Raw genomic sequence first — 57,531 nt, 5'->3', positions numbered from 1 at the left:
TGGTGTTGGCCGGATTGCCCACCACCAGAATCCTGACCCTGCGGCTGGCCGCCTCGTCGAGAGCGCGGCCCTGGGCCGAAAAGATGTCGGCATTCACCTGCAGCAGGTCCCGCCGTTCCATGCCGGGACCGCGAGGCGTGGCGCCGAGCATGAAGACGGCTTCGGCGCCGTCGAAGACATCGCTTGGATCGCTGGATACCTCGATCCCGTGAAGCAGGGGCGAGGCGCAATCGTCGAGCTCCATGCCTACGCCCTCCAGCACGCGCTCGGCCGAGGGAATGTCGAGCAGCTTGAGAACCACCGGCTGATGCGGCCCGAACAGATCGCCCGCGGCGATCCGGAACAGCAGGGAATATGCGATTTGCCCCGCGGCTCCCGTTACCGCGACATGCACCGGCGTTTTCATTCAATCACCTTCCGACTTCTTGATTTATGGCGCGGGGTCCTACCCTGATTCAATGTCGCTCTGATGCATAGGCAGCCGATGCGGACCGAACACTCGGGACAAATGTTCGACGGGGACACCGCTGTGAGGCAGCGATGGCCGGCTATTGGAAGGCATCCCGCCTTGAAAATCAATATTCGCGGCGCATGTTTCGCCGTCGAACGCGAAAGCCTCAGGCGACCGTGAACCCCTGGCCAGCGATGGCTTTGCGGATGGCGTCCGGGTCGACCTGGGCCGGATCGTATTCGACATCGACCCGGTTGTCCTTGTGGGACGCCTTGACCGAGGTGACGCCGGCGAGGGCGGTGAGGGTCTTGGTGACGGTGCTTTCGCAGCCGCCGCATTTCATGCCCGTAACTTGAAGCTGGATGGTAGCCATGGTGGTCTCCATGCGAGAGGACAAGGGGCGCCGGGCTTTCCCGGCATGTCGCGATTATATCCGATGCATTCCGCCCAGGCGTTCGGGCCAAGGCGTTTTCAGAACGGTTGCTGCAAGCCCCTCCCGCAGGCTGTAGGGTGGACGCCAACCGAGACGGTTGCGCAGCAGGGCATCATTGACGGCGAGATCGCCGAGCAGCCGGCCGATCTCGGCCTCCTTGCCGGTCAAGGCGCCGGTCAGCTTCAGCAGGGCTGGCGGAATGCTTGCCAGCCTTGGTTTGCACTGCAAGGCTTCTGCGATGCTCCGGATCAGCTCCGCTGTGGAGACGGCCGGGCCATCGCTGACCAGGAAGGTCTGGCCGATGGCCTCGGCTCTCGACAGGCTGGTGGCGACGGCGTCGGCCAGGTTGCCGACGTAGACCAGACTGCGGCGGTTCTGCACGGCGCCGAAGGGCAGCGGAATGCCCCGCCGCACCGCTTCGACCAGCCGCTCGAAATTGGCCCGGACGCCGGGGCCATAGACCAGCGGCGGCCGGAATACCGTCACGCCCAGCCCGGTTTCGGCCGCGATTTTGGCGAGAGCCTGTTCGGCCTCCCATTTGGAGATCCCGTAAGCGTCTTCCGGCGCCGGGGCCATGGCCTCGGTGAAAGGGGCACCTTCCGGACTGGTTTCGCCGTGGACCTTGACCGAACTCAGATAGACGAAATGACCGGCGCCGGCCTGTGCCGCGGCCCGGGCGAGGTGCTGCGTGCCGAGTACGTTGACCCGGCGGAAACGGGCCAAGGAATCGGGGGCGGTCTCGCGCATGACATGGACTCGGGCGGCGAGATGGATCACCGCGTCGATGCCGTCGAGCACGCGATTCCAATCGGTGTCCGGCCCGATGTCGCCAATGGCACGGATTTCGCCGATTCCTGCCGGCAGCGCCGCGCCTTCACGCCTGACCGCGGCGGTAACCCGATGCCCCTGTTCGACGAGCAGGGCTGTAAGCTGGCGTCCGACGAAGCCGTTGGCGCCGGTGACCAGAATTCTCATCGGGCCAGCATCTCGCGGTACAGGGACAGCGTCTGGGCCACGACGCCGTCCAGGGAAAATTCGTCTTCCGCCCGGGCCCTGCCACGCGCGCCCATGGCGTGGCGGAGGGCCGGATCGGCGATCAGGCGGCCCAGGGCGGCCGCGAGAGCCGCCGAATCGCCGCGCGGAACCAGCAGCCCGTTCTCCTCATGGCGGACCGCCTCCCGGCAGCCGGGCACGTCGGTGGTGACGATGGCTCGGGTACAGGCGGCGGCTTCGAGCAGGGACACCGGCAGCCCCTCCCGGTAGGACGGCAGGCAAACGATGTGGCACTGCGCGAACACCTTCGGCATGTCACTCCGAAAACCCCAATATTCGACCACGCCCGAACGCTCCCAGTCCCGCAATTGATCTTCCGCTATCGCCGAAGGGTTCTCGGCGTCGCGCTGCCCCACCAGGGCGAAACGGGCCTGTACCCCTTCCTCGCGCAGCCGTCGGGCGGCTTCGACGAATTCGCCGACGCCCTTGTCCCACAGCATCCGCGCCGGCAGCACCACGAGCGGCGGCCCCTCCGGCTCCGGGCTCGGCGTGAATTTCGCCAAGTCGACGCCCGAACCCCGGATCAGGCGGATGCGTTCGGCGTCGACGGCCCCGTCATTCGTGAGCTGGCGCAGGTCGTCGGGGTTTTCCACGATGGTCCGGCAGATTGGCGCATTCAGCAGGCCCCGGAACGCGGTCTCCACCAGCGGCCGCAGGAGCTTCGCGCTCAGGCGGTCCGAAGTGAACAGGAAGCCGAGCCCGGTCAGCGCATTGACCGCGGCGCGCCGGCCCGTCAGGCGGGCGGCAAGCGAGCCGTAGATCACCGGTTTCATGGCAACGTGGTGGACGATGTCGGGGCGTTCGCGCCGGTACAGCTTCACCAGATCGGCGATCAGCCGGATTTCGGTGACGGGATTCCTGCTGCGCCGCGACAGACGGAGCGGAATCAGCCGCAGCCCGGCGGCTTCGATGACCGCGCCGTGTTCGGCGACGCGGGTGGCAACACTCACCTCGAAACCGGCCCGTTTGGCCGCGACAGCCAGCGACAGGCGATGCAGGCAGAAGAACCAGTCCTCGGTGACGACAAACAAGAGATGCGGTGGGGTCATGAAGGAGTCGGCTTGTCGAATCTTGAGAGCAATTCTGAGGCTGGCAGGACCGGCGGACCGAAATCCGGAAGATGGTGGCCGGCCCGGAATTCTACACGGCAAAGCCCGCTTGCGGCATACAAGCCTGATTTTCCACGCGCCATGTCGGTAAATTTGCAGCGGTTAGCGGGATATCGTTAGAATCGACCCTTTATGCGCTGCCGGTGCAGCGTCATGATCCCGGCAATAGTGGTCTGGGAAAATCGTTCCTCGGCAATGACTTCATGCTGTTCAATTCATACGGATTCATTTTAGGATATCTGCCCATCGTCCTGGGTGGCTTTTTTCTTATCGCGAGAAATAGCCATAGACTGGCCGCCTTGTGGCTCGCTGCTGCGTCGGTATTCTTTTATGGGTGGTGGAATGTGAAATTCGTTCCTCTGCTGCTGGCGTCGATCGCATTCAATTACGCTATAGGGTATGCCATCGGACATGCGCGCGTTTCCAGTTCGGCGAGGCATCTGCTGGCCGCGGGTATCGTCGCGGATTTGGTGCTGCTCGGCGTATTTAAATATACCCATTTCTTCATCGGCAGCATCAACGATTTTTTCGGCTTGAATATCGAGCTGGCAAGAATTGTCCTGCCCTTGGGTATATCGTTTTTTACGTTCACGCAAATCGCATATCTCGTCGATGTCTATCGAGGCATCGCCAGGGAGTATGACTTTATTCACTATCTGCTGTTCGTAACCTATTTCCCACATCTCATCGCAGGGCCCGTGCTGCATCACAAGCAGATGATGCCTCAGTTCGCTTCGGCTTCGATCTACCGTCCGCAATATTCAAATATGGGAATAGGGTTGACCCTGTTCACGATCGGCTTAGCCAAGAAGGTCCTGCTGGCCGACTCTTTCGGGCAATATGCCGATCCCGTGTTCGCTGCGGCCAAAGATGGCTTTGAGCCTCGGTTCATCATGGCTTGGACAGGGGCCTTGGCATACACTTTCCAACTGTATTTTGATTTTTCAGGATACTCCGACATGGCCGTCGGCTTGTCGCGTATGTTCGGCGTCCAACTCCCGGTCAACTTCAATTCGCCTTACAAAGCGTGGAACGTCATCGAATTCTGGCGGCGCTGGCACATGACGCTGTCGGCTTTTCTACGCGACTACCTCTATATTCCGCTCGGAGGCAATCGTCTGGGCCCCGTCAGGCGCCACGTCAACCTGATGATCACGATGTTGCTGGGCGGATTATGGCATGGCGCTAACTGGACCTTCGTCGTCTGGGGCGGATTGCACGGCTTTTTTCTGGTGTCCAACCATGCCTGGAGGGCGCTCCGGCTGCGACTCGGGATTCCATTGGTCGAGCCGACGGGTTTGGGTCGAATGACCGGTGTGGCAATCACTTTTCTCTGCGTGGTGGTCGCCTGGGTCTTTTTCCGGGCTGAATCCTTGGCGGCCGGTCTCGTCATAGCCAAGGGCTGCTTTGGCTTGTCGGGACTTGCCTTGTCCCATCGACTGGAAAGTATCGGAGAGATACTGCGAAATGACGGGGTGAATACTGGAAACAGCCTCGTTTTCACGGGCTGGTTCGAGGGCAATGCTGCGCTCAACCTGCTGGGTGGCGTGAAGATCGCGATACTGGTGTTCACGGGTTCTCTGCTGATATGGGTGTTTCCTAATAGTCAGAATCTTGTATTGCCTGAGTATCGGACGGCTCGGCCGATTCTATCCCATCCGCGTTTCATGCGTTGGCTTGCGATTACCACCGGCTGTATGGCGGCCGTGGCGTTATCCAGTATCAGCAAAATCAGCGCCTTTTTGTATTATCAATTCTGATCGTTGATGTCATACGATAAACACTATTTGCTGTATTTTTTCGGTGCGATGGCGGCGGGGTTGCTCCTGATCTTCAGTGCCGGATTTTACGCTGAGCCGCTGAGCGGTGACCTGACGCGAGTGGGCGGTTGGACGGAACGGGACTTCGGCTGGAGGGAGCCGCTGCCGGAAATGCCTATCGATGCCAACTTTCAGGATATAAAAGCAGCCGGAGTTTTGGTGCTGGGCGATTCCTTTTCATTAGCCAATATCTGGCAGACTTTGGTCGGCCGCGAGTGGGGCTTGAATATCGCATCGCATAACTATGAGCAGTTCGTCTGCATCGAACAATGGCTGGAGATGCTCGAGTCGAACGGCATGTTGGGCGGCAAGACGGTTATCGTGGAAAGTCTGGAACGCTTCTTCGCCAGCCGTTTCGGGAATATCGGAGCCTGCCGCAAATCGAAGTCGCGAGACCTATCGGTAGTGAAGCCGTTCGAGGCTTTTACTCATGGTGAGATTCCCACCTCCAGGCGAACGGGAGGAGAAATACCTACCGATGTCGTGTACCTGCTCAAGGTGCTCAAGAATTACGCTATGGGGGCGATACGCGGGGACCAGGCCATCCTTCCCGGCGTGGCCGTCAATGCGCCGCTTTCCTCGACGCGGCTTTTTTCCAATCGTCGTTCGGACCGTATTCTTTATTATTACGAAGACGACGCCGAAAGCGGCTGGACCACCGAGCAGGTCGAAGAGTCCGTCCGTTCGATCGCGGCGATACAGCGCCGCATCGAGGCGGCCGGTGGCCGGTTTCTATTCGTGCTCGTGCCCAATAAATCGAGTGTGTATTCGGATTTCATCGTTGGACGGCCGGATGGGGATCGATATACGCCCATCATACAGAGTTTGCGCAGGGGCGGGGTGGCGGCAGCCGATGTGCTTACGCCGTTCCGTGAGCGCATTGAAAAAGAGGTCGATTTCTACCTGCCGGACGACACTCATGTCAGTACCAGGGGGTATCTGGCGTTGGGCGAAGTCATCTCGGGCGAGATGAGACGCATGGACGTGAAATGAGTGTGGTTTGATGTTACTTTACTGCCAGCAATATCCTGTTCCTGATATATCCGAATAAGGTCGGGTGGTGCCACAAGCGTGAAGGAGATACGCCAGGAGCTATCCTGATACTGTGGGCGCGTACGTCGTCCAGAGCGGTTTTCATCAAGGGAATGGCCTTGGCGATCTGATGTATGGGATAGGTATTGAAGTTGTCGTTGTCGTCGATTTCGATGGTGTCTTGGTAGAGGACGCCGCCGGTATCGATGCCGGTGTCCACGAGATGCACGGTTACGCCGCAGTTTTCGCGGTCCTTATTGGCGAGTGCCCAATACCCGCCGTGTACCCCGCGGTAACGCGGCGTCATGCCCATGTGCGTGTTAATGAAAGGCGCTTCGACTGCATCCAGGACCTCTTTGGAAAGGAGCCGCGTGCCGTTGATGACGACGGCGTCGGGCTTGAATTCACGAAGCAGCCCTATCGTCTCGCTGCCGTTGACGGTACGGACACGGATCGAAAGATTTTCGGGCAGCGGCGCATCGTTTAATTCGTAAACCGAGATGAGTTCAGCGATTCTTCTCGCCGAAAACCGCGCCATCAGTTTATTGCAGGCAATGAAAAGCAGTTGGCCTGCCGTCGCCATCAACCCCAGCTTTTTTATTCTGCGGCGAACGAAATGCATCAACGATACGGGATTTTCGATGATGACTGCGGCGATGTCGACATGGGACGAGAGGCCATGATACATGATGCGGGAAGAGGGGCTGTCGGTGCACAGCAATACGATTCTTGTTTTCTCATCAGGCATTGGCGGATTCCGCTAGTGTGCAAAGCTCTCCCATGTTCAACGACCGCATGCCGTGATTTTCGCGGAGCCGGCAATAATGAGCGGCGATCCGTTCGAGGAATGCCGTGTTCTGTGCGGTGTTCTTTCCGAAGTTGTGCGGGTGCCACCAGAGGTGAAAAATGCGATGACGGATGGCGGCATCGTCCATGGCTTTCGTGATCCGGTTCAGGCGCAGCCCGTCCAGGAAGGAGAGGTTTCTGGAATAAGGCCGCAGGAACCGACTCGCAGGGAAGTTGTGGGGCCGTGCGGAGGCGCTCGGGGCCAGGGTATAAGTATGATGCCCGGAAATGTTGAAATAGGCATCCAGCAGCCTGATGGCGCGCCTCAGCCGGTTCTGGCCGGAATCATCGGTGGCTCGGTGAATCCAGCCTGATGCATTGCCTCGATAACACCTGATCCCCATCTCGTTCAGGATGGAAAGATAATCCGGATTCCACTGGTTTCTGGGAAAAACCAGACTCTCGATCGACATTCCCCGGCTTTGCGCGGCGGCCATCGCCGATGTGATGTCGGCCTTGAAATCGCTCGCCGACTGGCCATCCTCCAGGCAATAGTAGTGCGAGAAGGTATGCGTGGCGATTTCCTGGCCCCGATGGGCGGCGATGTGCCCTATCAGTTCGGGGGCGAAGTGATAAAGCGGGTCCAGGGTGTCGGCCCTTTCGATGTAGCGGTAAGGGCAAAGCTGGTTCCGGCTATACCTGGGCAGGGAGGCCGGCAGGTTTTGCTTGAGCCGGCCGAGGCTCTCGAAGAACAAAAATCCGACCGTTGCCCAAGTGGCATGAATCCCGTGGGTTTCGAATACCTTGAGCATTTCCCGGATGGCGGTGCCTACGCCGGCCAGATTGTCCCGGTATTGGTCGATACCGTGCTTGTCCCTGACTCCCCAGTACAGTTCGAAATCGAGGGATACGGTGAACACGCCGTGGTCGAGGCTCATGAAAGGGTTCTCCGGCGTTAGCGACGGGGGGGGCGGCAGGCGGATGCCAGTATCTCGCGCAGCCTGGGGAGTTGGCTTTGCAGTGAATAGCCGCGCACCACTTTTTCGCGCGCGGCTTTGCCCATGCGCTCGCGCAACGCGGCGTCGTTTGCCAGTATCGCGATGGCCTCCGCCCATTCCTCATCGCTGGATGCGAGAAAGCCGTTGACGCCGTGTTCGACGATCTCGGCATTCACTCCCACGGGCGAGGCGATGACGGGTTTGCCGCAGGCCATGTACTGGATCAGCTTGTAGCCGCATTTTCCGCGCTCCCACGGGAGATCGGCCAGGGGCATGATGCCGACGTCCAGCATGTGGAGCAACTCGTATTCCCGTTTCTCGGACCAGGCGAGGCGCTCGGCACCGGACACGCCGATGTCGGTATCGCCAGCGCCGATCAGGGTGAGGCGCAGGTCCGGCACATCGGCGACTCGCTGCAGCGGAATCCGTATGGGGCGCAGGAAACTGGCGGTCGAGGGGGTGCCGATCCAGCCGATCCGGACGGGGCCGGGAGGGTTTCGCGGCGGGTTGGGCTTGGGCTCCGGATAGCGGTTGAGGTCGATCACGCTGGGAATGATTTCCACCCGCCTTGCGCCTGCCTGCCGGGCGCGTTCCGCGAGGTAGGGGTTGCCGGCGACCACGATCTCGGCGTTGCGCATCACCTTGTCGATCTTTTTGCCGAGCAAGGCCCGGAACAGCGGATTCCGATGGCGATCGTAGTTGTGGAAAACGGCATCGTCATAATCGACGACATACGGCACGCCCCTCCGCTTCAACAGCGTTTCCGCCAGCGCCGGCAGCCAGGGAAACCATTCCTTTTCGATCCACAGCAGGTCGAAGCGCCCGGCGCGGGAAAGCGCCCAGAGGCGCCGGAAGTAGGCCGCGGCGATGTGGCGAAGCGGGCGGCCTTGATGTTTGTACAAGGATTCCAGATAGGCGTTCGACAAGAAAGCGGAAGTTTCGACCTCGATTCCGGACTCGGCCAGATAAGGGAGGTACTGATGAATCCGCACGCGGCTGCTGGCGCCCAGGGAGTCGTAGCGGCCCAGCGCAAGAACTCTCATCGCTTGTCCTCGCCGGTCCGGCCGAGGGAACCGTAAAGCCAGCCGAATGCCTTCCAGGTGTCAACAAACTCGCCCAGCCTGCCGCGGCCCAATGCATAAGCCGACCGCGCCGGCGGTTCGAGCAGCAAGACGGCCCCCTCGATCAGCCATGCTTCGATGCGGGAAAAGTGTTTCCGGGCGTACCGTAATTTGCTGTTCGTGAGGTAATGGAGCCGGCGCGCGCTGATCTGGCGGGAGACGCCGCCGCCGCGATGGAAGATCCTGGCCCCGGCGAGGTAACGGCTACGCCATCCGGCCCGGCGGGCACGCAAGGCGAAGTCCAGGTCTTCGTAGTAGACGAAGAAGCGCTCGTCGAAACCGCCGAGCAGATCGAACACGGCACGCCGGACGAAAAAGAACGCGCCGATCACCTGATCGACGTCGCGGTCGGTGTCGTGGGCCCATTCGCTCAGGAAATGCGGCGGGACAAGGCCCGGAAGCAGGCGGTCCAGGCCGAGTGCCTGTCCGATCAGTCGCCAGGTCGAGGGAAAACGGGCGCAGCAACGGGCAATGCCGCCGTCTTCCTCCAGGCACTGCACGCCGCAGATACCGACGTCCGCCCCGGCTTCGGACTCCATGAAGCGGAACGGCATGCTCAGGGCGCCGGGATGGAGCCGGGTATCCGGATTCAGAAACAGCAGATAGTCGGCGCTTCCCTCGCGTGCGCCGAGATTGCTGGCACGGCCGAAGCCTTGGTTGGCCGGGTTGCGGATCACCCGCAAAGGGCAGGGCAGCTCCGGCAGGCCTTCCGCCGAGCCGTCGCAGGATGCGTTGTCGACGACGGTCACCGTGAGCGCTTCCACCTCGCCGAAGAGGTTTCCAATCGACTGCAGGCATTCGCGGAGCTGGGCTCCGGAATTCCAGTTGACGATGACGATATCGATGCCTTTCATGCTCGGGGTTTCACGCGTGGCAGCGGGATTCTTAGAATTTCGGCCGTTCCCAGCTCAGCGAGAAGTCGTAGTTGTCCCAGGCCAGATTGGGGCTGTAGGCCGGGTCGTTGCGCAGAAAATCGCCCCAGCGCTCACGCATGTAGGCGCATTCGCGCAGGAACCGCTCGATCTTGTCCGGCGCGGTGTCATTGCCGCGGCTCAAGGATTCGTGGTGGTAAAGTTCCGCGGCGGGTGTCCAGACGTTCCGGTAACCGGCGGCTTTCAGGCGCAGGCAGAGGTCCACGTCGTTGAACGCCACGGCCAGGTCCGGGTCGAAGCCGCCCACGTCCACGAAGCTCGTTTTGCGGATCACCATGCAGGCCGCGGTGACGGCGGAGAACTCCTGCAGCAGCACCGCCCGGTCGCAGTAGCCCGGCAGGCCACGCGGGAGGAATTTGTGGGCATGTCCGGCCACGCCGCCGACCAGGATCACGCCGGCGTGCTGCAGGCGGTCGTTCGGGTACCACAGGCGCGCGCCCACGGCGCCGATGCCGGGCCGGGCCGCGAGGCCGAGCATCTCGCCCAGCCACTCGGGGGTGATCACCTCGATGTCGTTGTTCAGGAAGGCCAGATACTGGCCCCGGGCATGCTCGGCCGCCCGGTTGTTGATGGCCGAAAAATTGAACGGGCTGGGGTCCGGAATCACCCGCACGCCGCGGGACCCGATTTCACGGAAGTAATCCAGCGTCTGCGCTTCGTCGCTGCCGTTGTCGATGATCAGGATTTCGTAGTGGTCGTACGCCGTGCGTGATTCGATGCTCTGGATGCAATTGCGCAGGAGGTCGGCCCGGTTCCGGGTGGGGATGATGATGGAGACCAGCGGACGCTCCGGAGCAGGCGGGAAATGCACCGACAGGCCGCGGGTCGCTTCCCGGTTGCGTTCGATCCTCGCCAACTCCCCCCGCCGTGCCAAATGAGCAGCGACCGCCTTGCCGTAGATGTCGAGTTCGCCACCGCAGTCGTCTCGGCAGGAATAGGGGCGATGGCAGAGGATGGCGGGAATGTGGGCGATGCTTTCGCTGCCGTGGTTTTCGTAGATCGTGAATACGACTTCGGGGAGGGAACACGGCTCGGAAAGAGCCATGAACCCCAGCTTTTCCAGACTGGCGGCGCTGAAGAAAACCGGCGTCTGGAGATAAAACCGGGCCAGCGAAAGCTCGTAGTTCCAGTCCGGCTTGAACTCGGCGAAACAACGATGTTTCCCCTTGATCAGATAGTCGTGGTCGCTATAGATCAGCTTGAACTTCGGGTAGCCGTCGATGCACGCCGCGACCCGGCTGATCGCATCGGCGGTCAGTCTGTCTCCCGCCTGCAGGAAACACACGAATTCCGAACCGTCGGGCACGACCTCGTTCGGCCGGAAGGTGAGGGGCGGCAAGGCAGGGTCCATGACCGCGATATGGCTGGTAAGCCCCTGGAAATCCTGGGTACGGATCGACTCCAGCGTCACCTCGATATCTTCCAGCGACGCCGACCCGGTCGATCCGATGATGAAGGCGATATCGAGCGCGGGCAGACTGGAGGTTTCCACCTTGGACCGTATCTTCGCCTCTCCCCACGGGTGGCGGACCCACAGGGCGTAATACACGGTGTAATTCAGGGTGCCCAAGAGCAGCATGGCCGGTTTCTTGATCTCACCCGCCAGCAGCATGCCGAGCGCGCTTTTCAAAGCACGTCCAAGGGGGTGCCGGTAGAGGGGAACGAACGGCAGTCCGAAGACCGACAGAGCGGTGTAGCGCAAGGTTTTTACCACGCGCGAGCGCTTCAGGAATCCTGGCAGCAAGGAGTGGCGAGGGATCGTCGGGCTGATCCGGAAACGGACGGTACGCATCGAGGGGCTTGAACGGAGAAAAGTCAGGCTATTTCGTGATGGCCGGGATGGGCTCCCGCATCAGGCAGCGAAAAAGCAACTTGACCATATAGCTTTTGGGGCCCTGCCAGGCCATGGCCGAGTTCAGATAGGACAATAGCACCTTGAGTCCCTCATGAGCGGAGCGGCCGCAGGCCGCGTACCACAACAGCGCGAAATCGCGATGGAGCCGCCCTACCGGGATGCCGCATTTACCGGATACCGCGCGGGCCAGTGTCTCCAGCCAGCGGCGGGCTTCGGCCAACTGGTCTGGGGAACCCTGAAAGGCGAGGGAAAAAAGGTCGATGTGAAGCGCCTTTTGGTCGGGGTCCGGTGCCAACCCGAACGACGCCAGATGGTCCAGCCTGACCCTGTCCCTGGTCGCGATCTGTTCGGGCTTGTTGGTGTTGCTGACGTTTTCAGGGTGTGAACGGTAACGCACCAGGACTTCGGGCAGGTTGCCGATATGCGTATGCCGGGCCAGTCGTGCCCAGAGCTCGTAGTCTTCCGCATGCCGGTAGCCCTCGCTGTAGCGGAGGCCATGTCGATTCAGGACCTCCATGCGTACGATCACCGAGCTATGAAGGAACACGTTGTCGTCGAGCAGCCCGTAAACGATCTCCTCGTGCCGGCACGGCGGCCGGATCGTTTGCCGGACCGAGTCGTGAAACAGTTCGTAGGCGGTGCCACACATGCCGATGTCGGGATTCTCGTCCAAAAATGCCACCTGCTTTTCGAGGCGCTGCGGGAGTGAAATGTCGTCACTGTCCATCCGGGCGACGAATTCGGTCTGCACCAGGTCGAGTCCCCGATTCAGCGTCTTCACCAGCCCCATATTCCCTGGATTCCGTTCGACTCGGATGCGGGGATCGTCGAAGGACTGAGCGATGGCGAGGCTGGAATCGCTCGACCCGTCGTCGATGACCAGCAGGACGAAGTCGCGGAAAGTCTGGCAGAGAATGCTCTCCATGGCGACGGCGAGGTACTTCTCGCCGTTGAAGACCGGCATGAGGATGGTCACGCGCGGGGCGCGGCCCGAATCACTGGGAGGATGTGTCATATTGCGCCGACTGGCTGTTGGCATTCGCCGATGCACTGTGAAACCGGCAGTCGAACAACGTAGTTGCTCTTGCGGCGGTAAGGATACCAAGTCGGCTGCCGCATGTCTCATGCGATCTTGGTACGCTTCCAGCAACGGTAGGCCAACTTCAACGTGTATAACGGATTTCCAAACATCCCATAGGGTTTCCTCAGGAATTGAAGGAACACCGTCAACCCGTCATCAGCGAGTTTGCCGCACGCGGAATACCAAAGCCTGTTGAATTGAACGAAGAGCGAGACGGGATTCTGGCGGCAACGCCAGACGCCTATCCGGTAGAGTTTGGAAAGCCAGGTGCCTGCCGCGTTCAGCTGCCGCAGATCGCCTTCGAATCGCATATCGAACAACTGGCGATGCAACAGGGCATCGCCGACTTGGGGCTCGAGTCCGAGATTGGCGCGGTGGATATGTCTCACCTTGGCTGCGGTGGCTTCCTGCTCCGTTTTGAAGCGGGAGCTGGTGTTGGCGGGGTGAAAGCGGTACCGGACCAGCACACGCGGCAGGTTGGCCAGGCGGCTGTAGCGTGCGAAACGGACCCATAGCTCATAATCCTCGGCGTAGGCGAATGCCGGATCATATCGAAGCCGGTAGCGCTCCAGCACGCTGCGCCTGAACATGACGGTATTGTGAGCCATCACGTTGTCGAAAATCAGCGCATAACTGATGTCTTCATGGGTGGTGGGAGGGCGCACCACGATGCTTTCGGTATCCGTAAAGCGCTCGTAATACCCGCCACATAAACCGACGTCGGGGTGGGCATCCATGAATGCCAATTGCTCTTCCAGTCGATAAGGTGTCGCGATGTCGTCGGCGTCCATGCGGGCGACATATTCGGATTGAACAAGCTCCAGTCCTTCATTCAATGTGTTGATCAGCCCTCTGTTCGTAGGGTTGACCTTCACGGAAAGCCGAGGGTCCTTGATGGACCGAAGGATTTCCAAACTGGAATCCGTCGAACCGTCATCGATGGCGAGCAGTGAGAAATTCGGAAAGGTTTGTGTCAGGAGACTTTCCAGCGCCTCGCGTAGATACTGTTCGCCATTATAAACGGGAAATAAAACAGTAACTCGTGGTGGGGATGCTGGGGTTGTCACGATTTCAGGGCTGTCAGTCGGCGGAGAGCATCACAATGAGGTGGTATGTTCGGGCGAGCGTTAATCGGGAAGTTCATAGGGGTAACCGAAGTTTAAGAAGTCATCCCGATATCTCGCGTAAACCGCATTCTGGCTCCTCTCGTCGTAGAACTCGCTGAGTCTGCCACGTCCCGCTTCCGTCTTGTTGAGATGCCGAAGCCGAGGAATATCGGCGTCCGGAATGCCTAGCTTGCGGAATGTTTCCATATAATCGACCGAATAGTTTTCAAATCGGCCAATATGGGTGTATTGGATCCTGCCGAATTGGATGTTGGTTGTCTGGCTCCGCCAGTGCGGATCCATATCGTGGTCGGCCTGCCCAATGACTGCCTCGATGAACTCCGCGAAATTGGCAGGAGCTGCACCATTGGGCATTCTTCGAGCCTGGGGGTTGTCTGTCGTCACGTTGCTGTCGAATTTATTCAGGTAACAGGAAAGCAAGCGCTGATAAGGATTTCTCACGAAAGTAACGAATCGATACCCTTTCCCTGCGAGGTTGCTTAGGGTCGGATTTGGAAAGATGGGCACGAAAGATTTGAGTGGAGATGCATCATAATGAATGACCTCTGGATTCAATGGATCGAGATTGCTCTCGCTTCCCCGAAGTTCCAATTCGGCCATGGCGGATTTCAGCGAGGTGCAGCCGGTCTTTGGGTTGTCTATATATACATAGCGATAGCGGCGTGAAACATAAATTCCGAAGAGGAAATCCGTGAGCGGAATCACACGCAAGGCATTGCGGGTCATGGGGCAGGTGAGTTTCGTGACTGCAAGCCTAGCACGCTCGATGCGGGTCAAACGCTTATGAAAAGCCATGCTGTTTTCTGGTCTCGGTGAGCATTGGGGTGGATTTCAATGGAATCCGCGGAATAATTTCTGGTACGCCTTAGGGACAATCTGTCTCATATTATATTTCTTCGATGTGGAGTATCGGCTATCAATATCCATGCGGATTCCATGCTCGCCGAGAGTGCGCTCGAAAATAGCCAGCCGTTGCCGATAGGTGGCTCGGAACTCTGTGAATGCCTGCGTGGTGAGCAAGTGGTCGGCCAGATCGTGTGCTTGGGCATCGCCGATGTCGGAGACACAAATGTTCGGAAGTGCAAAAAAATCGGTCAATTCGCGAGCCCGTTGATCGTTCCAGATAAAGATGCTTGGTATGCCGGCCTGCATGGCGACAATGCCGCCATGGAACCGATCCCCGAGATAGAAATCCGCTTGGGCGCAGAAAACCCGCCATGCATCAAGATTTTGAAAATACCAGAAATTGTCGAATGGAATCTTGCTGCCAAGAATACGCTCCAATACCGGTTTGCAAAGCTCCGTCCGGACTCGACCGGTCGCATCGTTGTACAGACGTTCGTCGCCCTTGCAGGCTCGCGCAACGGCTAGTAATTCATCCTGCATGATGTAGTGGCTCTTTGTGTCGCGGAACAGCGATATGAGCTTCCGGCTCCTTGGCGACGGGTTGGTGAGATGTCCGGAAGCAATTGCCGTGGCGGTGCTGCTTTCCGAGGGAGGGGCGACAGCGAGCAGATTCTGTGGATATACATAAAGGCTGGGGCAGCCAAGTGCCTTTGCACGATTCAATCCGACCTTGTGAAGCCAGTTTTCGGTTTCTTTTCCTCGCACGCCGAAGATCAGTGCCTTTTTGTCAAACAGGTGTAACAACCGTTGCGACCCTTCCGGTAAGGTCGAGAGGGTAGGGGGTAGAGAATCCTGCATGCCTATACCGAAAACCATGAAGTCGGTTTCGAGTGCGCTGACAGCGTCGGCAAGGTCGCCCAAGTCGAAATCTTCCCTGATGGCATTTGCCATCAGGAATACAACGAGATCGAAGTGTTTGTGGATTTCATCCCGTATGTGTTCAGCACTCCATCCGAGCGCCAATAGCCGTGTGAGATTCAGACGGCAGGAGCGGAGTCGGTCGAGTTCCAGGATTCGACCTAATGACTCGCCGATAAGCATGTTGCCGGTATTTTCGGTGAGCGAAACATTCGTTTCTATATTGCGCAACGATGTCCGGGCCGGGCGTGGCATGCTGTCCGAAAAAGGCAGTTGGCCCGCGAATGGATAGCGAGTATCTGTCGGAAGACGGGTAAAAAGAACACGGGGCAATCGCATGGCTATTCGTTAATCGTGTTGATGGCTTTCCGATGCGGGGAGAGTTTGAAGCGTAATGGGGGCGTAGCATCCTAGTTTGTCTCCTCTGCGCCTGCTGATATGTTGAATCAGGCGATCGTCCGTGCTGGCCGCAAATAGATCGACCGTGCAAATATTCTCGTACGAAAAAAGTTCTTCTGCTGAGTCCCATAAATCGAGCTGAACGAAATAGGTGCCTGGTATTAAATGATGGTCGGTAATGCCAAGTCCCAAGCTATGTTGCCCAGATTCGATATCGTCCAGATTTGCTTTGCATGTCAAGACGCGCGCCCCAACAGTATTGACGAAGCCGATGGTGAATACAAGCCGGGAAATGCGCCGTTCCGTAGCGAATCCAAGACGGAAATTCAATGGGTTGTTGAAGCCGGGGTCGGTTTCCTCTCGTAACCAGCGGAAATGTACGTCAGAAAGCCAATCGACTCTTGGTTTCAATGGTCGAACGCCGTCTTCCGTGGCATCTACGCTTAAGTACCTGGTCACGGCGTCACCGGTGGCCGAATCGCAAACGATTTTGCCATGTTCCAAAACCAGCGCCCGCTGCGTCAACTGCATGATCGAGTTCATATTATGGCTAACGAAAAGTAGCGTTCGCCCTTCCTGTCCGATTTGGTGCATTTTTCCGATGGATTTTTTCTGGAATCGGGCGTCGCCGACCGCAAGGACTTCATCGACGATCAAAATTTCGGGATCGATATGGGCCGCGACGGCAAAGCCAAGGCGGACATACATGCCGGACGAGTAATGCTTGACCGGCGTATCGAGGAACTGCTCGACCTCGGCGAAGTCGACGATTTCGTCAAATTTTCTGCCGATCTCGGCCTTCGACATGCCCAACATGGCGCCATTGAAATAGATGTTTTCACGTCCCGTCAATTCCGGGTGGAAGCCGGTGCCCACCTCGAGCAGGCTGGCGATGCGTCCCCGGATTCTGATCCTGCCGGTGGAAGGTTCCAGCGTGCGCGAGAGGATTTTCAAGAGGGTCGATTTGCCCGCGCCGTTCCGGCCCAGGAGTCCGATTCTTTCGCCGGGCCGGATTTGAAAAAAGATGTCCTTCAGTGCCCAGAATTCTTCCGTCTCGTCTTGCTGGTTTCCGCGGGTTCGGCGGAGGAGGGAGCGGCTGAGGTGGGATAACGAGCCGGCAAGGGCATCCCGCAGACTGTCATTGGGGCGGTTGCGCAGGTGGTGCAGGGTGAAAGACTTACCGACTGATTCGGCGAGGATCGCGTAAGACATGGGCTCAGAGCAGTTCGGCGAAGCGTTTTTCGATGCTGCGGAAATAGGCGATGCCGCTGGCTGTCGCGAGAGCGGCAATGCCTAGCGAAATCGCGAGCCCATGGGTCGGCGGTGCCGGGGTATTGGCGAAGACAGACCAACGTAACCCCTCAATGATACCGGTGAAAGGGTTGAGCGCATACCAAGTGCGCCATGTCTCGGGGACGATTGTGGCGCTGTAGGCGATGGGAGAGATGTAGAGGCCCATTTGCAAGAGGAATGGTACGATTTGGCGGAAATCGCGGAATCGTGCGCTCAGTGCAGACACCCAGATGGCGCAGCCGAAGGTCAGCAACAGCGTCAGCAGCAGGATAAGGGGGAGGAAAAGAAGATTGAGCGTAATCGGGACACGCTGCCAAGCGAGCAATACCGTCAGCATGGCGAGTCCTATGGCGAGTTCAGCCAAATTGACGATGACACCGCTGATGGGGATGATGATGCGCGGAAAATAGACCTTGGTAATGATGTTTTCTTTGTTGGCAAGACTGAGGCTCGCTTCGTTGAGCGCGCTCGCGAAAAACTGCCATGGAATCATTCCGACCAATACCAGCGTCGAATAGGGTGCGCCGTCCGAAGGAAGCCGTGCTAACCGCCCGAAAATGAGGGTGAATACAATGATGGTGAGTAGTGGCCGGATGATCGCCCAGGCAAAACCGATCACCGTCTGCTTGTATCTGACGAGAATGTCGCGCCAAGCCAGGAAGTAAAACAGCTCACGGTAGCGCCAGACATCTCGCCAGTAATGGCGTTCGCTTTTTCCTGCTTCTATGATGATTTCTGGATGACTAGACACGGATATCGAATTTGTGGTGATGGTGAAATTTTGTATTGAGGTTGACATCTAGTATTTTCAATAATTGAACTTAGTGCTCGCCACCACCTATCGAATTACTCAAGATGGCTGTACCAAAATTAATGAGGTTATAATCAATGGCGCCGGGTTGGGATGTCCCGTGTGTGGCGTGCTAATGATAATTGTTGTACTTTATTGTCACGTCTGGATGCTAATGGCAGGGCGTCGCTGATCTCTCTCGAATGTGATTTTACCAGGAAACGCCCAGGTGCGTCCAAGAGTTGGCCGTTTACGGCGTGCGTGAACGCGGTTTTATCGCTCAAGAGCGGAGACTGATCCTACGGCGCGAGGGCTGCTGATGGCGGTGCCTTCGCAGAGCTGCGTGTTGCTTCGGCGGATCATTTGGCTTTCGTGGCGTAGACGATCTACGTTACCGTTGACATGGCTCGTTCGGTTTTTTTTCGGTCCGAGTAAAGGCTGGATCTACAACATGACGAAGGGGCGATGTGCTTTAATCGAGATCGCTTGCATCTGTTGGATGGCTGAGGTCTAGCTTTTTTGCAAAATGAGGCGTATAGGGAGCTGAATGCAGTTGTAAGGGCTTCCTGCTTGATATATTAACTTTGGTGCTTATTGTTATGGTGATGAATTTTGGGTTGTTAGCAGAGAGGTTTCGTAAGGAATGGGGTTTGATGCGATCGAGAGCGATCGATACGGAGTCCGTGAGAACGGTATGTATGGCCTTGGGGCCGTACCGCAATTTGACGACGTTGACCGCATCCGTTTTGTTTCTTCACCCAACATGCCAAGTGCTAAATCATGGCGGTCAGAGAATATTTGGAGATGGCAGGCTGGACTGGGTCGCGCATGATGACAAAGGCGTATTTGAAAATTTCTTGCGTTACGCCATTTATATATCGAAAGGAGGAAGGCGGGGGCAGTATGGTGGGTCAATAGTTCATTCGCATGCGTTTGATGAAAAGTACAATATATCTTCTCTTTTCATGGAGGCTGCTCTCGGTCTGGTGAAAGAAAGGATCGAGTGCTTATTCTGGAAGGAATCCTTGCGGATATCAAATCACATCAGGTCGAATGCGGTCGACATTGTTGAGTTGCTTGAGAGCGAGCCAAGAATAAGGTTTATGATGCCAATAAGAAATCCCATGGACTGTGCCAGATCAAATCTCTTGACCGGGCATGTGGGTTTGTTTGGTCGACAGCTCGATCAGCCATCCGAAGAAGATGTTTTAGACTTGGTGCTGGACGAAATTCTTTGGTTCAAGGAGCTTGAATCCGCTGCGCCAGATCGTTTTTTTCATTATTTTGAGTTTGATCTTGGCTGGAATGTACTGGTGGATATGGAGAAATTTCTCCACCTGACTCCCAATGCCGAATGGGCTTCGGCAGCATTGAGAGCATGTTCCGTCGAATCCAAATATCATCACAGTGATTCGTTCGTTTCGTATTTTCGGGAGTCGGTAGCAAGGAAATTTACAGGATACCCGGATTTTCTTGATAAAATGTTGAAGTTTGCGGTGTAAGATATCGGAGTGGATTTCATTCTGTCCTGCTCGGCTGGGTGCTGGGGGATTATACTCATGGCGGCTTATTGATGATTAAGCTTCACCATCCAGTGAAAAAAAGAATCGTTCGGCGTTCATCAGAAGGTGGTATCGAGTTTTCGAAGAGTTTGCCCCTAGGGTCGGCGCCGGATGCTTCGCCACTGCTCGCCTGCCTCTACGAAAGCCGTTCGATTTTCTCGCCGGAAGACTTGGGACGCTCGCTCAATGAACTCCCACCGCCCGCGTTGCTGAAAGGCATGGATGCCATGACCGCGGAGCTCGAAGCGGCGATCCGCGCGCGCAAGTCGATCATGATCGTGGCCGATTTCGACGCGGACGGCGCGACCAGCTGCGCGGTGGCGATGCGGGGCCTGGGGGCGCTGGGCGCGGAGCGGCTGTCCTTCATCGTGCCCAATCGGTTCACTTGCGGTTACGGTCTCACGCCGGAGCTGGTCGAACTGGCGGCCGGGCAGCAACCGGACGTACTGCTCACGGTGGATACCGGCATTGCCTGTCATGCCGGCGTGGCGGCGGCCAAGGCGAGGGGCATGACGGTGCTGGTGACCGATCACCACTTGCCGGGGGAGTCGCTGCCGGCGGCGGATGCGATCGTCAACCCCAATCTGCCAGGCGACGGGTTTCCCGGGAAGGCGCTGGCCGGCGTCGGCGTCATTTTCTATGTGCTTTTGGGGCTGCGCAGCCGCTTGCGCGAGAGCGGCTGGTTCGATGGCGTTCGACAGCCGCCGAACTTGGCGGAATGGTTGGATCTGGTGGCCTTGGGGACGGTGGCGGACGTGGTTCCCCTGGACCGGATCAACCGCATTCTGGTGCATCAGGGATTGCAGCGCATTCGCGCAGGCCGCGCCTGCCCCGGCATCCGGGCGCTGCTGGAGGTGGCCGGAAAGAACTGGCGGACGCTGGCTTCGGACGCGCTCGGATTCGCGCTGGGACCGCGGCTGAACGCGGCCGGCCGGCTCGACGACATGAGCTTAGGTATAGCCTGTCTGCTGACGGACGATATGGCTGCCGCGAAGGAGTTCGCGGAGCTGCTGGACGAGATGAACCGTGAGAGGAAGACGATCGAGGCGCAGATGCAGTCGGAAGCCTGGGCGATTCTCGACGAGCTGGAAGCCCGCTCCGGTGGCGGGGATCGCCACGGTGTCTGTTTGTTCGATCCCGCGTGGCATCAGGGAGTGATCGGCATTTTGGCCTCGCGGATCAAGGACAGGCTGCATCGGCCGGTGATCGCGTTCGCGCGCGGGGAGGATGGGTTGCTCAAGGGGTCGGCGCGGTCGATCGCCGGGGTGCACATCCGCGATGTTTTGTGCGCGGTCACCGCCCGCCATCCCGGGCTGATCGTCCGCTTTGGCGGGCATGCCATGGCGGCCGGCCTGACCCTGGAGGAGAACCGTCTGGCGGCGTTTGCGGCTGCGTTCGAGGCGGAGGTCGCAGTCCTGCTCGATGGCATGGACCTGGAGCATACGGTGGTGACGGACGGCGAGTTGCCGCCGGACCATTTTCAGCTCGAAACCGCTCGCTGCTTGCGCGACGCCGGACCCTGGGGCCAGGGCTTCCCCGAGCCGCTGTTCGACGGGGAGTTCGATGTGCTGGGCATGCGGATCGTCGGAGAGAAGCATCTTCGGCTGACGTTCAAGGTGCCGGGCGTCTCGCGTCAGGTCGAGGGGATCGCCTTTTTCGTCGCCGAGCCGCAGGAATGGCTGGGATGTCGGCGGCTGCGCGCGGCGTATAGGTTGGACGTCAATGAATTCCGGGGCGTTTCCAGCCTTCAGCTCGGCATCGAGTACATGGAGCCGGTACCGTGACCGGGGTGGGTCATCGGCCGGGTGGATCGCGTCTGGGCAGATGTTGTCCGCCTCCGGGATGCCAGCCGGCACGGAGGGCTTGCCAGGTGAACCGCTGGGCCAGCTCGACGGCGGATTCCATGGCGTGTCCCTGGGCGAGATGCCCTGCCACGGCGGCGGCGAGGGTGCAGCCGGAGCCGTGATAGCCGTGCGGCAGCCGGGGCCATCGGTAGTCCCGCCTCCCGGTCGCTGAATACAGCCGGTTGACGACGTCATCCGTGGGAGCGTGCGTGCCGGTGATGAGGACATTCGGGCAGCCCAGGAGGCGGAGCCGCTCCGCATTTTCCGCTTCGGTCGCGCCTCCGCCGAGCCGGGAAGCTTCCGGCACATTGGGCGTTACAAGGACTGCGCGCGGCAGGAGTTCGGCGCGCACGGTTTCGATCAGTTGTTCCGATGCCAGATCGGTGCCTCCGCCGGCGGCGAGGACGGGATCGAGCACCACCGGAACGGCGCCGCCGAGGGTGTCCAGCAGGGCTGCCACGCTGCGGGCGATTCCCGCGCTGCCCAGCAGGCCGATTTTGACCGCGGCGACCGGCAGATCACGAATCAGGGCCCGCCCCTGCGCGAGGAAGGCGTCAGGGGATTGGGGCTGCACGGCGTATACGTTCGAGGTGTCCTGCACCGTCAGCGCGGTGATCACCGTACAGGCCCGGCAGCCGGTCGCGCCGATCGCTTCGATGTCGGCCTGGATGCCGGCCCCCCCTGTCGGGTCATGCCCGGACAGGCTGAGGACGATGGATGGCAGAGGTCCGCGGGTTGTCATCAGGGTCCGAATGGGATGAAATGTCGCTCCGGCGCGACAGGCTTGCCGGGCGGAGCAGGGTTCTCGATCTGTCTGGCCCGAGGCGGGCAACGTCTTCCGGAATGTCCGGTTTACTTGATTCCATGGTCTACCTTTCCCGGATTTGCTGTCTACTCTTAACCGTAAAGAGTAAAGGGTGCATCCGATAGCGACATCGGCATGCACGTTGATCGATGAGGTCTTCGGTGCGGGAGTGACGGCTCGAATGAAATGGAGTGCAACTAGCAGAGTGGCTTCTTCGACTCCCGCCGCCGCAGAGTTTGCGAAAGTTGCCGAGAAGTTCTGTCGGCTGGTGGACGGTTTCTCACATTATGAACCGCTGGATTGGCTTGCGCTCATCTCACGCGCGCTGATTCCGCTGGAAATGGCCGTGAGGGAGCTCACGGGCACGGCAGGCATCGGTGAATACTCCATGCTGGCGGACATCGAGCAACGGCATCACATGTTCGTGGAGCTCAAAACCTTCCTGGGGCCGATGGACGACTACTGGACCGATGCCGATCTCGAGGTCGGCGACGGCGTAATGACCGGCAGTCTGGCGGACAACATCACCGAAATCTATTTCGCATTGAAGCGTGGATTGGCCTTCTGGCACAAAGGGCCGGGCGAGGCTGGCGCCGCGGTCAGCGAATGGCTGTCGGGTTTCGATGTCAACTGGGGCTATCATCTGGCGAATCTGCGGTCCCAGTTGAAGCACAAGGTCACGCTTCACTGATTTCTCACCTGTCGCCCAGGCGGCCGGGTTCGGCCTGCTTCGCGTTGTTGCGGTAAAATTCCAGGATATCGTAATTGCCGGACCTATCGGAGGAGTAAGGGGTGCTGGATATCATCAAGGGCGGCGGGCTGCTGATCTGGCCGATTCTGATCTGCTCGGTTGTCGCTCTGGCCATCATCCTGGAGCGCTTGTGGGCGCTGCGTACCAGCCGCATCCTCCCGGCCGAACTGGCATCGACGGTCTGGACGCTCTGGCGGAACAATCAGCTCGATGGCGGCAGCATCCGCCAGCTCGCCCTGAATTCGCCGCTGGGTACGGTATTGGCGGCGGGGCTGGCCAACCACAAGCATGGCCGCGAGGTCATGCAGAGCTGCATCGAGCAGGCCGGACGCCAAGTGGTCCACGCCATGGAGCGCTATCTCAATACCCTCGGCACCATCGCCTCGATTTCCCCTTACCTTGGCCTCCTCGGCAGCGTGCTGGGGATGATGAAGGTGTTCGCCGGCTTTTCCGCGGCGCAGGGGGCCGGTAATCCGGCCGCGCTGGCCGGCGGCCTGTCGGAAATCCTCATCACCACCGCCGCCGGCTTGGCCGTGGCCATTCCCAGCCTGATGTTCTACCGCTATTTCCGGGGGCGGGTGAACGAGCTGTCGATGCGTCTGGAAGAGGAAGCCGTCCGTCTGATCGCGATTCTGCACGGCGAGCGCGAAGAGTGAGTTCGCCATGAATTTCCGTCCGCAGAATCGGGATGAGCCGGAATTGAATCTGATTCCGATGATCGACGTGCTGATCGTGCTGATGATCTTCCTGGTGCTCACCACTACCTTCAGCCGGGAAACCGGGCTCGAACTTCAGTTGCCGAAGGCGCAAAGCCCGGCTTCCGAAGAGACACCCCAAGGCGTGGACATCGCCGTCGGACCGGACGGCCAGTTTTCGGTGAACGGCACGCCGCTGCCCGACAACCGCCTCGAAACCCTGCGGGAGGCGATGAAGGCGGCCGCCGGGGAGCGGCGTGACCCGCTGGTCATCGTCCGCGCCGACCGGACGACGCAGCACCAGCACGTCATCACCGTCCTGGATGCCGCCAGCCAACTGGGCTTCGGCCATATCAGCTTCGCCGCCGAGGCCACGCCCGAGAGCAAGCCTTGAGCCGGTCCAAGGGGGTGATCGCCGCCTGGCTGCAGCGGCAATGGTATGGCGAGGCGCAGCCGCCGTGGGGGTTGCGTGCGCTGAGTTCAGGATTCGGCGCCGCCGTCGCGCTCCGCCGTCATTATTACCGCTCGCATGCGGGACAGCCTGCTCTCGGCGTCCCCGTCATCGTCGTCGGCAACCTCAGCGTGGGCGGCACCGGCAAGACGCCGCTGGTGATCGCTCTGGTGGCGCTGCTGCGCGAACGGGGCTGGTCGCCCGGCGTGATCAGCCGCGGCTACGGCGGTTCCGCCCGGGCGCCGCGTGAAGTCCGCTGCGACAGCGACCCTGCCGAGGTCGGCGACGAGCCCTTGCTGATCCGGCAGCGCGCCGGTTGTCCGGTATTCGTTTCGCCGAAACGGCTGGAAGCCGCCCGGGCCGTGATCGAAGCCGGCGCCGATGTCGTCGTTTCCGACGATGGCCTTCAGCATTATGCCTTGCCGCGGGACGTCGAAATCGCCGTGGTCGATGGCGCGCGCCGCTTCGGCAACGGCAGGCTGCTGCCGGCGGGGCCGTTGCGGGAACCGGTCGAGCGGCTGGCGAGCGTGGATTTCGTGATCTGCAACGGCGGCGAGCCGGCGGCTGGCGAATTATCCATGGCGCTTGAAGGCGATACGGCGGTGCATCTCGCCGATGGGGAGCGGCGCCCGTTAACAGACTTGGCGGGACGGAAGATCGTCGCCATGGCGGGGATCGGCCATCCGGACCGGTTTTTTTCCCACCTCGAGGCCGCCGGATTGAACTTCGAGTCTATGGCATGGCCTGACCATCATGTTTATTCCGCGGACGATTTTTGCAGCGTGCCGGCCGATACGCCGGTCCTGATGACCGAGAAGGACGCCGTGAAATGCCGCAGGCTGGGGGACCCGCGAATCTGGTACATTCCCGTCACCGCCCGGCTCGATCCGGCCTTCGCTTCCCGATTACTGACCATCCTTGAGAGGATTCGACATGGACAAACAACTGCTTGAAATTCTGGTTTGCCCGCTGTGCAAGGGCGAACTGATCTACCTGCGCGAGCAGCAGGAACTGGTCTGCCTGGCGGACAAGCTGGCCTATCCCATCCGCGACGACATTCCGGTGATGCTGGAGAGCGAGGCGAGGAAGCTCGGCCTCGACGAATACGACGCCCTGCACAAGCGGCGGACGGCGCCGGCGGCCTGATGCCGGCGGAATTCACCATCGTCATTCCGGCGCGCTACGGTTCGACCCGGCTGCCGGGCAAGCCCCTGCTCGAACTCGGCGGCAAGCCGATGATCGTGCATGTCTGCGAGCGGGCGCTCGAAGCCGGCGCGTCAGAGGTCGTGGTGGCGACCGACGACGAACGCATCGCCCGTGCGGTGGACGGCTTGCCGGTGACCGCGATGCTGACCCGGCCCGAGCATGCCAGCGGCACCGAGCGGCTGGCCGAGGTGGCCGAGCGCCGGGCCTGGAGCGACGACACCATCGTGGTCAACCTCCAGGGCGACGAGCCCTTCATGGAAAGTGCGCTGCTGCGCGCCCTGGCCGCGGCGCTGGAGCGGCGCGAGGACTGCCGGGTGGCGACCCTGGCTGCGCCGATTCACCAGCCTGAAGAAATCTTCGATCCCAACGTGGTCAAGGTGGTTACCGACGGGGAGAGCCGGGCGCTGTATTTCAGTCGGGCCGCCGTGCCCTGGGACCGCGAATCCTTCGCCCAAGGGATGGCGGCGCCGAAGCCGGGGCAGGGCATGCCTTATCGCCGCCATATCGGGGTGTATGCCTACACCGCGGCCTATCTGCGCCGCTACGTCGATCTGGCGCCGTCGCCGCTGGAGCACATCGAGCGGCTGGAGCAGTTGCGCATTCTCTGGCACGGCGACCGCATCCTGGTGGTGCCGGTGGAGGGCGCGCCCGCGCCGGGCGTAGACACCGCCGCCGATCTCGAACGGGCCGAGCGCCATCTGAGCGGCGGGACGCCCTGACTGCGATGGATGCTTCGATGGGGATCTGGGGCCTGTTCTTCAGCGCCTTCGTCTCGGCCACTCTGGCGCCGGGGGGATCGGAGGCGGTGCTGGCCTATCTGGTGCACACCGGGTACGCGCTGCCCGCCGAACTCGTGGCCGTGGCCAGTCTGGGCAACACGCTGGGCGCGATGACGACCTGGGGAATGGGCTGGCTATGGGCGCGCCGCCGCCCGCTGGCGATCGAGGCGATCGAGAATCCGCGTCAGCGCCGCGCGGTGGAATCGCTCAAGCGGTGGGGCAGCGGCCTGCTGCTGATCTCGTGGATACCGGTGCTCGGCGACGGTTTCTGTTTCGCCGCCGGCTGGCTGCGGCTGTCGTTGATCCTGTCCGTGATCCATATCGCCATCGGCAAGGCCGTGCGCTATGCCGTGGTGGCTTGGCTGGCGGTTTGATTTACCGGCGGTACGGCGGCGAATAAGGCCGGTTGCTCGACACCGCGAGCGGCCTCGATATCGACAAAATTTCATCGGCGATCGTCGCATACAGCTCCCGCGTCCATTCCGGCTGTCCGGCGGCGGTCTGGTCCAGCGGCCAGGCCCTGGGGTCGTGCGGCGCGATCACCACCTTCATGTTTTCCTTGCCGACGTGCGCCGCCAGTACGAACAGCTCCTCGATGGTTTCGTCCCCCATCGCCAGGCATCCCGCCGACACCGCCCGGCCGTGGATGAAGATGTCCGATCCAGGATTGGTGCGGCCTTCGAGCTGGGCGTAATGCAGGTCGAAATCGTTGGGGTAGTTCAGCTTCATCGACAGGTGGTAATGGCTGTTCGGATTCAGCCCCACGATCTGGTAGATGCCCTCGGGCACCTGCAGGTCGCCCTGGCGCAGCTTGGGGCCCGCGGAGCCGCTGGCCGCCCGGATGTCGTAGTCGCGGATCAGCCGATATTCGTTCTGGTCCCGTGCCCACAGTTCGAGCTTCTTCTCCTGTTTCAGGCCGATCAGCACGACTTCGCGCGGCGGATAGGCCACGCCGGCCCGTTCGAAATAGGGTTTCAGCTTCCGGACCGAATAAGGGCCGAAATCGTGCAGTACGTCCGACACCGTGCGCTGGCCGGTGTCGCTGAAGAGAGGTGGCACATAGGCGGAGCGGAGTGCGGGTTTCGGGAGATGGGTGCGCTCGGGTGCCGCCGCCGCGAGGCTCGGTTTGCCGGCCTGCTTGTTCGAGCCGGCGCAGGCCGTCAGCAGCAGGGCGGTCATGGGAAGCAGATAAGCGGCTTTCGGTAGCATGCCCGTTACCTCCGATGGGGAGTTCCGATGCAAGATTATGCCGGCAGCAGCGGGGTCTGGCTAGTATCGCCAAAGCTCTCGGTGACATCGCTCGCGCCAAGGGAATGGCCCGGGGGAGACGCTGGCCTGTCTCGTGAAAGCCTCTACAACGCGCTTTCTGGCGAACGCAGTCCGGGCTTCGCCACCATCCTCAAGGTCATCGGCGCCCTTGGACTGTAACTGCTTGCTAAGGCCAGCCATAGCTCACAAGGTGCCCAACCCATCGTTGCAGGGGGGGCGTCTATCGATGGCGCGTCCCGGAACTCAGACGCAAGATTTGTAAGCCGAGGCAAATCCCCCGCTTATGGGGGGATTTGCCGGGGTTTGACTCGTCGTACTTTGAAGGATACAGGTTTTCGTCAAGCCGGTTCGCGCCTATTTCAGGCTCAAAATCCACTGCACCAGCTGTTTCGCTTCCGCTTCGCTGACCTGCGGATTGGGGGGCATCGCCATGGTTCCCCAGACGCCGGAGCCTCCCTTCATCACCTTCTCGGCGAGCTTGGCATCGACGCCTTGCTGGCCTGCGTATTTCTGGGCGACGTCCTTGAATGCCGGCCCCAGGATTTTCTTGTCGACCGAATGGCACATGACACAGTTCTTGGCTTTGGCGAGTTCCTCGCTGGCCTGCGCAGGGCCGCCGACAGCGGCACCGAGGGCGGCGGACAGGAAGAGGTGCATCGTTCTTCTAGGCATGGTCGTTCTCCTCCAATGGGATGATGGTGAACCGCGGCGCTCGTCGTGCGCGGTGTCCACGCCGTGCGAGCGCGCCCGCCGGATGATGGCACGGCCACGCCGCTTGCAACAAGAATCCGTGGCTTGTTTTTTTGAAAAGACCCCACTTTGCTGCTATACGTTATGAGGGCCTAATCTCGTCCAGACCACAACAGGACCGCTGGAAATGAGCTTGCCACGATTCACGATAGCCGCCGTGCTGCTGTCGCTCCTTGCCGGATGCGCCGAAACGCCTTTCCGGTGGGCCATGTTGGAGGACACGAGCGATGCCGAGAAAGCCGATGCCGGAGACGACCGGATTCCGCGCCTGAATTCCTCCGCCGATGGGGACCTGATCGAAACCCTGCTGGCGGACTACTTCAGGTCGCTGGCGTCCGACGCCGTCCCGGTTCAGACGGCGATGGCGCCGGAGAACGCGGCGCCCGAGCCCGTCCGCCGTCTGTCGGGCAAGGGCATCCGGGTGATTCCCGTCGGTCCGCCCAAGACCCACAAGAACGGTTTGTGGCATTACGTCAGGGAGCGTCTGGAACTCGCCCGCTGGAACCATGAATCGGTCGAAGCGGAGCTGGCGGGCTTCCGGGACAGGCCGGCGCGGGTTCGGAGCCTGGCCAAGCGGGCCGAGCCGTTTCTGCATTATTTGGTCGGCGAGGTCGAGCGGCGGGGGTTGCCGCTGGATCTGGTACTGGTGCCGATGGTGGAGAGCGCATGCGACCCGAGCGCGCTTTCGGCGAAGACCGCCGCCGGTCTTTGGCAGTTGATTCCCTCCACCGGCCAGCGTTTCGGCGTGGAGATGGCGGCGGACTACGATGGCCGCTATGACATTCACGCGTCCACCGCTGCGGCCCTGTCCTATTTGCAGCATCTGCACAGCCGGTTCGAGGGCGACTGGCTGCTGGCCCTGGCCGCCTACAACGCGGGGGAGGGCGCGGTGCAGCATGCGATCGCGAGCAACCGCGCGGCGGGCCGCGGCACCGATTTCTGGAGTCTGCCCTTGCCGCCCGAGACCCGTGGCTATGTGCCGAAAATTCTCGCCTTGTCGCGCATTCTCGCGGGCCCCGACCGCTACGGCCTCAAGCTCGAACCGGTGCCGGGCACGCCGGCCCTGGCGCGGCTGGAGATCGAGCCCGGTATCCGCCCGGCCGACATCGGCAGCGCCGCCGGTCTGCCCGAGCCCGTGTTCAAGCTGTTGAACCCGGCGCTGAAATCCATCCATGACGCGCCGCAGCGCAAATACGGCCTGATGCTCCCGCTGAAGAACGCACAAGCCATGGCCGCCAGCCTCGAAGGGGCGGAACTGGTGTCGGCAAAGACCGTCGTGGTGAAGAAGGGCGAAACGCTGGCCGCAATCGCCAGGCGCCACGGAGTTTCCGAGACGGCCCTGGCCGGCTGGAACGGCCTGACGCCCAACAGCCGCCTCAAACCCGGGCAGGCGCTGCTGGTCTATCCGGCCTGAAGTCGGTGGCATCCTGGATGTCTCCTCGATCCATGACGAGACCGCTTCGCTTGACATGGGCATATCGCGCAATAATATGTACGCATAATGCATGTTAGTGCTCCGGGCTTCGCCGTCTCCACGGAATGCCCTGTGGGCGCACGGCATTCATCGGCGAAAGTGCAGCCACAGGGACCGCGATGCCAATCAAATGCTTGAAGATACCCCGTCTCTGGCGGCCCGAGCCCTTGCCGACCAGTTTGCCGGAACAATTCCGCTCCGCCTTGGCCGCGGGGCTGGCGATCTTCCTGATCGGCCTGATCAGCAGCCGGTTCATCGAGGGTGGCGGCTTGAAGACCCTGGTGGCGTCGATGGGCGCCTCGGCGGTGATCCTGTTCGTGGTGCCGCACAGCCCCATGGCGCGGCCTTGGTCCCTCGTAGGCGGACACTTGATTTCCGGCCTGATCGGCATCCTGTGCGTCCGCTGGGTACCGGATACCTGGCCGGCGGCGGCGGCCGCGGTGGGGCTGGCCATATTCGCCATGCAACTCACGCGCTGTCTGCATCCGCCGGGCGGTGCGTCCGCCTTGATCCCGGTGCTGGGGGATGCGGGCATCCAGGCGCTGGGGTTCCAGTTCCTGCTGACGCCGCTGGCGCTGAATGTGGCGGTCATTCTGGCGGTCTCCCGACTCTATGGCCGCTGGGCGCATGCCGCCAGACCGGCTCCCTCTACCGAGCCGCATCCGCCCAGCCCGCTGGGGCGCATCGGCATCCGGGCCGAGGACTTTCACGCGGCCCTGCAGGACGTCGGGGTGTTCGTCGACGTCAGCGCCGACGAACTGAGCGACATCTACCACTTCGCCGCCAGCCGGGCCTTCCGCCGCACCTTCGGCGAGACCACCTGTGCCCATATCATGACCCCCCAGCCGCTGACCGCGGAATTCGGCGACGATTTGGAGCCGGTCTGGCAACTGATGCAGCGCAAGGGCATTCGCGCCTTGCCGGTGGTGGACCGGGGGCGGCATGTCATCGGCATGGTCACGCTCAAGGACTTCTTCCGCCATGCCCGCGCCGAGAGTTTCGGCAGCCTGAGCGCAAGGCTGAGGGCCCTCCTGCTTCGCTCGCCTGGGGTGACCTCGACCAAGCCGGAGGTCGTAGGTCAGATCATGACCGCGCCCGCCATTACCGCTCGCCAAGACGTGCATATCGCCGAACTGGCCCGGCTGCTGAGCGAACACGGCATCCACCAGGTCCCCATCGTCGACGAGCGCGGCAAGCTGGTCGGCCTGGTGACGCAAACCGATTTGATCGCCGCCCTCTATCGCAGTGTTCCAACCGGACTGACGCAGCCGGCGCTGGCGGTGGCCTCGTGATCGAACCCGTCGATCCGGCGGATCTCCGGCTGGTGTTCGCGGCCGCCGCGGCGATCGTCCTCGGAGGGGCGGGATACGCAGGACTGTTCGCCTGGGCGCGCTTGAAGAACCGGCGGCGGTGGCTGGTCGGGGCCTACGTCTGTTATGCGGCGTTGGCCGCTGCCGTGCTGCTGCTGGCCCGGACCGCCCACCTCGACGGCGCGTGGCAGGGGGTGGTGGTTCTGATGCTGGTCGGTTACCTGCTGGCTCCTCACGGCATCTGGCATTTGTGCGCCGCCAGCCATCGTCTCGAAAGAGGTTCCAGGGCTCCGCCAGGAGACTGATCCTCATCGTCGAAAATCGTGCCGGTTTTGATAATCAAGAGCAACCGCAAGGGGGAGTTGGCATGAGTACCACACCGCCCGTCTGGGCTTCCGAGAGCTTTTGGAAAAAGGTCGCGATCTGGGTCACGGCCGGTTCTTTCGTCATCCTCATCATCCTGACCTTCGACACGCTGTCGAAGACCGCGGTCGGCGGCAGCCGGGTGCAGGCTTACAGCGTCATCAACAAGGCCATCGACTACCGCTTCGATTACAGCAAGAACCGCTACCGCCCGGTATTCGGTGGCGACGAACCGCTGTTCGGTCGGCCTCTGAGCGAGGAAGAGGCGGCGGCTCTGGTCACCCTGGGCAAGAAGACGGTGCAGGCCAAGAACTGCATGAACTGCCACACCCTGCTCGGCAACGGCGCTTATTATGCTCCCGATCTCACCAAGGCCTGGCTCGATCCCAACTGGGGCAGCATCGAGGAACGCGAAGCCAGGATGCTGGCTTTTTTGCAGGACCCGGAAAAAAACGCCGTCACCTTCAGCTCGGGGCGCAAGATGCCAAGACTCGGGATCACCGACGCCGAAGCCCACGCCATCGTCGCCTTCCTGAAATGGATGTCGGCCATCGACACCAACGGCTTCCCGACGAACTTCAAGACCATCGGTCACCAGGAGGACTGAACATGCGCACCGGAATCATCGATAGCGCCAACCTCAACGGGGGGCAGCAACTGGCGGTCAAGTATTTCAGCGTCGCGGTCGTGCTGTTCCTGGCTCAGATGCTGTTCGGTCTGCTGGCCGCGATCCAGTTCATCCGGCCGGATTTTCTCTACAACGTGCTCGATTTCAGCGTCAACCGCATGGTGCACATCAACGCCATGGTGGTGTGGATGCTGTACGGCTTCGTCGGCGCGGTGTACTGGCTGCTGGAGGAGGAGAGCGGCACCCGCATCGTCGGGCTGGGCTTGGGCAACCTGGCGTTCTGGGTGCTGACCGCGGCGGTCGCCGTCGTGGTGGTGGTCTACCTGTTGGTTCAGACCGGTCCCGGCAACGACCTCACCCGCTGGTTCGTCAACGAGGGCCGCGAATACCTCGAAGCCCCGCGCTGGGCCGATCTCGGCATCGTCGCCGTGCTGGGCGTGTTCTTCTACAACGTCGCGGCCACCTTCTCGAAAGGCCGCTGGTCCGGCATTGCCGGCGTGCTGACCCTGGATCTGGTCGCTCTGGCGGGACTGTATGGCGCCGGCATGTTCTATCTGACCAACATCACGGCGGACCAGTACTGGTGGTGGTGGGTCATCCACCTGTGGGTGGAGGCGACCTGGGAGGTCCTGGTCGGCTGCATCATGGCCTGGGGCCTGATGCACGTGCTCGGCGTGCGGCGCCGGATCGTGGAAACCTGGCTGTACATCGAGGTGGCGCTGATGTTCGGCTCGGGCATCCTCGGCCTCGGCCATCATTATTTCTGGATCGGCACGCCGGATTACTGGTTCTCCATCGGCGGCTTCTTCTCGGCGCTGGAACCGATTCCTCTGGTCGCCATGGTGGTGCATTCGGTGTACGACGCTGGCGTCCACAAGTTCAAGAACGGCAACCATCCGGCGCTGGCCTGGATCATCGCCCACACCTTCGGCAATTTTCTCGGTGCAGGCGTCTGGGGCTTCATGCATACCCTGCCGCAGATCAATCTGTATACCCACGGCACCCAATGGACGGCGTCGCACGGCCACCTGGCCTTCTTCGGCGCCTATGCCACCATCAACATCGCTTTCTTCTACATCGCGGTGCAAACTTGGCGGGGCAATATCTGGCTGGGCGGCGGCCTGGCCGGTGGCGGCTGGAAGTGGAAATGGGCGCTCGCCTTGCTCAATTTCGGCGTGATAGGCATGACGGTGGCGCTATTGATCGCCGGCTACGAGCAGTCGTTCATCGAACGGGCGGTGGAGGGCTCGACCTGGGGGGGGTATTTCGCTGCCCAGATGCATCCTTGGTTCCAGCAGGCCATGGCCTGGCGCCTGGTGTTCGGTGTGGTGACGCTGGCGGGTGTCTTGCTGCTGGTGTGGGATCTCCTCACCATCGGCGTGGGTGAGATGCGCCGGGCGCCGCAGCTCGCAACCGAGGCCGGATAGTCAGGAGGGCCATGGATAGGTCTGTGCGGCCCGGGGCGGGTTTGATTTTTTTTCAACGGCTTGGAGAGGGGTTATGTCAGCTGAACACGATTCCGGACACGAAGAATCGCCGCGGGGCACGTGGGTATTGCTTTGCCTGGTGGCTCTGGGGATGACCGCGGCCTGGTTGTTCCTCTATTTCGGGGTGTTCCTGCCCCGCGGCCAAGTGGGTTAGCGATTCCCAAACCCCGGCTGCGGGGCAACGCATCCCCGCAGCGCGAAACCGGCGCGTCAATGGAAAATAAGAGGAAAAGGTTATGCAAATCCGTTCGCCAGACAAGAATTGGCTACACGAAAAACTGGCCGGGCTTGGGGTACAACTGTCCCAGCTGGAAATCAATGAACTGGAAAGGAAATGGCTGTTGGTGTCCATCGCCATGATCGGCCTGTTCGTCGGCGCGATCGTCGTCACCGCCGTCAGCCACGGTATTCATCCCCCCGGCCATGTCGAAACCATCGATTCCGCCAGCCTGCATCTGAGCCAGGAGTTCGCCGAGGACAAGCTGGGCGTGCAGCCCACGCCGCTTGCCGACGGTTCCATCCAGGTCCGGCTGGTGGCCGGCCGTTACGGCTTCTATCCGCGGGAAATCGAGGTGCCGGCCGGGCGCCGGATCGTTTTCCGCATGGCCAGCATGGACGTGCTGCATGGCGCCCACATCCCCATGACCAACATGAGCGCCATGATCGTGCCGGGCTACGTGTCCGAGGTGGTCAGCGTTTTCCCCAAGCCGGGGGAATATCCCATGCTCTGCAACGAATACTGTGGCCTGGGCCATGACCACATGTGGAGCAAGGTCACCGTCGTCGCCCAGGAAAACTGGCGCAAGCCCGCTACCGGAGGAAGTCAGCAATGAACGATGCAACTTCGACCCGCCTTACGCTCTTCAATTTCTGGGTGGCCTTCGGCGCATTCGGACTGGCCTGTTTCTTCGGCATGTACCAGGTCCTGGAACGCAGCGGCCTGTTCGCCTTCCTGCAGTCGCCCGCCGTCTATTTCGCCTCGGTCAGCACCCATGGGGTGCTGATGGCCTTCGTGCTGACGACCTTTTTCATCATGGGCTTCGGCTATTACACGGCGGCGCATAGCCTGGGCCAGCCGGTGTGGAATCCGCGGCTGGCCTGGACCGGCTATGGGGTCTGCGTGGGCGGGGTCGTGCTGGCGGCGATCCCGCTGCTGCTCGGCAAGGCCTCGGTGCTGTATACCTTCTACCCGCCGATCCAGGCCAACGTCTTCTTCTACATCGGAGCGACGCTGCTGGTGGTGGGCTCGTGGTTCTGGTGCGCGATCATGCTGGTCATGCTGGCCCGCTGGAAGAAGGACCATCCCGGCGAAACGGTACCGTTGCCCATGTTCGCGACCGTAGCCAACGCCTTGCTGTGGCTGTGGACCAGCCTCGGTGTGGCCCTGGAGTCGGTATTCCAGTTGTTGCCGTGGGCGCTCGGGCTGACCGACACCATCGACGTGGGCCTGGCCCGCACCCTGTTCGCCTGGACCCTGCACCCCATCGTCTACTTCTGGCTGATCCCGGCCTATATCGCGCTGTACTGCTACGTGCCGCAGGCCGCCGGCGGCAAGCTGTTCAGCGACGTGCTGGCGCGCACGGCGTTCGTGCTGATCCTGGTGCTGGGCCTGCCCATCGGCTTCCACCATCTCTACATGGACCCCGAACAGGCCGTGGGCTGGAAATTCCTGCACATGGTCGGCACCTTCGCGGTCGCCATTCCCACCCTGCTGACCGGCTTCACCGTCATCGCCTCGCTGGAGCTGGCCGGACGCAGGCAGGGCGGTGCCGGGCTGTTCGGCTGGATCGGCGCGCTGCCGTGGAAGAACCCGATGGTGCTGGCGGCGATCCTGTCCCTGCTCATGCTGGTGCTGGGCGGCTTCGGCGGCATCGTCAACGCCAGCTATGCCATGAACGCCATGGTCCACAACACCGCCTGGGTACCCGGCCATTTCCACCTGATCTTCGCCGGCACGGTGGTCACCATGTATCTCGCCATCGCCTACCAACTCTGGCCGCGTTTGGTGGGACGCAAGCTGTATTCTGAAGACCTGCCCTTGGTGCAGCTGTGGGGCTGGTTCATCGGCATGGTCGTCATGACCACGCCCTGGCATATCCTGGGCCTGCTGGGCCAGCCGCGCCGCATCTCGGCCGTGCAGTACAACAGCGTGCTCACCCTGTCCTGGGACCCTTACGAGTCGCTGATGGTCATCGGCGGTTTCATCCTGCTGGTTTCCGCCTGCCAGTTCGTCTACATCCTGTACAAGACCCAGACCGCGGGGGAAACGCTGGAAGCCGAGCCGGCAGCGGCGGATGATGCCGTTCGGCCGCCGCCCGCCTGGCTGAACGGGTTCACCCTGTGGAACAGGGTGATTCTGGTGCTGATGGTGTTGAGCTACGGCTATCCCATCCTGCAGTTCTTCGTCTTGAAAACCTACAATCCGAGCGCTTGGGGATACTGAAGATGAAAGCCATTCTACTTGCGACGATCGGCATGACGCTGGCGGCCGGCGCCGAAGCCGAGCCTTCCAGCAAGGTGGCCTGGACCCCGGCGGTGCTCGACTTCGTCAAGAAGGGCGACGCCGACCGCGGCAAGGCGCTGTCCGCCCCTTGCGCCGGTTGCCACGACGGCACCGGTACCAATCCCAACCTGAACGGCCAGTTGCCGACCTATCTGTACCGGCAACTGCAGGACTACAAGAACGGTAACCGGCAGGACCCGGCGACGATCATGAACGCCATGGCATCGGCCTTGAGCGACCAGGATATGGCCGACCTGGCCGCCTGGTACGGCAAACAGCCGCCGATGCTCGGTGCCGGCGGAGCGGCGGATGCCACCGGCATCGCCGAACGCGGGGAAGGCCGGCGCATGGAGCCGGCCTGTTCGTCCTGTCACGGCGCGGCGGGCCAAGGCGAGAAGGTCGACACCCCCCGCCTGGCCGGCCAGAGCGCGGCCTATCTCGAAGCGACCCTCCTGGCCTACAAGAGCGGCCGGCGCGCCAACGACATCTACAGCCGCATGCGGCTGATCGCCGGAAAACTCAGCGACGCCGAGATCCGTCAACTGGCCGATTACTATGCCAAACTGAAATAGCGGTCCGGGATTGCGGAGGACGCGGCTTCGGGGCGCGTCCTCCGCCAAGTCCTCGCCCGTGAGCAAAGCTGTCGTCGTCCTGCGGTATCCTTCTTTCCATAGCCGGCTTCCGGGTCAGGGAGAACCTCCAGCATGTCCATCGAACCCAGCGCACAGCCACGCTCGGATGCCATCGCCGGCGCTGTGGCACCGGGGCGATGATGCGGAGTTGGTCCGGCTGGCGATCGAGCAGGGCAGGCCCACCCACGGCCATCCCCGCAGCGGCGTGACGTGTGCGCTCTATTGCCTGCTGGCGCGGCGCTTGCTGGAAGGCGAAATCGCCGAGGCCGACGCCCTTGCTGAAGGGCTGAGTGAATTCCTCGATGACGACGAGCGAACCGAACTCGACGTGCTCATGACCGCGCCGCAACGAACGCATCCCGCCGGCACCGGCTACGTCGTCGACACCTTCCGGAGCGCCTGGCCGGCATCCGATTCGGGATTGCGGGCATCCCGGCGGACTGGAAAAACCAGCTGCGCGGGCGGGACGGGGTCGAAAGTCTGCTGGCGCGGCTGATGCGGGTTTGATCTTCTCCCAGCCCTGGCCGATACTTTGTTGAACTTTCCAACAAGCAAGGCCGCCCATGGCCACCGTCCATTTCAGCGTGCCGGAAGACGTCAAGAACGCCTTCAACGAAGCCTTCAAGAACAAAACAAGAGCGCCATCATCGCCGAGCCGATGCGCGAAACGGTGGAGCGCGCGGCGCGCAAGCAGCGCGGCGCCGAGGCGATCGGCCGGATTTTGGAGCGCCGCAGGCATGCCCCGGCCGTTACGGATGAAGAGCTGCGCGCCGCACGGGAAGACGGCCGTCCATGATCCTGATGGTCGATGCCAGCGTCGCGCTGAAATGGTTTTTTTCAGGCCCGCGACAACCCGTCCGACAGTGACTTGGCGTTGGCTATCTTGGCCGGCGTGGTCGAGGATCGGATTCAATTGCTCCAGCATCCATCTTTTCGACACACGCTACCACGCCGTCGCCCTGCTGGTCACCGCCGACCGGCGTTATCACGACAAGGCATGCGGCTTCGGGCGGATCGTCTGGCTCGCCGATTTCCGGTTACTTTACTGAGGCAGGACAGCGAATGACAGATTTCCAGGATCCGCGTCCCCCCAAAAAACCCAATCGCAACGAACCCAAGGATGCCATCCTCCGCCAATGGGTCATGCTTCACCTCATTCCTCGGGAGCCGGACGGGATCACGGCCCAGCAACTCCAAGCCAAGCTGACCGGCATCAATCCCCTCTACGAGGTCCATAAGCGCACTGTAGAGCGCAACCTCATGGCCCTGACTTCGGTGTTTCACGTCCTGGATTACCGGAGCGGACCGAACGGCAATCTCTGGTTCTGGCAGCGGGATGCGGTTCTCGACGTTCCCAAGCTGGATGTCAAAACCGCCTTAATGTTCCGGCTGGCCGAGGCGTTTCTCACTCCGCTGTTGCCGCGTTCGACGCTGGATGAACTCGGGCCCCATTTCCGGCGGGCGCGGGAGACCTTGGATACGGCAGGCGATGACCGTCACTCGGTCTGGCCTGCCAAGGTTCAGGTCATTCCCAACAGCCAGCCGCTGCTTTACCCCGACGTGCCCCCGGACATTCTCGCGACTGTCCACACCGCATTATTTGAGGACCGGCGGTTCCTGACGCGTTACCGGCCCCGTCATGGACCGACCCGGGATTACGAAGTCAGCCCACGGGGACTGGTGATACGTGATGGAATCATCTACGTCGTCGCCACCCTTTTCGAATATACGGATCTGAAGCACTTGGTGCTGCATCGGATGGAAACCGCCTCCTTGCTCGACAGCACGGTTACTCCCATGCGCAACTTCAAGCTGGAACGCTACGCGAAGGTGTTATTCAATTAAAAATTCTGATTCAAGAAATTTATGTCTTAGTGGCGTTATTTCATATAAATAAATTACTAAATATTCGGAGATCACAATGAATAAAACAGTTTCTACCTCTGAAACTTCTAATGAATTTGAAAATCAACTATTTAAACTTTGGAATGAATATCCGCATTGGAAGTATATTGCATTGTTAGTCTACACCGCAGCTTTGGTTACTTTCCCTATAGTATTGGCAGTAACTATTATTGCTTTACTTTTTAATGGAGAAATCAAAGATTTTGTTAAAAAGGTTTATTCAATTAATCCAGCTGCGGTTATTGGTTATTTCTTACTCGCGTTTATACTAATTTCAAAATCTCCTGCATATGAGGATGAAAACCTTAAGCCTATTGATCCTAATGCTACAATTACTTCATTGACTTCTCCCGAAGCATTTAAAGTGATGAAATATTGTGAAGTTATAAAAAATTATGAAATGACAAAGGAATGTGCTTAATTGCGACTCGCTACTTCAATCTTTATAGGGTGTAATAAAACTCCTGTACCAGAATGTCCGTCAATTGATGAACTTATAACTGATCAGTTGAAATATATTAATGCAGTTGCTAGAACTATGAATAACTAATATAAAATCTTTAACTTTTAAAGTAAGGATTTAAAAAAGCCTGTTTCGACTACCCGCTGGACGCCCTGAGCGTGACCACCTCCGGTACCGTGACGCCCCCGGCCAGGCTCAAGGTGCAACTGCTGTTCGATGCCGAAACCGCCGTCCATCTCGAGGAGTCACCCTTAAGCGAGGATCGGCGCAGCGAACGCCAAACGGACGGCCGCGTCCTGTTCCGCGCCACGGTCGCCAACACCCAGCGCCTGCGCTGGTGGCTGCTCGGTTTCGGCGATCGGGTCGAAGTCCTGGGGCCGCCGGTTCTGCGCGAGGAAATCGCCAGGACCTTGAGCAACGCCGTGCAGCGCTACCACGCTGAAGACGGTCGCCTTCAGCTTTTGTCGGGCTTGCGACAGGGCGCTTTGGCTCGCCACGCGGGCCAAGGAGCCGTTGAGGGTGGCGAACAACTCATCGAGCAGGGATTGCAGGCTGCCTTTGAAGGCACACAACAGATAAGGCGACCAGGACCGGAAAGGTGAGGATGCGCTGGCGGGAAAAGGCGGTTTCATGGGTGCGATGCGCGGCGATGAAAGCCGGATCATGGAGCGTTTGGGCGATGTCGGAGACCCTAGTGACATGGAACCTGCTAAGCGGCCTTCATATTTTGTCCTTTAATTTCAATGTGTTAAAAGTCATATATCATCACGCGTCTTGACTCAACGGCATTGACGCTGGAGCGTCCTTGGCTGCGTTCCCATGCTGGAGCGTGGGGACGATGAACTGCTTCGTTGAATACCCAATATCCCTTTCACATCATCATGACCCCCCTCAACATCGTCTTCTCCAACCGCTTCGAATCCCTGGCGGAGCGTCTGTTCGACGATCTGGGGCAAGGGCCGGCCGATCCGTTCGTGGCGGAGCAGCTCATCGTGCCCAGCGTGGGCGTGCGGCGGCGACTGGAGCTGGATTGCGCGGATCGCTTCGGGGTGTGCGCGAACGTCGAATTCAGTTACCTGGCGCAATGGCTGTGGGCGCAGATCGGCCATGTGATCGAGGTGCGGGAGGCCTCGCCTTTCGAGCCGGCGACGTTGGCCTGGCGGGTGTTCCGGGCGCTGGGTGAGGAGTCCCTGGTTGCGGCGCATCCGCGCCTGGTGTCTTACCTGAGCCGGGCCGATGCGGCGATGCGGTTCGATCTGGCGCAGCGGGTGGCGCGTTTGCTGGAGCAGTACATCACCTACCGGCCCGACTGGCTGGCGGCGTGGCTGGAGGGGAAGCCGGCCGACGGGTTGGCGGAGAGCCGGGAAGACGAGGCTTGGCAGGCGGCGCTGTGGCGGGTGCTGATGGATGAGCTGGGGGCGCGGCGGGAGCATCCTTCGGTGGCGTTCTTCCGGGCGGCGGAGGCGATGGGCCCGGAGGCGACGCGGCGGGCCGGGCTGCCGGAGCGGGCCCACCTGTTCTGTCTCCCGACCATTCCGCCGCTGTATCTGGACATCCTCGGCAAGCTGGCGCGCTGGATGGAACTGCATCTGTACGTGCTGAATCCGTGCCGGGAGTACTGGTTCGAGATCGTCGAGCCCAGGCGGCTGGGCTATCTGGAAGCGCGGGGCGATGCGCTGTACCGCGAGACCGGCAATCGCCTGTTGGCGACCTGGGGGCAGCAGACCCAGGCGCACATCGACCTGCTGTTCGACCGGGCGGAGGGCGCGGTGGTCGACGATGCCTTGTTCGAGTCCCGTGGCGGGCCCGGCCTGCTGGCGACGGTGCAGGAGGCCATCCTCGATCTGCGCGATCCCGAGCCGGGCTGCTGCTCGCGTTTGGCGGGGGACCGCAGCATCGAGGTGCATGTCTGCCATTCGCTGGTGCGGGAGCTGGAGGTGCTGCACGATCAGTTGCTGGCGATGCTGGCCCAGCCCGATGCGCTGAAAGTCTCGGAGGTCCTGGTGGTCACGCCGCGGCTGGAAGAGGCGGCGCCCCTCATCGACGCGGTGTTCGGCACGGTGCCGCCGGCGCGGCGCATTCCCTACACGATCACCGGCCGGCGCAGCGCGGTGGAGAATCCGGCGGCGGCTGCGCTGCTGGCCCTGCTCGATCTGTTCGCCTCCCGCTGCAAGGCCAGCATGGTGTACGAGTTCCTGCAGCGTCCGTTGGTGCATGCGCGTTTCGGCCTGAGCCAGGACGATCTGGATCGCATCCACGACTGGTTCCAGGCGGCGGGCATATGCTGGGGGCTGGACGGAGCGCACCGGAAGTCGGCGGGGCTGCCGGAGGTCGAGCGGCACAGTTTCCGCGACGGCCTGGACCGGCTGTTTCTGGGCTATGCGATGGGGGAGACCCCCATGCCGTTCGACGGGCGCTTGCCGGCCGCGGATGCGGAAGGGTCGGAGGCGCTGGCCCTGGGTGGATTCGCCCATTTCGTGGACACGCTGGATCACTGGCACCGCGCCTGGAGTACGCCGGTGGCACCCGACCGGTGGGTCGAGCGGCTGAATGCCCTGGTGGGCGATTTTCTGGCCGAGACGGCGGAGGGTATCACCGCGCTGCAGGCGGTCCGCGAGGCCATCGCCACCCTGGCCCGGCACTGGGCGGAGGCCGGCATGGCCGGGCCGATCGAGCCGGACGTGGTGCGGGCGGCGCTGGAATCCTTGCTGGACGACCCGGCCCGGGGCGGCATGCCCTCCGGGCGAGTCACCTTCACCGCCATGACTAGCCTGCGTAACCTGCCGTACCGCGTGGTCTGCGTCATCGGCTTGAACGACGGCGTGTTCCCCAGCCCGGACCGGCCGGCCGAATTCGATCTGATCGCCCGGGCCCCGCGCCGTGGCGACCGCCAGCGCCGGCACGACGAGCGCAATGTATTCCTCGACCTGCTCCTGGCGGCACGGGAGCGGCTCTACCTCAGCTACACCGGCCGCAGCGTGCGCGACAACAGTCACCTGCCGCCCTCGACGCTGCTGTCGGAGTTGCTGGACTACCTGCTGCCGCTGGTCGCCGCGGAGGGCGAAAGCCGGGACGAGGCCCGCCGGCGGCTGGTGGTCGAGCATCCGTTGCAGGCGTTCTCGCCGGTGTATTTCGACGCCGGGCTGCCCAAGGATCCGCGTCTGGTCAGCTTCAATGCGGAATATTGCGAGGCTTTGGCGGCGGCGATGGGCGGGGGCGGGGTGGCGGGAGGGAAGGAACACGGCCGCGGGCCGAAGGCCGTTCCCGCGGGGGAAGACGATCAGGAGGATGCGGACAAGGAAACCGCCCCCTTCTTCCCCGCACCGCTGGCCGCACCGGAGCCGGAATGGCGCGAGCTGACGCTGGATGGCTTGAAGCGTTTCTTCCGCAACCCCTGCCGCTATCTGTTGGAGCAGCGCCTGGGGCTCACCCTGGCCGAGGGCGAGGAGGAGTTGGCCGACGACGAGCCGTTCCTGGCGGGACCTTTCGATCACGGGAAGGTGGCGGCGAGATTGCTGCCGCTGATCCTGTCGGGCGCTTCGGAAGAGGCGATCGAGGCGGCCGCGAAGGCCGGCAACGAATACCCCCACGGCCGTTTCGGCGAACTGCTGCTCCAGAAGGAGCTGGCGCGGATTCGGGATTACGCCGGCAGGATCGCCGGGTACACGCGGGAAGACCCGCTCGATCCGCTGCCGGGTACGTTCGATTTCCGGATCGAGGGCGAGGACTGGACCTTGAGTGGCGTGCTGGGCGATATCCGCGTGACCGGGCTGGTGCGCTGGCGCTACGACGACACCCGGCCGGCGGATTATCTTTCCGGCTGGCTCGACCACCTGTTCCTGAATGCGATGGCTACCCGAGGCGTGGAGCCGGCCACGACCTGGGTTTCGCGGGACGGCGAATTCCGGCTCAAGCCCGTCGCAGATGCGGGCGAACGATTGCAGGAGCTGGTCGGCCTCTACCGCCTGGGGTTACGGCAGCCGCTGCATTTCTTTCCGAAGAGCGCCTGGGCCTATGCCATGAAACGACGCCAGGACGACTTCGAGCTCGCCGAACGGGAGGCGCGCAAGCGCTGGGAATCCTCCGATTTCAGCTATGGCGAATCCATGGACCCCGCCTACCGGCTGGCGTTGCGGGGCGTGACCGATCCCCTGGATGATGGGTTCGTTCTCGCTGCCGAAACCGTATTCGGTCCGCTATTGGGCCACTTGGACGACCCGCGCCTACCATGACCCCGGCACATCCCCTCGACGTCTTCGGCTGTCCGCTGGCGGGCGTCAACCTGATCGAAGCCTCCGCCGGCACCGGCAAGACCTGGAACATCTGCGGCCTGTATCTGCGGCTGCTGCTGGAGCAGGAACGGGAGGTGCGGGACATCCTGGTCGTCACCTTCACCCATGCGGCGACGGCCGAGTTGCGCGAGCGCATCCGCGGCCGGATCGTCGAGACCTTGGGGTTCCTGAACGGGGAGGGCGGCGCGGCGGGCGATCCCTTCGTTCCCACCCTGGTATCGACCCTCGAGGGACGGCTGGAGCGGGGCGAGATGCGGCGGCGGCTGGACCGGGCGCTGCTGGGTTTCGACGAGGCCTCGATCTTCACCATCCACGGCTTCTGCCAGCGCGCCCTGGCCGGGACGCCGTTTGCCGCCGGGCTTCCGTTCACGCTGGAACTCGTTCAGGGCGACGAGACGCTGGTGCAGGAGGTCGCCAACGATTTCTGGCGCCGGCGCGTGGCGGCCGGCGACCTGAGCCGCCTCATGATCGCCCATCTGATCGAATCGGGCGACAAGCCCACGTACTACGCCGGCCTGCTCAAGCGCGCGCTGGCCAAGCCGCTGTCGCCGCAGCTGTGGCCCGAGCCGGTGGAGGCGCCAGGCGAGCGGGACGAACGGGCGTTGTCGAAGGCTTTCCGCGCGGCGCAAGGGCTATGGCGGGAGGCTTCGGCCGGCATCGTCCGCCTGCTGGAAGCGGCGCTCGCAGACCTTAATGGCGTGTCCTTTAAGCCGGCGTCCATCGAGCAGGCGCGTGTGGCTTGGGAGGCTTGGTTCGCGACGGGGGATCCTCAGGCGCCCGTGGAAGACAAGGTCAGGCTGTACCGGGCGACTGTCCTGAAAAAGGGCACGAAGAAGGGGAAAACCACGCCGGTCCATCCTTTCTTCGATGCCGCCGAAAGCCTGCTGGCGCTCAAAGAGGACATCCAGCAGCGGTTGGCGGCCGCGCGCCTGGGCCTGATCCGCGAACTGGTCGAGCAGGGCGGGCAAGCCTTGCGGGACGAGAAGCGCCGGCGCCGGGTGATCGGCTTCGACGACATGCTCTGGAACGTCCACGAGGCGCTGACGTCGGGCCGCTACCCGTGGCTGGCGGCCGCCCTGCGCAGCCGCTATCCGGTGGCGCTGATCGACGAATTCCAGGACACCGATCCGCTGCAGTTCGCCATCTTCCATGCCCTGTACATGACGGAAGGCGCGGAGGCCGGACCGGTGTTCCTGGTCGGCGATCCCAAGCAGGCGATCTACAGCTTCCGCAACGCCGATCTGCACACCTACCTCGGCGCCCGCCGCGAAACCGACCGGGAATACACCCTGGCGGAAAACCAGCGTTCGCTGGCGGGTGTGATCGATGCCTGCAACGCCCTGTTCGGCACCAACCCGCGGGCCTTCATGCTCGATGGTCTCGACTACCATCCGGTGCGGCCGGGTGCCAAGCCGCGCAAGCCGTTCGCCGATGCCAGCGAGCGGCGGGCGCCATTCCAGGTCTGGCTGCTGCCGAAGGACGAGGCGGGTGCTCCGGTGCTGCGGGCGGAGGCCATGCGGGTTTGCACGGATACGACCGCCGCCGAGATCGCGCGCCTGATCCGGGAGGGCCGGCACGGGCGCATCGGCATCGGCGAGCGCGGCTTGCGCGCCTCGGACATCGCGGTGCTGGTGCGCAGCCACGCGCAAGGCCGGCTTATCCGTCAGGCCCTGGGCGCGCTGGGGGTGGGCAGCGTCGAGCTGTCGCAGGCCAGCGTATTCCATACCGCCGAGGCCGAGGAGATCGAGCGCATCCTGGCAGCGGTGCTGGAGCCCCACCGCGACCGCCTGGTGCGGGGCGCGCTGGCGACCGAAATCATGGGCTTCGATGGACCTGAGATCGCCGCGATTTCGGCCGACGAGAGCCGTCTGCTGGACACCGTGCTGGGCTTCGGCGAGTACCGCGAGCTGTGGCGGGAGCGCGGTTTCGGGCCGATGTTCCGCCGCTTCCTGCATGACGAAGGCGTGGCCCGCCGGGCGCTGGCCCGTCCCGACGGCGAACGCCGCCTCACCAATCTGCTGCACTTGGGCGAGTTGCTGCACCAGGCCCAGGCCGGCCTGACGTCGCCGGACGCCTTGCTGCGTTGGCTGCAGGGGCGGCGGCGCGACACCGCCGCGGCCCCGGATGCCGCCCAGTTGCGGCTGGAGTCCGACCAGAACCTGGTGCAGATCGTCACCATCCACAAGTCCAAGGGGCTGGAGTACCCGGTGGTGTTCTGCCCTTACCTCTGGGATGGATTACGCAACAGCAGAGGCGGGCAGGAAGGCATCGAATACCACGACGAGACGGGCCGGCCGGTGCTCGATTACCGTCCGGCGGCGAAGGACGACGCCGGCATCAAGGGTTTGCGCCGGTTGGAAGACGACGCCGAGACGCTGCGCCTCATCTACGTGGCCCTGACCCGGGCGGTCTACCGCTGCTACCTGTTCGCCGGGAGCTACCGCGCCAAGGATGGCAACTCGGTATCCTATGGCGAAGGCGCCCGCAGTATGCTCAACTGGTTGGTATGCGGGAAAGACTATACGCCCGGGCAATGGCAGGATTCCAAGACCAAGATCGAACCGGCACAGGTGGAAGCCGCCTGGCGGGGCTTGGCGGACTCGGTCGGCGCCGACTTCGGCGTCGAGCCCATGCCGGCGATTCCACGGACGGCAGCATCCGAGCCGACGGCGGACCCCGGCCGGCTGGCGGCGCAGACGCCCCCGCCCCGGGTGCAGGTCGGCTGGTCCATGGGCAGCTTCACTTCCTTGAGCCGGGCCATGGACGCCGGCGCCGAGGGGCGCGACCACGACGCCTTCGCCGCTCCGGTCGGGCCGGACCAGCCGGCGGCAGCACTCCCCGAGAGCGACATCCTGCGCTTCCCGCGCGGCGCATCAGCCGGCATCTGCATCCATCAGTTGTTCGAGCGGGCCGATTTCACCGATCCGGCCGGCTGGGACACGGCCATCGAGCGCGCCCTGGCGATGCAGCCGCAGGGCAGGGAGCCGTCCCTCCCCGCCATGCTGGAAAACCTGCTGGCCGATGTGCTGTCAGCCGATCTGGGCGACGGCTTGCGCTTGAAAGGAATCGGCCGCGGGCAGCGGCTGAGCGAACTGTCCTTCCACATGCCGGCGGAGGGTCTGGACCCGGCGCGCTTGGCCGCGGTGCTGGGCGGCCACGGCTATTCGATCGGCGCGCTGGATTTCCAGACGCTGAGCGGCTATCTGCAGGGCGCCATCGACCTGGTGTTCCGTCACGGGGACAAGTACTACCTGCTGGACTGGAAGTCGAACCATCTCGGCTATGCGCGCGAGGATTACAGCCCGGCAGCGCTGGCGGAGGCCATGGCCCAGGAGCGCTATCACCTGCAATACCTGCTGTACACCGCCGCGCTGAACCGTTACCTCGCCCGGCGCCTGCCGGACTACGACTATGCCACCCATTTCGGCGGGGTGTACTACCTGTTCGTGCGCGGAGTCCGGCCGGCATGGAACGGCGCCGGGGTGTATTTCCATCGGCCCGCCGAATCTTGTATCGCCGCGCTGGATGCCCTGATCGGCGGGAGGGCTGAAGTGTGAGCATGCTGGAACGTGCGGACGGTGGCGGCGAAGCAGTCTCGGCTCCTTCTGCCTTGGGGAGCAGGGCCAGGGATGAGGGCATCTGTTCGCCTCGACATCTGCTGGCCGCCGGCTTCGCCGGTCGCCTCCTGCGCTGGGCGCGCGACGGGGCGCCGGGCTTGGATTCGCCCGAGGTGCTGGAGCGGGCCGCCTTCCTGGCGAGCTTCGCCACCACCGAGGGCCACGTCTGCACCGATCTCGATGCCCTGTCGCAGGCGTTTCCGGAGCGGAGCAAGGACGAGCTGCGGGGTATCCTGCTCGGGTCCGGCGTGGTCGGGAGCCCTTCCGATCCGCCCCGTCCGCTGATCCTCGATGCCGGCGACCGGCTCTATCTCTACCGCTATTTCGACTACGAGCGGAGGCTGGCGCGCACCCTGCGGCGTTTGGCCCATGGCCGCGAGGGGCAGGCGCCGCCGTCCCAAGCGGTGCGGGACCCATTGAACGCCTTGTTTCCGGGGCGGTCCGCCGGTCCCGACTGGCAGAAACTCGCGGCCGCCCTGGCGCTGCTGGGCCGGCTCACCATCATCAGCGGCGGGCCGGGCACCGGCAAGACCACCACCGTGGTGAATCTGCTGGCTTGTCTGATCGCCCAGAATCCGGACTGCCGCATCGCCCTGGCCGCCCCCACCGGCAAGGCGGCGGCCCGCATGCTCGATGCCCTGCGCGAGCGGGCGGCGCATCTGCCGGAGGGCATCCGGGCGAAACTGCCGGATGATGCCTGCACCGTCCACCGCCTGCTGGGGGTGATGCCCGGCAGCGGCAATTTCCGCCACCACGCCGGCAATCCCTTGGCGGTGGATGTGCTGGTGGTCGACGAGGCGTCGATGCTCGATCTGGCGCTCGCGACCAAGCTGGCGGAAGCGGTGCCCGCCAGTGGCAGGCTCATTCTGCTGGGAGACAAGGACCAACTCGCCGCAGTCGAGGCCGGGGCGGTGTTCGCCGAAATCAGCGCCGATCCGGGGCTGTCGCCGGCGGTCATCGAGCAGCTTGCCGCACTGGCGGAAACCGATCCCGCCGGCATCGTCACCGCCGTGCCGGTTCAGGTCACCCCGCTCAAGGATTGCGTGGTCTGGTTCAGCCGGAATTACCGCTTCCGCAGCGATTCCGGGATCGGACGGCTGGCGGCGCGGGTCAACGCGGGAGAGGCCGAGGCCGTGATCGCGGACTTGCGGGCCGGCGGGGACGATGCCGTGACCTGGCGGGAGGACGCCGCCGCGGTTCCTGGCGCGGGCCTGCTCGAGGCGCTGCTGAAGGGCTACGCGGATTATCTGGCCGTCATGCTAGCCGGCCCGGCCGAGCCGCGGGCCGCGTTCGCCGCTTACAACCGCTTCCGTGTCCTGTGCGCGGTGCGCGAATCCCCGCGCGGGGTGAACGCCGTCAACCGCATGATCGCCCGGGAATTCCGCCGCCGTCTCCGGCTGGCGGCGGACGATCGCGTGGAATGGTATCCGGGCCGGCCCGTGATGGTGTTGCGCAACGACTATGTGCTGAAGCTGTTCAATGGCGACATCGGCATCGTTTTGCCCGGGCCGTCCGGCGAGCTGCGGGTGCACTTTCCCGATACCGAAGGCGATTTCCGCGCCATTCCGCCGGCCCGTCTGCCGGAGCACGAGACCGCCTTCGCCATGACCGTGCACAAGTCGCAGGGCTCGGAGTTCGACGAGGTGGCGCTGCTGCTGCCGGACCGGGTCTCGCCGGTGCTCACTCGGGAACTCATCTATACCGGCATCACCCGGGCCAGGCGCGCGGTTTCCCTCATCGGCGGCTCCGCGGTGCTGGCGGAGGCCATCCGCCGCCGCACCGACCGCCATTCCGGTCTGATCGACCGGCTGGGGGAGATTTAGCCGGGGTCGCTAAGGAACCTCTGAACAAACCCTGCGGGTAAGCTATTCCTGCCCAGAACCCCTGAACGCGGAGCCCCGATGAAACAGACCACCTTCGCCTCCTTAGCCTTTGACCGGAAGAAGAAGCAGACCCGGCGTGAGAAGTTCCTGGCCGAGATGGAGCAGGCGGTGCCGTGGCCGGAGTTGCTGGCGGTGATCGAACCGCATGACCCGAAAGCGGGTTGGCGCGGTCGTCAACCGTACCCGTTGGCGACGATGCTCAGGCTTTACTTCCTCCAGCAAGGGTATGCCTTGTCCGACCCGGGCCTGGAAGATGCCCTGTACGAGATCGAATCGATGCGGCGCTTTGCGGGTCTGGAGTTGGCCGATGACGCGCTGCCGGATGAAACCACGATCCTCAACTTCCGGCGCCTGCTGGAACGTCACGAGCTGACGGCGAAGTTGATGAACGCCATCAATGACGTGTTGGAAGCGCGAGGGTTGCTGCTCAAGGGGGGGGCACGATGGTGGATGCGACGATTATCCACGCCGCGCCATCGACGAAGAACAAAGCCAAGACCCGCGACCCCGAGATGCACCAGACCAAGAAGGGCCATCAGTGGTTCTTCGGCATGAAGGTGCACGTGGGAGCGGACGTTCACACCGGCGTCGCCCACACGGTCTCGGTGACACCGGCCCATGCCGCCGACATCAGCCAGTTGCCGAACCTGCTGCGCGAGGACGACCGGCTGATCCTCGGCGATGCCGGCTACGTCAACGACACCTATAAGCGCGCTGCGCGGCAGGCCGGGGTCGTGTGGGGCGTCGCCTTGAAAGCCCGTCCGAAACGGCGCTTGGGGTCGGCACAGAAACGCCGCAATCGGCGAATGTCGTCGATCCGCAGCCGAGTCGAGCACCTTTTTCGGGTGATGAAGCGGCAGTTCGGCTACACCAAGACGCGCTACCGGGGTCTGGCTAAGAACGCCGCCCAGGTGTTTACCCTGATAGGGTTGACCAATCTCTACCTGAAGCGGTACGCATTGATGACCTGACGGGCGAGGTGCGCCCGGAATCCGCCCCGACGGGCGCATCCGGGGGGGGATCGCCACGGTAAGTAAGGAATTTCGGTACCCTTCACCCATTTTCAAAGCCTGATTATCAGCGGGATGTGTTTTTACCGGCCAAATCGGGTTTGTTCAGAGGTTCCCTAAGCGTAAAGAGCGCGGGCCGTCATTCCGGGCTGGAATCCAGTGTCCAGGGATGGCGGGGGCTTCACGTCCCTATGACGGGAAGCCGGAATCCGATCCGGCATGACGCGATGGAGATAAAGAGAGAATCGACTTGAACTGGATCACGCGCTGCCGAAGGCAGTTTTTCATCGTTGCGGTCATCGTCGTCGTCCCTCGCCTATTGTCCGCCGATCCGGGAGGGGCACCGTTCTGGCCGGACACCGGCGCCGGCCGTCTCGCCGCGCTGGCGCTGATCCAGACCCTCAACGCCGAGCTTCTGGCGAGCCGCAGCGCGACACTGGTGCTGGAAAAATGGTGCCGCGATTACCGGCTGGCCGCCGAGCCGCGCATCGTGGCCGAGCGGGCGAGGGGGGGACACAGGGCGCCCGACGCCGAGCAGCTCCAGCGCCTGGGCGTGGCGTCCGCCGCCGAGCTGAAATACCGCCGGGTCCGGCTCAAATGCGGCGGGCGGGTGCTGTCCGAGGCGGACAACTGGTACGTTCCGGCCCGGCTGACGGCCGAGATGAACCGGCTGCTGGATACCACCGACACGCCGTTCGGCAAGGCGGTGGCACCGCTCGAGCCGTATCGCCGGACCTATTCCGCTCGGCTGTTGTGGTCGCCGCTGCCGGACAACTGGGCCGTGGCGGGACGGGACGAGCCGCCAGCCCGGTCTCCGGCCGGGCTGGCCGTTCCCGCGGGACTGTTCGAGCACCGGGCCGTGCTGTATACGCGCGACAATCTGCCTTTTTCCGAAGTGCACGAGGTCTACCAACGGGATGTCCTGGGATTTGCCCCGCGTCTGCCTTGAGCGGGGCCTAAACGGAGGGAGGACAAAAATTGTTGGCAAGAATCGAATGTATCGTTATAATGCGCGCTTCTTGTCGAATTACGACAGGCGCGTAGCTCAGTTGGTTAGAGCACCACCTTGACATGGTGGGGGTCGTTGGTTCGAGTCCAATCGCGCCTACCAAGCATCCCGGGAAGCATCGCAAGGCGATGCTTTTTTGTTTGTGGGTTCGAGTCAAACCGCGAGCGTCGATATCATGCCCGTCGTTACCTTGCCCGACGGTTCCCGCCGGGAATTCGATCATCCCGTCACGTTGCTGCAGGTGGCCGAGTCCATCGGGCCCGGGCTCGCCAAGGCGGCGCTGGCCGGCCGAGTGGATGGCAGGCTCGTCGATCTGTCCCATCGCATCGAAACGGATGCCCAGGTCGCGCTGGTGACCGCGCGTGACCCGGAAGGGGTGGAAGTGATTCGCCATTCCACCGCTCATCTCTTGGCTCAGGCCGTCAAGGCGCTCTATCCTCAGGCCCAGGTGACCATCGGCCCGGTCATCCAGGACGGTTTCTACTACGATTTTTCCTTCGAGCGCCCGTTCACGCCGGAAGACCTGGAGGCGATCGAGGCGAAGATGCAGGAGCTGGCGGCCCAAGCCCTGCCGGTCGAGCGCAAGACCATGCCGCGCGAGGATGCCATCGCCTATTTCCAGGCCATGGGCGAAGCCTACAAGGCCGAGATCATCGAGGCGATCCCCGCGGGCGAGGTCATCTCGCTGTATTCCCAGGGCGAATTCACCGATTTGTGCCGCGGCCCGCATGTGCCGGACACCGGCCGGCTCAAGGCCTTCAAACTGATGAAGATCGCCGGCGCCTACTGGCGCGGCGACTCGCGCAACGAGATGCTGCAGCGCATCTACGGCACGGCCTGGGGCGACAAGAAGGATCTCGCCGCCTACCTGCAGCGGCTGGAAGAGGCGGAACGGCGGGATCACCGCAAGCTCGGCAAGGCGCTGGACCTGTTCCACATGCAGGAAGAGGCGCCCGGCATGGTGTTCTGGCACCCCAAGGGCTGGACCCTGTGGCAGGAGATCGAGCAATACATGCGCCGGGTGTTCCGCGACAACGGCTATCAGGAGATCCGCACCCCGCTGGTCGTGTCCAAGACCCTGTGGGAGCGCTCCGGTCACTGGGAGAAATTCTCGGACGAGATGTTCACCACGGCATCCGAGGAGCGCGACTACGCGATCAAGCCGATGAACTGTCCCTGCCATGTGCAGGTCTACAACCAGGGCTTGAAGAGCTATCGCGACCTGCCGCTGCGGCTGGCGGAGTTCGGCTCCTGCCATCGCAACGAACTGTCCGGCGCCTTGCACGGCCTGATGCGGGTGCGGGGGTTCACCCAGGACGACGCGCACATCTTCTGCACCGAGGAGCAGATCCAGGACGAGGTGTCGCGCTTCATCGACCTGTTGTTCAAGGTCTACGCCGATTTCGGCTTCAGCGACGTCCTCATCAAGTTGTCCACCCGGCCGGAGAAGCGGGTGGGTTCGGACGAGGTCTGGGACAAGGCCGAGCATGCGCTGGAAACGGCCCTGAACGCGAAGGGGCTGGCGTGGGACCTGCAGCCCGGCGAGGGCGCATTCTATGGTCCCAAGATCGAGTTTTCGCTGAAGGACTGCCTGGACCGCGTCTGGCAGTGCGGTACCATCCAGGTGGACTTTTCCATGCCGGACCGGCTCGGAGCCAGCTACGTTGCCGAGGACGGCGCACGCCATGTGCCCGTCATGCTGCACCGGGCGATCCTCGGTTCCATGGAGCGATTTGTCGGAATCCTGACGGAACACTATGCCGGGCACTACCCGTTGTGGCTGGCGCCGGTGCAGGCGGTGGTGATCAACATCACCGACCGGCAGGCCGATTATGCGGAACGGATCGCCCAAGAGTTTGTCTCTAAAGGATTTAGAGTCACGGCCGACTTGAGAAATGAGAAGGTCGGCTTTAAAATCCGCGAACATTCCATGCAGCGGGTACCTTATTTGCTTATCGTTGGCGATAGGGAAGTCGATGCGGGGAGCGTTAGCTTGCGGACGCAAGACGGTAAGGATCACGGCAGTTTCGGGATCGGCGATCTGGTGGTGAAGTTCACCGAGGAATCGACGAAGCGCGCCGTGAGTCATTAACACATCGGAGGACTGGGGTTATCACTGCCAACGACAAGAAAGAGCCGCGACTCAACGAGGAGATCACGGCCCCCGCCGTCAGACTGATAGGCGCGGATGGACAACAGCTCGGGATTGTTTCTTCGCGAGAAGCCAGACAGATGGCCTACGATGCCGATCTGGACCTGGTCGAGATCTCGCCGGGTTCGGACCCGCCGGTATGCCGGGTCATGAACTACGGCAAGTTTCGGTTCGAACAGAACAAGAAGCTTCAGGCTTCCAAAAAGAAGCAGAAGCAGATCCAGATCAAGGAAGTCAAATTCCGTCCGGGTACGGACGAAGGCGACTACCAGGTCAAGCTGCGCAATCTCATTCGCTTTCTGAATGACGGCGACAAGGCCAAGATTACCGTGCGGTTCCGGGGGCGCGAACTGGCCCACCGCGATCTCGGCATGGACCTCTTGAAGCGGATCGAGACGGATCTGGATGAATACGCGTCGGTGGAACAGTTTCCGAAACTGGAGGGGCGGCAGATGAGCATGACGCTTGCCCCGAAAAAGAAAAAGGCTTGATACCTGGAGATTAACGAAATGCCTAAGCTCAAAACCAATCGCGGCGCCGCCAAGCGCTTCAAGCGGACCGGCTCCGGCGGCTTCAAATGCGTGCACTCGCATCGCCGTCATATCCTGACGAAGAAGTCCACCAAACGTAAGCGCCAGTTGCGTAGCCCGGACATGGTGAATCCGTCCGATGTGCGTGCAGTGGCGCGCATGCTGCCGTACACCTAAACAGTCCCGTTACCGAGTCACCGCAAGAGGAATAAGCCATGGCACGAGTCAAGCGCGGAGTGATAGCGCGCGCCCGTCACAAGAAGGTCCTGAAGCAGGCCAAAGGTTATTACGGCGCCCGCAGTCGTGTTTACCGCGTCGCCAAACAGGCGGTCATCAAGGCTGGCCAGTACGCCTATCGCGACCGCCGTCAGAGGAAGCGTCAGTTCCGCGCCCTGTGGATTACCCGCATCAACGCCGGCGCCCGCGAATTCGGCCTGTCCTACAGCCGTTTCATCAGCGGTTTGAAGAAGGCATCCGTCGAGATCGACCGCAAGGTCCTGGCCGATCTCGCCGTCCGCGACAAGGACGCCTTCGCGGAATTGGCCCGCATCGCGCAGGGCTGATCGCTGGCGAGCCGTTTCCGGCGGAGGGTGTGCCTCCGCCGGGCCTCTCTGCTACCCATTAAGAACAGGCCACCGTGAGTTCGTCGCCCGAGTCCACCCTGGAACAAGCCGCGCGTCTGTTGGCCGCGGCCGGAAACGTCGCCGAGCTGGACCAGGTCCGGGTGCGCTATCTGGGCAAGAAGGGCGAGTTCACCGAGCAGATGAAGACGCTCGGATCGTTGTCGCCGGAGGAACGCAAGGAATTCGGCCAGCGCATCAATCGGGTGCGCGATGAATTCCAGTGCTTGCTGGAACGGCGCAAGGCGGCCCTGGAGGCCGAAGCGCTGGCGGTGCGCCTGTCCGGCGAAACCATCGACGTCACGCTCCCCGGCCGCGGCCAGCGGCTCGGCGGGTTGCATCCCGTCACCCTGACCCTGCGCCGCATCACCCAGCTGTTCCGCAGCGTGGGATTTTCGGTGGTCGAGGGACCGGAAATCGAGGACGATTTCCACAATTTCGAGGCGCTGAACATCCCGGCCCATCATCCGGCCCGCGCCATGCACGACACCTTCTATTTCAGCGAGCACATGCTGCTGCGCACCCACACCTCGCCGGTGCAGATCCGGGTGATGGAATCGGGGCAGCCGCCGCTGCGGGTCATCGCGCCCGGCCGGGTCTACCGCTGCGATTCCGACCTCACCCACACCCCGATGTTCCACCAAGTCGAGGGTTTCTGGGTCGACCAAAACGTCAGCTTCGCCGATCTCAAGGGGACGCTGTACGAATTCCTGACCGGCTTTTTCGAGAAGGACTGCGCGGTGCGGTTCCGCCCGTCGTATTTCCCGTTCACCGAACCTTCCGCCGAGGTCGACATCGAGTGCGTGATCTGCGACGGCCAGGGCTGCCGGGTGTGCAAGCACACCGGCTGGCTCGAAGTCATGGGCTGCGGCATGATCCACCCCCGCGTCTTCGAGGCGGTAGGCATCGATGCGGAGCGCTACAGCGGCTTCGCCTTCGGCCTCGGGGTCGAGCGTCTGACGATGTTGCGCTACGGTATCAACGACCTGCGCCTGTTTTTCGAAAACGACCTCAAGTTCCTGCGGCAGTTCAAGCCGTTCTGATTCCAAAAGTTCCCGCCGAAGAGCCGACATGCGCCTGAGCGAAGCCTGGTTACGCCAATACGTCAATCCCGCGGTAGACACGGCCGGGCTGGTCCACCAGTTGACCATGGCCGGGCTGGAGGTCGACGGCGCCGAGCCCGCGGCGGCCGATTTCAGCGGCGTGGTGGTGGCCCGGATCGTGGAAGCGGCCCCGCATCCGGAGGCCGACCGTCTGCAGATCTGCCGGGTCGAAGCCGGTCGAGGCGAGCTTCTGCAGATCGTCTGTGGCGCGGCCAATGCCCGTGCCGGCTTGGTGGCGCCGCTGGCGACCGAAGGCGCGGTGTTGCCCGGTCCCACGGCGATCAAACGCTCCCGCCTGCGCGGCGTCGAATCCTTCGGCATGCTGTGCTCGGCCAAGGAGCTAGGCATCGATGAGAATGCCTCGGGCTTGCTGGAGCTGCCGCCCGATGCCCCCGTGGGCGCCGACATCCGCGACTATCTGCAGCTCGACGACCGGATTCTGGAAATCGATCTCACCCCGAACCGTGCCGATTGCCTGAGCGTGGAGGGCATCGCCCGTGAAGTGGCGCTGATCAACCGTCTGCCATTCCAGGGCGTCGAAGCGGGAGCGGCGGCGGTGGGCAGCGACCGGCGGCTGGCCGTGCATCTGGATGCGCCCGAAGCCTGCCCGCGCTATCTCGGCCGGGTCATCGCCGGTATCGACGCCAAGGCGGAAACCCCGCTGTGGCTGAAGGAGCGTCTGCGCCGCAGCGGGCTGCGCAGCCTGGGGCCGGCGGTCGACGTCACCAACTATGTGCTGCTCGAGCTGGGCCAGCCCCTGCATGCCTTCGACCTGGCGAAGCTTTCCGGCGAGATTCATGTGCGTTGCGGCCATGAAGGCGAGTCGCTGAAGCTGCTGAACGGTGAGGAAATCACCCTCTCCCCGGACGTACTGGTCATCGCCGATGCCGAAAAGGCCCTGGCGCTGGCCGGCATCATGGGGGGCGAATACAGCGCGGTGAGCGAGGGCACCACGGATATCTTTCTGGAATGCGCGTTTTTCTCGCCTGCCCTCATCATGGGCAAGGCGCGGCGGTTCGGCCTGGCGACGGACTCTTCCCACCGCTTCGAACGCGGCGTCGATCCGGCGTTGCAAACTCGGGCCATCGAGCGGGCTACGGCCTTGCTGCTGGAGATCGCCGGCGGCCGGGCAGGTCCCATCACGGAAAGCGTCCACAGCGACTTGCTGCCGGTTCGCCCGCCGATTCGTCTGCGGGAGAAGCGGATCGAGCAACTGCTCGGCCTGGCCCTGGCCCGCGACGAGATCGCGGACATCCTGAACCGCCTCGGCATGAACGTCGCTCCCGACGATCAGGGCTGGACAGTCACCCCGCCGAGCTTCCGCTTCGACATCGCTCTGGAAGCCGACCTCATCGAAGAAATCGGTCGCGTCTACGGTTACGACAACATCCCCCGGCGCCGCCCCGCCGTGGCCTCGGCCATGCAGCCGGCATCGGAAACCGTGCTCGGGCTGGATCGGGTCAAGGACATGCTGGCCGACCGCGGTTACCAGGAAGTCATTACCTACAGCTTTGTATCATCCGAGCTTCAGCGGCGGATCGATCCGCAACTCGAACCCGAAACACTGCTGAATCCGATTTCGGCCGAGCTGGCGGTGATGCGGACCAGCCTGTGGACGGGATTGCTGGATACCGCACAGAAAAACTTAAGCCGGCAGCAGGAGCGGGTGCGCATTTTCGAAACGGGGCTCAAATTCGTAAGGCGCGGCGGAACCCTGGAGCAGCGCAACACCCTGGCCGGTCTCGTGCTGGGGGCGGTGCTCGACGAGCAATGGGGGGAGAAGGGCAGGCGGGCGGACTTTTTCGATGTGAAAGGCGACGTCGAGGCTATACTGGGCTTGACCGGCAGGGCATCGGTTCGTTTCCGGTCGGCCGCCCATCACGCCCTGCATCCCGGCCAGACGGCCGAGATCGTGATCGGCCATGTCGGCGCCGGCTGGTTGGGCATGCTGCATCCGCAGTTCGAGCGCGAACTCGGCTTCGAGCAGCCGGTTTTCCTGTTCGAGCTCGACGTCGGAGCGCTGCTGCAACGCGATCTGCCGCGGTTTGCGCCCTTGTCCCGCTTCCCCCACGTGCGGCGGGATTTGGCGTTGGTCGTGGAGCGGGCGGTGCCTGCCGCGGATCTGCTGGAAGCCGTCGCCGCGAGCGGCGGTACCCTGGTTCGCGACACGGTGCTGTTCGACGTTTATCAGGGGGCCGGGGTGGAGGCAGGCAAGAAGAGCCTGGCGCTCGGCGTCATCCTGCAGGATGCGGAGGATACGTTGACCGACGACCGGGTGGATGCGGTCATGGCCCGGATCGTGGAACGGTTGGCGACTGATTTTGGTGCGAAATTGAGAGAATGAGGCAATGGCGCTAACCAAAGCGGATATGGTCGAAAGGTTGTTTGCCGAGC

At 62.4% G+C, this 57,531-nt stretch carries 56 protein-coding genes and 1 tRNA gene (2 of these 57 only partly in view); 39 read left to right on the top strand and 18 right to left on the bottom strand.

The window, feature by feature from the left end:
• The 4 genes from GNH96_RS15180 to GNH96_RS15165 all read right to left on the bottom strand — a co-directional run.
• Positions 1-406: the 5' portion of a malate dehydrogenase gene (locus GNH96_RS15180; RefSeq protein WP_169604407.1), read on the bottom strand. The gene continues 572 nt to the left of window position 1, outside the view; the window shows 406 of its 978 coding nt (coding positions 1-406); its start codon is at positions 404-406; its stop codon lies off the left edge, out of view.
• 211 nt (positions 407-617) lie between these two features.
• On the bottom strand, positions 618-824 hold the full coding sequence (locus tag GNH96_RS15175) for a heavy-metal-associated domain-containing protein (RefSeq protein WP_169604406.1): 207 nt from the start codon (positions 822-824) through the stop codon (positions 618-620).
• Positions 825-878: 54 nt separating this feature from the next.
• The gene (locus GNH96_RS15170) at positions 879-1,859 is read right to left on the bottom strand and encodes a UDP-glucose 4-epimerase family protein (protein WP_169604405.1); all 981 of its coding nucleotides are present in this window, start codon (positions 1,857-1,859) and stop codon (positions 879-881) included.
• Entirely contained in the window at positions 1,856-2,986 is a 1,131-nt protein-coding gene (locus tag GNH96_RS15165; protein ID WP_169604404.1) for a glycosyltransferase family 4 protein, read from the bottom strand. The genes GNH96_RS15170 and GNH96_RS15165 overlap by 4 nt, the downstream gene beginning before the upstream one ends.
• A 203-nt stretch (positions 2,987-3,189) precedes the next feature.
• On the opposite strand from GNH96_RS15165, the gene GNH96_RS15160 reads away from it, so the two are divergent.
• A complete protein-coding gene (locus tag GNH96_RS15160) occupies positions 3,190-4,806 on the top strand; it encodes an MBOAT family O-acyltransferase (protein ID WP_407658835.1) in 1,617 nt (538 codons plus the stop codon).
• A gap of 6 nt (positions 4,807-4,812) precedes the next feature.
• A complete protein-coding gene (locus GNH96_RS15155) occupies positions 4,813-5,859 on the top strand; it encodes an alginate O-acetyltransferase AlgX-related protein (RefSeq protein ID WP_228719905.1) in 1,047 nt (348 codons plus the stop codon).
• Positions 5,860-5,872: 13 nt separating this feature from the next.
• On the opposite strand, the gene GNH96_RS15150 is transcribed toward GNH96_RS15155, so the two are convergent.
• The 11 genes from GNH96_RS15150 to GNH96_RS15100 form a co-directional block, all read right to left on the bottom strand.
• Positions 5,873-6,646, bottom strand: a complete 774-nt coding sequence (locus GNH96_RS15150; RefSeq protein WP_169604403.1) for a formyl transferase — start codon at positions 6,644-6,646, stop codon at positions 5,873-5,875.
• A complete protein-coding gene (locus GNH96_RS15145) occupies positions 6,639-7,622 on the bottom strand; it encodes a polysaccharide deacetylase family protein (RefSeq protein ID WP_169604402.1) in 984 nt (327 codons plus the stop codon). The genes GNH96_RS15150 and GNH96_RS15145 overlap by 8 nt, the downstream gene beginning before the upstream one ends.
• Before the next feature lie 17 nt (positions 7,623-7,639).
• Complete coding sequence (locus GNH96_RS15140; protein ID WP_169604401.1) at positions 7,640-8,725, bottom strand: glycosyltransferase family 4 protein; 1,086 nt, start codon at positions 8,723-8,725, stop codon at positions 7,640-7,642.
• Positions 8,722-9,657, bottom strand: coding sequence for a glycosyltransferase family 2 protein (locus GNH96_RS15135; RefSeq protein WP_169604400.1), 936 nt, complete (start codon positions 9,655-9,657; stop codon positions 8,722-8,724). Before GNH96_RS15135 ends, GNH96_RS15140 begins: the two co-directional genes overlap by 4 nt.
• Before the next feature lie 31 nt (positions 9,658-9,688).
• The gene (locus GNH96_RS15130) at positions 9,689-11,527 is read right to left on the bottom strand and encodes a glycosyltransferase family 2 protein (protein ID WP_169604399.1); all 1,839 of its coding nucleotides are present in this window, start codon (positions 11,525-11,527) and stop codon (positions 9,689-9,691) included.
• A 28-nt stretch (positions 11,528-11,555) separates the two neighbouring features.
• Entirely contained in the window at positions 11,556-12,566 is a 1,011-nt protein-coding gene (locus GNH96_RS15125) for a glycosyltransferase family 2 protein (protein ID WP_267313379.1), read from the bottom strand.
• Positions 12,567-12,712: 146 nt separating this feature from the next.
• A complete protein-coding gene (locus tag GNH96_RS15120; protein ID WP_169604397.1) occupies positions 12,713-13,738 on the bottom strand; it encodes a glycosyltransferase in 1,026 nt (341 codons plus the stop codon).
• A 60-nt stretch (positions 13,739-13,798) separates the two neighbouring features.
• The gene (locus tag GNH96_RS15115; protein ID WP_169604396.1) at positions 13,799-14,593 is read right to left on the bottom strand and encodes a sulfotransferase family protein; all 795 of its coding nucleotides are present in this window, start codon (positions 14,591-14,593) and stop codon (positions 13,799-13,801) included.
• A 36-nt stretch (positions 14,594-14,629) separates the two neighbouring features.
• Complete coding sequence (locus tag GNH96_RS15110; protein ID WP_169604395.1) at positions 14,630-15,901, bottom strand: polysaccharide pyruvyl transferase family protein; 1,272 nt, start codon at positions 15,899-15,901, stop codon at positions 14,630-14,632.
• Positions 15,902-15,910: 9 nt separating this feature from the next.
• Entirely contained in the window at positions 15,911-17,173 is a 1,263-nt protein-coding gene (locus tag GNH96_RS15105; RefSeq protein WP_169604394.1) for an ABC transporter ATP-binding protein, read from the bottom strand.
• A 4-nt stretch (positions 17,174-17,177) separates the two neighbouring features.
• Positions 17,178-18,005, bottom strand: a complete 828-nt coding sequence (locus GNH96_RS15100; RefSeq protein WP_188114781.1) for an ABC transporter permease — start codon at positions 18,003-18,005, stop codon at positions 17,178-17,180.
• A 638-nt stretch (positions 18,006-18,643) separates the two neighbouring features.
• Between GNH96_RS15100 and GNH96_RS15095 the strand changes: the two genes are divergently transcribed.
• Together GNH96_RS15095 and recJ are read left to right on the top strand one after the other, a co-directional pair.
• A complete protein-coding gene (locus tag GNH96_RS15095) occupies positions 18,644-19,546 on the top strand; it encodes a hypothetical protein (RefSeq protein ID WP_169604392.1) in 903 nt (300 codons plus the stop codon).
• Between the two features lie 71 nt (positions 19,547-19,617).
• Positions 19,618-21,390 carry a single-stranded-DNA-specific exonuclease RecJ gene (gene recJ, locus GNH96_RS15090; RefSeq protein WP_169604391.1) on the top strand — a complete coding sequence of 591 codons (1,773 nt, stop codon included), beginning with the start codon at positions 19,618-19,620 and terminating at the stop codon, positions 21,388-21,390.
• Positions 21,391-21,400: 10 nt separating this feature from the next.
• Here the strand turns inward: recJ and thiD are convergent, their stop codons facing one another.
• Positions 21,401-22,192 (bottom strand): bifunctional hydroxymethylpyrimidine kinase/phosphomethylpyrimidine kinase, encoded by a 792-nt coding sequence (gene thiD / locus GNH96_RS15085; RefSeq protein WP_169604390.1) that lies wholly within the window; start codon positions 22,190-22,192, stop codon positions 21,401-21,403.
• A 268-nt stretch (positions 22,193-22,460) separates the two neighbouring features.
• On the opposite strand from thiD, the gene GNH96_RS15080 reads away from it, so the two are divergent.
• From GNH96_RS15080 to GNH96_RS15050, 7 genes are all read left to right on the top strand, one after another.
• On the top strand, positions 22,461-22,946 hold the full coding sequence (locus GNH96_RS15080; RefSeq protein WP_228719900.1) for a DUF5063 domain-containing protein: 486 nt from the start codon (positions 22,461-22,463) through the stop codon (positions 22,944-22,946).
• 101 nt (positions 22,947-23,047) lie between these two features.
• On the top strand, positions 23,048-23,662 hold the full coding sequence (locus GNH96_RS15075; RefSeq protein WP_169604388.1) for a MotA/TolQ/ExbB proton channel family protein: 615 nt from the start codon (positions 23,048-23,050) through the stop codon (positions 23,660-23,662).
• Between the two features lie 7 nt (positions 23,663-23,669).
• Positions 23,670-24,095: an ExbD/TolR family protein gene (locus GNH96_RS15070; protein ID WP_169604387.1), complete on the top strand. Its 426-nt coding sequence runs from the start codon at positions 23,670-23,672 to the stop codon at positions 24,093-24,095.
• Positions 24,092-25,105 (top strand): tetraacyldisaccharide 4'-kinase, encoded by a 1,014-nt coding sequence (gene lpxK / locus GNH96_RS15065; protein ID WP_169604386.1) that lies wholly within the window; start codon positions 24,092-24,094, stop codon positions 25,103-25,105. The genes GNH96_RS15070 and lpxK overlap by 4 nt, the downstream gene beginning before the upstream one ends.
• Entirely contained in the window at positions 25,086-25,298 is a 213-nt protein-coding gene (locus tag GNH96_RS15060) for a Trm112 family protein (protein WP_169604385.1), read from the top strand. The genes lpxK and GNH96_RS15060 overlap by 20 nt, the downstream gene beginning before the upstream one ends.
• A complete protein-coding gene (kdsB, locus tag GNH96_RS15055; protein WP_169604384.1) occupies positions 25,298-26,077 on the top strand; it encodes a 3-deoxy-manno-octulosonate cytidylyltransferase in 780 nt (259 codons plus the stop codon). The genes GNH96_RS15060 and kdsB overlap by 1 nt, the downstream gene beginning before the upstream one ends.
• 5 nt (positions 26,078-26,082) lie before the next feature.
• Positions 26,083-26,511 (top strand): YqaA family protein, encoded by a 429-nt coding sequence (locus tag GNH96_RS15050; RefSeq protein ID WP_169604383.1) that lies wholly within the window; start codon positions 26,083-26,085, stop codon positions 26,509-26,511.
• 1 nt (position 26,512) lies between these two features.
• Here the strand turns inward: GNH96_RS15050 and GNH96_RS15045 are convergent, their stop codons facing one another.
• The gene (locus tag GNH96_RS15045) at positions 26,513-27,346 is read right to left on the bottom strand and encodes a L,D-transpeptidase family protein (RefSeq protein ID WP_169604382.1); all 834 of its coding nucleotides are present in this window, start codon (positions 27,344-27,346) and stop codon (positions 26,513-26,515) included.
• A 27-nt stretch (positions 27,347-27,373) separates the two neighbouring features.
• On the opposite strand from GNH96_RS15045, the gene GNH96_RS15040 reads away from it, so the two are divergent.
• Complete coding sequence (locus tag GNH96_RS15040) at positions 27,374-27,565, top strand: helix-turn-helix domain-containing transcriptional regulator (RefSeq protein ID WP_223163443.1); 192 nt, start codon at positions 27,374-27,376, stop codon at positions 27,563-27,565.
• Positions 27,566-27,760: 195 nt separating this feature from the next.
• Here the strand turns inward: GNH96_RS15040 and GNH96_RS15035 are convergent, their stop codons facing one another.
• Positions 27,761-28,078, bottom strand: coding sequence for a c-type cytochrome (locus GNH96_RS15035; protein ID WP_223163442.1), 318 nt, complete (start codon positions 28,076-28,078; stop codon positions 27,761-27,763).
• A 205-nt stretch (positions 28,079-28,283) separates the two neighbouring features.
• On the opposite strand from GNH96_RS15035, the gene GNH96_RS15030 reads away from it, so the two are divergent.
• From GNH96_RS15030 to GNH96_RS14895, 27 genes are all read left to right on the top strand, one after another.
• Positions 28,284-29,570: a transglycosylase SLT domain-containing protein gene (locus tag GNH96_RS15030; protein ID WP_169604381.1), complete on the top strand. Its 1,287-nt coding sequence runs from the start codon at positions 28,284-28,286 to the stop codon at positions 29,568-29,570.
• 194 nt (positions 29,571-29,764) lie between these two features.
• Complete coding sequence (locus GNH96_RS15025; protein ID WP_228719899.1) at positions 29,765-30,922, top strand: HPP family protein; 1,158 nt, start codon at positions 29,765-29,767, stop codon at positions 30,920-30,922.
• Positions 30,919-31,245, top strand: coding sequence for a hypothetical protein (locus GNH96_RS15020; protein WP_169604379.1), 327 nt, complete (start codon positions 30,919-30,921; stop codon positions 31,243-31,245). Before GNH96_RS15025 ends, GNH96_RS15020 begins: the two co-directional genes overlap by 4 nt.
• Positions 31,246-31,307: 62 nt before the next feature.
• Complete coding sequence (locus GNH96_RS15015) at positions 31,308-31,910, top strand: c-type cytochrome (protein ID WP_169604378.1); 603 nt, start codon at positions 31,308-31,310, stop codon at positions 31,908-31,910.
• A 2-nt stretch (positions 31,911-31,912) separates the two neighbouring features.
• Positions 31,913-33,358 (top strand): cbb3-type cytochrome c oxidase subunit I, encoded by a 1,446-nt coding sequence (locus GNH96_RS15010; protein WP_169604377.1) that lies wholly within the window; start codon positions 31,913-31,915, stop codon positions 33,356-33,358.
• Between the two features lie 73 nt (positions 33,359-33,431).
• Complete coding sequence (locus GNH96_RS15005; protein ID WP_169604376.1) at positions 33,432-33,572, top strand: hypothetical protein; 141 nt, start codon at positions 33,432-33,434, stop codon at positions 33,570-33,572.
• Positions 33,573-33,654: 82 nt separating this feature from the next.
• Positions 33,655-34,251: a cupredoxin domain-containing protein gene (locus GNH96_RS15000; protein ID WP_169604375.1), complete on the top strand. Its 597-nt coding sequence runs from the start codon at positions 33,655-33,657 to the stop codon at positions 34,249-34,251.
• Positions 34,248-35,861: a b(o/a)3-type cytochrome-c oxidase subunit 1 gene (locus GNH96_RS14995; protein WP_169604374.1), complete on the top strand. Its 1,614-nt coding sequence runs from the start codon at positions 34,248-34,250 to the stop codon at positions 35,859-35,861. The genes GNH96_RS15000 and GNH96_RS14995 overlap by 4 nt, the downstream gene beginning before the upstream one ends.
• A gap of 2 nt (positions 35,862-35,863) precedes the next feature.
• Complete coding sequence (locus GNH96_RS14990) at positions 35,864-36,493, top strand: c-type cytochrome (RefSeq protein WP_169604373.1); 630 nt, start codon at positions 35,864-35,866, stop codon at positions 36,491-36,493.
• Between the two features lie 166 nt (positions 36,494-36,659).
• Complete coding sequence (locus GNH96_RS14985) at positions 36,660-37,049, top strand: ADP-ribosylglycohydrolase family protein (protein WP_169604372.1); 390 nt, start codon at positions 36,660-36,662, stop codon at positions 37,047-37,049.
• Between the two features lie 67 nt (positions 37,050-37,116).
• The gene (locus GNH96_RS16125; protein ID WP_228719897.1) at positions 37,117-37,602 is read left to right on the top strand and encodes a hypothetical protein; all 486 of its coding nucleotides are present in this window, start codon (positions 37,117-37,119) and stop codon (positions 37,600-37,602) included.
• A gap of 13 nt (positions 37,603-37,615) precedes the next feature.
• The gene (locus GNH96_RS14970; protein ID WP_169604371.1) at positions 37,616-38,398 is read left to right on the top strand and encodes a helix-turn-helix transcriptional regulator; all 783 of its coding nucleotides are present in this window, start codon (positions 37,616-37,618) and stop codon (positions 38,396-38,398) included.
• A 76-nt stretch (positions 38,399-38,474) separates the two neighbouring features.
• Positions 38,475-38,879, top strand: a complete 405-nt coding sequence (locus tag GNH96_RS14965) for a hypothetical protein (protein WP_169604370.1) — start codon at positions 38,475-38,477, stop codon at positions 38,877-38,879.
• Between the two features lie 200 nt (positions 38,880-39,079).
• Positions 39,080-39,523, top strand: coding sequence for a WYL domain-containing protein (locus tag GNH96_RS14960; protein WP_169604369.1), 444 nt, complete (start codon positions 39,080-39,082; stop codon positions 39,521-39,523).
• 249 nt (positions 39,524-39,772) lie between these two features.
• Positions 39,773-43,153 (top strand): exodeoxyribonuclease V subunit gamma, encoded by a 3,381-nt coding sequence (gene recC / locus GNH96_RS14955; RefSeq protein WP_228719896.1) that lies wholly within the window; start codon positions 39,773-39,775, stop codon positions 43,151-43,153.
• Positions 43,150-46,770 (top strand): exodeoxyribonuclease V subunit beta, encoded by a 3,621-nt coding sequence (gene recB / locus GNH96_RS14950; RefSeq protein WP_169604368.1) that lies wholly within the window; start codon positions 43,150-43,152, stop codon positions 46,768-46,770. Before recC ends, recB begins: the two co-directional genes overlap by 4 nt.
• A 2-nt stretch (positions 46,771-46,772) precedes the next feature.
• On the top strand, positions 46,773-48,653 hold the full coding sequence (gene recD, locus GNH96_RS14945; RefSeq protein WP_169604367.1) for an exodeoxyribonuclease V subunit alpha: 1,881 nt from the start codon (positions 46,773-46,775) through the stop codon (positions 48,651-48,653).
• A gap of 78 nt (positions 48,654-48,731) precedes the next feature.
• Positions 48,732-49,684 (top strand): IS5 family transposase gene (locus tag GNH96_RS14940; RefSeq protein WP_228719895.1). Its coding sequence is split into 2 segments (ribosomal slippage): positions 48,732-49,145 and positions 49,148-49,684, totalling 951 coding nucleotides; the frame shifts between segments, so codons are not numbered across the junction.
• 289 nt (positions 49,685-49,973) lie between these two features.
• Positions 49,974-50,672 (top strand): hypothetical protein, encoded by a 699-nt coding sequence (locus GNH96_RS14935; RefSeq protein ID WP_223163441.1) that lies wholly within the window; start codon positions 49,974-49,976, stop codon positions 50,670-50,672.
• An 85-nt stretch (positions 50,673-50,757) separates the two neighbouring features.
• Positions 50,758-50,834, top strand: a tRNA-Val gene (locus tag GNH96_RS14930).
• Positions 50,835-50,907: 73 nt separating this feature from the next.
• Positions 50,908-52,824 (top strand): threonine--tRNA ligase, encoded by a 1,917-nt coding sequence (gene thrS, locus GNH96_RS14925; protein WP_169604366.1) that lies wholly within the window; start codon positions 50,908-50,910, stop codon positions 52,822-52,824.
• Positions 52,797-53,375 carry a translation initiation factor IF-3 gene (gene infC, locus GNH96_RS14920; RefSeq protein WP_456085590.1) on the top strand — a complete coding sequence of 193 codons (579 nt, stop codon included), beginning with the start codon at positions 52,797-52,799 and terminating at the stop codon, positions 53,373-53,375. The genes thrS and infC overlap by 28 nt, the downstream gene beginning before the upstream one ends.
• A gap of 18 nt (positions 53,376-53,393) precedes the next feature.
• Positions 53,394-53,591, top strand: coding sequence for a 50S ribosomal protein L35 (gene rpmI, locus GNH96_RS14915; RefSeq protein ID WP_169604365.1), 198 nt, complete (start codon positions 53,394-53,396; stop codon positions 53,589-53,591).
• A gap of 38 nt (positions 53,592-53,629) precedes the next feature.
• On the top strand, positions 53,630-53,977 hold the full coding sequence (gene rplT / locus GNH96_RS14910; protein WP_169604364.1) for a 50S ribosomal protein L20: 348 nt from the start codon (positions 53,630-53,632) through the stop codon (positions 53,975-53,977).
• A 74-nt stretch (positions 53,978-54,051) separates the two neighbouring features.
• Entirely contained in the window at positions 54,052-55,077 is a 1,026-nt protein-coding gene (gene pheS / locus GNH96_RS14905) for a phenylalanine--tRNA ligase subunit alpha (RefSeq protein ID WP_169604363.1), read from the top strand.
• A 28-nt stretch (positions 55,078-55,105) separates the two neighbouring features.
• Positions 55,106-57,481: a phenylalanine--tRNA ligase subunit beta gene (gene pheT, locus GNH96_RS14900; RefSeq protein WP_169604362.1), complete on the top strand. Its 2,376-nt coding sequence runs from the start codon at positions 55,106-55,108 to the stop codon at positions 57,479-57,481.
• Between the two features lie 4 nt (positions 57,482-57,485).
• A protein-coding gene (locus GNH96_RS14895) for an integration host factor subunit alpha (protein WP_169604361.1) crosses the window boundary here: on the top strand, positions 57,486-57,531 show its beginning. 287 nt of this gene lie beyond the right edge of the window; the window shows 46 of its 333 coding nt (coding positions 1-46); its start codon is at positions 57,486-57,488; its stop codon lies beyond the right edge, outside the window.

Origin of the sequence: Methylococcus geothermalis, from assembly GCF_012769535.1 — a bacterium.
Lineage (GTDB): Bacteria > Pseudomonadota > Gammaproteobacteria > Methylococcales > Methylococcaceae > Methylococcus > Methylococcus geothermalis.
The sequence above is the reverse complement of the archived record's forward strand: the minus strand, read 5'-3'. Positions and strand labels throughout refer to the sequence as shown.

Coding starts and splice junctions, on each gene's coding strand:
- GNH96_RS15175 (WP_169604406.1), bottom strand. CDS start 824: ATGGCTACCATCCAGCTTCAAGTTACGGGCATGAAATGCGGCGGCTGC.
- GNH96_RS15170 (WP_169604405.1), bottom strand. CDS start 1,859: ATGAGAATTCTGGTCACCGGCGCCAACGGCTTCGTCGGACGCCAGCTT.
- GNH96_RS15165 (WP_169604404.1), bottom strand. CDS start 2,986: ATGACCCCACCGCATCTCTTGTTTGTCGTCACCGAGGACTGGTTCTTC.
- GNH96_RS15155 (WP_228719905.1), top strand. CDS start 4,813: ATGTCATACGATAAACACTATTTGCTGTATTTTTTCGGTGCGATGGCG.
- GNH96_RS15150 (WP_169604403.1), bottom strand. CDS start 6,646: ATGCCTGATGAGAAAACAAGAATCGTATTGCTGTGCACCGACAGCCCC.
- GNH96_RS15145 (WP_169604402.1), bottom strand. CDS start 7,622: ATGAGCCTCGACCACGGCGTGTTCACCGTATCCCTCGATTTCGAACTG.
- GNH96_RS15140 (WP_169604401.1), bottom strand. CDS start 8,725: ATGAGAGTTCTTGCGCTGGGCCGCTACGACTCCCTGGGCGCCAGCAGC.
- GNH96_RS15135 (WP_169604400.1), bottom strand. CDS start 9,657: ATGAAAGGCATCGATATCGTCATCGTCAACTGGAATTCCGGAGCCCAG.
- GNH96_RS15130 (WP_169604399.1), bottom strand. CDS start 11,527: ATGCGTACCGTCCGTTTCCGGATCAGCCCGACGATCCCTCGCCACTCC.
- GNH96_RS15115 (WP_169604396.1), bottom strand. CDS start 14,593: ATGGCTTTTCATAAGCGTTTGACCCGCATCGAGCGTGCTAGGCTTGCA.
- GNH96_RS15110 (WP_169604395.1), bottom strand. CDS start 15,901: ATGCGATTGCCCCGTGTTCTTTTTACCCGTCTTCCGACAGATACTCGC.
- GNH96_RS15105 (WP_169604394.1), bottom strand. CDS start 17,173: ATGTCTTACGCGATCCTCGCCGAATCAGTCGGTAAGTCTTTCACCCTG.
- GNH96_RS15095 (WP_169604392.1), top strand. CDS start 18,644: ATGGTGATGAATTTTGGGTTGTTAGCAGAGAGGTTTCGTAAGGAATGG.
- recJ (WP_169604391.1), top strand. CDS start 19,618: ATGATTAAGCTTCACCATCCAGTGAAAAAAAGAATCGTTCGGCGTTCA.
- thiD (WP_169604390.1), bottom strand. CDS start 22,192: ATGACAACCCGCGGACCTCTGCCATCCATCGTCCTCAGCCTGTCCGGG.
- GNH96_RS15070 (WP_169604387.1), top strand. CDS start 23,670: ATGAATTTCCGTCCGCAGAATCGGGATGAGCCGGAATTGAATCTGATT.
- GNH96_RS15060 (WP_169604385.1), top strand. CDS start 25,086: ATGGACAAACAACTGCTTGAAATTCTGGTTTGCCCGCTGTGCAAGGGC.
- kdsB (WP_169604384.1), top strand. CDS start 25,298: ATGCCGGCGGAATTCACCATCGTCATTCCGGCGCGCTACGGTTCGACC.
- GNH96_RS15050 (WP_169604383.1), top strand. CDS start 26,083: ATGGATGCTTCGATGGGGATCTGGGGCCTGTTCTTCAGCGCCTTCGTC.
- GNH96_RS15045 (WP_169604382.1), bottom strand. CDS start 27,346: ATGCTACCGAAAGCCGCTTATCTGCTTCCCATGACCGCCCTGCTGCTG.
- GNH96_RS15040 (WP_223163443.1), top strand. CDS start 27,374: ATGCAAGATTATGCCGGCAGCAGCGGGGTCTGGCTAGTATCGCCAAAG.
- GNH96_RS15035 (WP_223163442.1), bottom strand. CDS start 28,078: ATGCCTAGAAGAACGATGCACCTCTTCCTGTCCGCCGCCCTCGGTGCC.
- GNH96_RS15030 (WP_169604381.1), top strand. CDS start 28,284: ATGAGCTTGCCACGATTCACGATAGCCGCCGTGCTGCTGTCGCTCCTT.
- GNH96_RS15015 (WP_169604378.1), top strand. CDS start 31,308: ATGAGTACCACACCGCCCGTCTGGGCTTCCGAGAGCTTTTGGAAAAAG.
- GNH96_RS15010 (WP_169604377.1), top strand. CDS start 31,913: ATGCGCACCGGAATCATCGATAGCGCCAACCTCAACGGGGGGCAGCAA.
- GNH96_RS15005 (WP_169604376.1), top strand. CDS start 33,432: ATGTCAGCTGAACACGATTCCGGACACGAAGAATCGCCGCGGGGCACG.
- GNH96_RS15000 (WP_169604375.1), top strand. CDS start 33,655: ATGCAAATCCGTTCGCCAGACAAGAATTGGCTACACGAAAAACTGGCC.
- GNH96_RS14995 (WP_169604374.1), top strand. CDS start 34,248: ATGAACGATGCAACTTCGACCCGCCTTACGCTCTTCAATTTCTGGGTG.
- GNH96_RS14990 (WP_169604373.1), top strand. CDS start 35,864: ATGAAAGCCATTCTACTTGCGACGATCGGCATGACGCTGGCGGCCGGC.
- GNH96_RS14985 (WP_169604372.1), top strand. CDS start 36,660: ATGCCATCGCCGGCGCTGTGGCACCGGGGCGATGATGCGGAGTTGGTC.
- GNH96_RS16125 (WP_228719897.1), top strand. CDS start 37,117: ATGGCCACCGTCCATTTCAGCGTGCCGGAAGACGTCAAGAACGCCTTC.
- GNH96_RS14970 (WP_169604371.1), top strand. CDS start 37,616: ATGACAGATTTCCAGGATCCGCGTCCCCCCAAAAAACCCAATCGCAAC.
- GNH96_RS14965 (WP_169604370.1), top strand. CDS start 38,475: ATGAATAAAACAGTTTCTACCTCTGAAACTTCTAATGAATTTGAAAAT.
- recB (WP_169604368.1), top strand. CDS start 43,150: ATGACCCCGGCACATCCCCTCGACGTCTTCGGCTGTCCGCTGGCGGGC.
- recD (WP_169604367.1), top strand. CDS start 46,773: ATGCTGGAACGTGCGGACGGTGGCGGCGAAGCAGTCTCGGCTCCTTCT.
- thrS (WP_169604366.1), top strand. CDS start 50,908: ATGCCCGTCGTTACCTTGCCCGACGGTTCCCGCCGGGAATTCGATCAT.
- rpmI (WP_169604365.1), top strand. CDS start 53,394: ATGCCTAAGCTCAAAACCAATCGCGGCGCCGCCAAGCGCTTCAAGCGG.
- rplT (WP_169604364.1), top strand. CDS start 53,630: ATGGCACGAGTCAAGCGCGGAGTGATAGCGCGCGCCCGTCACAAGAAG.
- pheT (WP_169604362.1), top strand. CDS start 55,106: ATGCGCCTGAGCGAAGCCTGGTTACGCCAATACGTCAATCCCGCGGTA.